The 57,671-nt window shown below is 44.0% G+C and carries 52 protein-coding genes and 1 tRNA gene (2 of these 53 cut by a window edge); 13 read left to right on the plus strand and 40 right to left on the minus strand.

Annotation, left to right across the window (positions count from 1 at the left end):
* From ABHV44_RS08535 to ABHV44_RS08630, 20 genes are all read right to left on the minus strand, one after another.
* A protein-coding gene (locus ABHV44_RS08535; protein WP_459074256.1) for a T9SS type A sorting domain-containing protein crosses the window boundary here: on the minus strand, positions 1 to 955 show its 5' portion. 296 nt of this gene lie to the left of the window's left edge; 955 of the gene's 1,251 nt are visible here — the first part of the coding sequence; its start codon is at positions 953 to 955; its stop codon lies off the left edge, out of view.
* Positions 956 to 1,283: 328 nt separating this feature from the next.
* Complete coding sequence (locus ABHV44_RS08540; protein ID WP_459074257.1) at positions 1,284 to 2,687, minus strand: T9SS type A sorting domain-containing protein; 1,404 nt, start codon at positions 2,685 to 2,687, stop codon at positions 1,284 to 1,286.
* A gap of 59 nt (positions 2,688 to 2,746) precedes the next feature.
* Positions 2,747 to 3,583: an AraC family transcriptional regulator gene (locus tag ABHV44_RS08545; RefSeq protein ID WP_459074258.1), complete on the minus strand. Its 837-nt coding sequence runs from the start codon at positions 3,581 to 3,583 to the stop codon at positions 2,747 to 2,749.
* Between the two features lie 200 nt (positions 3,584 to 3,783).
* Positions 3,784 to 4,164 (minus strand): hypothetical protein, encoded by a 381-nt coding sequence (locus ABHV44_RS08550; protein WP_459074259.1) that lies wholly within the window; start codon positions 4,162 to 4,164, stop codon positions 3,784 to 3,786.
* A gap of 121 nt (positions 4,165 to 4,285) precedes the next feature.
* A complete protein-coding gene (locus tag ABHV44_RS08555; protein ID WP_459074260.1) occupies positions 4,286 to 4,711 on the minus strand; it encodes a DUF1801 domain-containing protein in 426 nt (141 codons plus the stop codon).
* A gap of 73 nt (positions 4,712 to 4,784) precedes the next feature.
* Positions 4,785 to 5,450, minus strand: coding sequence for a DUF2490 domain-containing protein (locus ABHV44_RS08560; protein ID WP_459074261.1), 666 nt, complete (start codon positions 5,448 to 5,450; stop codon positions 4,785 to 4,787).
* Positions 5,451 to 5,468: 18 nt separating this feature from the next.
* On the minus strand, positions 5,469 to 6,089 hold the full coding sequence (locus ABHV44_RS08565) for a hypothetical protein (protein ID WP_459074262.1): 621 nt from the start codon (positions 6,087 to 6,089) through the stop codon (positions 5,469 to 5,471).
* A gap of 79 nt (positions 6,090 to 6,168) precedes the next feature.
* Complete coding sequence (locus ABHV44_RS08570; RefSeq protein WP_459074263.1) at positions 6,169 to 6,723, minus strand: hypothetical protein; 555 nt, start codon at positions 6,721 to 6,723, stop codon at positions 6,169 to 6,171.
* A gap of 52 nt (positions 6,724 to 6,775) precedes the next feature.
* Positions 6,776 to 7,327, minus strand: coding sequence for a peptidylprolyl isomerase (locus ABHV44_RS08575; protein WP_459074264.1), 552 nt, complete (start codon positions 7,325 to 7,327; stop codon positions 6,776 to 6,778).
* A 227-nt stretch (positions 7,328 to 7,554) separates the two neighbouring features.
* Complete coding sequence (locus ABHV44_RS08580) at positions 7,555 to 8,355, minus strand: metal-dependent hydrolase (RefSeq protein WP_459074265.1); 801 nt, start codon at positions 8,353 to 8,355, stop codon at positions 7,555 to 7,557.
* Between the two features lie 265 nt (positions 8,356 to 8,620).
* Positions 8,621 to 9,100: a DUF7000 family protein gene (locus ABHV44_RS08585; RefSeq protein ID WP_459074266.1), complete on the minus strand. Its 480-nt coding sequence runs from the start codon at positions 9,098 to 9,100 to the stop codon at positions 8,621 to 8,623.
* 9 nt (positions 9,101 to 9,109) lie between these two features.
* Positions 9,110 to 9,844, minus strand: coding sequence for a sulfite exporter TauE/SafE family protein (locus ABHV44_RS08590; protein WP_459074267.1), 735 nt, complete (start codon positions 9,842 to 9,844; stop codon positions 9,110 to 9,112).
* 316 nt (positions 9,845 to 10,160) lie between these two features.
* Positions 10,161 to 10,640, minus strand: a complete 480-nt coding sequence (locus ABHV44_RS08595; protein ID WP_459074268.1) for a hypothetical protein — start codon at positions 10,638 to 10,640, stop codon at positions 10,161 to 10,163.
* A gap of 193 nt (positions 10,641 to 10,833) precedes the next feature.
* The gene (locus tag ABHV44_RS08600) at positions 10,834 to 11,409 is read right to left on the minus strand and encodes a TMEM175 family protein (RefSeq protein ID WP_459074269.1); all 576 of its coding nucleotides are present in this window, start codon (positions 11,407 to 11,409) and stop codon (positions 10,834 to 10,836) included.
* Between the two features lie 5 nt (positions 11,410 to 11,414).
* Entirely contained in the window at positions 11,415 to 12,344 is a 930-nt protein-coding gene (locus ABHV44_RS08605) for a DUF5996 family protein (protein ID WP_459074270.1), read from the minus strand.
* A 124-nt stretch (positions 12,345 to 12,468) separates the two neighbouring features.
* Positions 12,469 to 13,353 (minus strand): pirin family protein, encoded by an 885-nt coding sequence (locus tag ABHV44_RS08610; RefSeq protein WP_459074271.1) that lies wholly within the window; start codon positions 13,351 to 13,353, stop codon positions 12,469 to 12,471.
* 77 nt (positions 13,354 to 13,430) lie between these two features.
* Positions 13,431 to 14,024: a Crp/Fnr family transcriptional regulator gene (locus tag ABHV44_RS08615; RefSeq protein WP_459074272.1), complete on the minus strand. Its 594-nt coding sequence runs from the start codon at positions 14,022 to 14,024 to the stop codon at positions 13,431 to 13,433.
* Positions 14,025 to 14,202: 178 nt separating this feature from the next.
* Entirely contained in the window at positions 14,203 to 15,189 is a 987-nt protein-coding gene (locus tag ABHV44_RS08620) for an SPFH domain-containing protein (RefSeq protein ID WP_459074273.1), read from the minus strand.
* Positions 15,190 to 15,707: 518 nt separating this feature from the next.
* Positions 15,708 to 16,742 (minus strand): glycosyltransferase family 2 protein, encoded by a 1,035-nt coding sequence (locus tag ABHV44_RS08625; RefSeq protein ID WP_459074274.1) that lies wholly within the window; start codon positions 16,740 to 16,742, stop codon positions 15,708 to 15,710.
* A 9-nt stretch (positions 16,743 to 16,751) separates the two neighbouring features.
* On the minus strand, positions 16,752 to 18,203 hold the full coding sequence (locus tag ABHV44_RS08630) for a GWxTD domain-containing protein (protein WP_459074275.1): 1,452 nt from the start codon (positions 18,201 to 18,203) through the stop codon (positions 16,752 to 16,754).
* A 120-nt stretch (positions 18,204 to 18,323) separates the two neighbouring features.
* On the opposite strand from ABHV44_RS08630, the gene ABHV44_RS08635 reads away from it, so the two are divergent.
* The 3 genes from ABHV44_RS08635 (at position 18,324) to ABHV44_RS08645 (ending at position 19,936) form a co-directional block, all read left to right on the plus strand.
* Positions 18,324 to 18,411, plus strand: a tRNA-Ser gene (locus ABHV44_RS08635).
* Positions 18,412 to 18,491: 80 nt separating this feature from the next.
* Entirely contained in the window at positions 18,492 to 19,151 is a 660-nt protein-coding gene (locus ABHV44_RS08640; protein ID WP_459074276.1) for an alpha/beta fold hydrolase, read from the plus strand.
* Between the two features lie 59 nt (positions 19,152 to 19,210).
* Positions 19,211 to 19,936, plus strand: coding sequence for a hypothetical protein (locus tag ABHV44_RS08645; protein ID WP_459074277.1), 726 nt, complete (start codon positions 19,211 to 19,213; stop codon positions 19,934 to 19,936).
* A gap of 10 nt (positions 19,937 to 19,946) precedes the next feature.
* Here the strand turns inward: ABHV44_RS08645 and ABHV44_RS08650 are convergent, their stop codons facing one another.
* From ABHV44_RS08650 to ABHV44_RS08675, 6 genes are all read right to left on the minus strand, one after another.
* On the minus strand, positions 19,947 to 20,726 hold the full coding sequence (locus ABHV44_RS08650) for an enoyl-CoA hydratase/isomerase family protein (protein ID WP_459074278.1): 780 nt from the start codon (positions 20,724 to 20,726) through the stop codon (positions 19,947 to 19,949).
* 65 nt (positions 20,727 to 20,791) lie between these two features.
* Entirely contained in the window at positions 20,792 to 22,078 is a 1,287-nt protein-coding gene (locus tag ABHV44_RS08655; RefSeq protein ID WP_459074279.1) for a citrate synthase, read from the minus strand.
* Between the two features lie 165 nt (positions 22,079 to 22,243).
* On the minus strand, positions 22,244 to 22,795 hold the full coding sequence (locus ABHV44_RS08660; protein ID WP_459074280.1) for a thioredoxin family protein: 552 nt from the start codon (positions 22,793 to 22,795) through the stop codon (positions 22,244 to 22,246).
* A gap of 23 nt (positions 22,796 to 22,818) precedes the next feature.
* Positions 22,819 to 24,516, minus strand: coding sequence for a peptide MFS transporter (locus ABHV44_RS08665; protein ID WP_459074281.1), 1,698 nt, complete (start codon positions 24,514 to 24,516; stop codon positions 22,819 to 22,821).
* A 77-nt stretch (positions 24,517 to 24,593) separates the two neighbouring features.
* The gene (locus ABHV44_RS08670; protein ID WP_459074282.1) at positions 24,594 to 26,018 is read right to left on the minus strand and encodes a peptide MFS transporter; all 1,425 of its coding nucleotides are present in this window, start codon (positions 26,016 to 26,018) and stop codon (positions 24,594 to 24,596) included.
* A 53-nt stretch (positions 26,019 to 26,071) separates the two neighbouring features.
* Positions 26,072 to 28,270, minus strand: a complete 2,199-nt coding sequence (locus ABHV44_RS08675; RefSeq protein WP_459074283.1) for a S9 family peptidase — start codon at positions 28,268 to 28,270, stop codon at positions 26,072 to 26,074.
* 87 nt (positions 28,271 to 28,357) lie between these two features.
* Between ABHV44_RS08675 and ABHV44_RS08680 the strand changes: the two genes are divergently transcribed.
* The 3 genes from ABHV44_RS08680 (at position 28,358) to ABHV44_RS08690 (ending at position 32,437) form a co-directional block, all read left to right on the plus strand.
* On the plus strand, positions 28,358 to 29,773 hold the full coding sequence (locus tag ABHV44_RS08680; protein WP_459074284.1) for an FAD-binding oxidoreductase: 1,416 nt from the start codon (positions 28,358 to 28,360) through the stop codon (positions 29,771 to 29,773).
* A 247-nt stretch (positions 29,774 to 30,020) separates the two neighbouring features.
* Positions 30,021 to 31,235, plus strand: a complete 1,215-nt coding sequence (locus ABHV44_RS08685; protein ID WP_459074285.1) for a BaiN/RdsA family NAD(P)/FAD-dependent oxidoreductase — start codon at positions 30,021 to 30,023, stop codon at positions 31,233 to 31,235.
* A 386-nt stretch (positions 31,236 to 31,621) separates the two neighbouring features.
* A complete protein-coding gene (locus ABHV44_RS08690) occupies positions 31,622 to 32,437 on the plus strand; it encodes an enoyl-ACP reductase FabI (protein WP_459074286.1) in 816 nt (271 codons plus the stop codon).
* Between the two features lie 104 nt (positions 32,438 to 32,541).
* On the opposite strand, the gene ABHV44_RS08695 is transcribed toward ABHV44_RS08690, so the two are convergent.
* The 3 genes from ABHV44_RS08695 to ABHV44_RS08705 form a co-directional block, all read right to left on the minus strand.
* A complete protein-coding gene (locus tag ABHV44_RS08695; RefSeq protein WP_459074287.1) occupies positions 32,542 to 34,938 on the minus strand; it encodes a PKD domain-containing protein in 2,397 nt (798 codons plus the stop codon).
* A 97-nt stretch (positions 34,939 to 35,035) separates the two neighbouring features.
* Entirely contained in the window at positions 35,036 to 35,686 is a 651-nt protein-coding gene (nth, locus tag ABHV44_RS08700; protein ID WP_459074288.1) for an endonuclease III, read from the minus strand.
* 5 nt (positions 35,687 to 35,691) lie between these two features.
* Positions 35,692 to 36,339 (minus strand): DUF6702 family protein, encoded by a 648-nt coding sequence (locus tag ABHV44_RS08705; RefSeq protein ID WP_459074289.1) that lies wholly within the window; start codon positions 36,337 to 36,339, stop codon positions 35,692 to 35,694.
* 147 nt (positions 36,340 to 36,486) lie between these two features.
* Between ABHV44_RS08705 and ABHV44_RS08710 the strand changes: the two genes are divergently transcribed.
* The 5 genes from ABHV44_RS08710 to ABHV44_RS08730 all read left to right on the plus strand — a co-directional run bounded on the left by ABHV44_RS08710 (position 36,487) and on the right by ABHV44_RS08730 (position 41,690).
* Complete coding sequence (locus ABHV44_RS08710) at positions 36,487 to 37,524, plus strand: DHH family phosphoesterase (RefSeq protein ID WP_459074290.1); 1,038 nt, start codon at positions 36,487 to 36,489, stop codon at positions 37,522 to 37,524.
* A complete protein-coding gene (locus tag ABHV44_RS08715) occupies positions 37,500 to 38,051 on the plus strand; it encodes an FKBP-type peptidyl-prolyl cis-trans isomerase (RefSeq protein WP_459074291.1) in 552 nt (183 codons plus the stop codon). The genes ABHV44_RS08710 and ABHV44_RS08715 overlap by 25 nt, the downstream gene beginning before the upstream one ends.
* Before the next feature lie 80 nt (positions 38,052 to 38,131).
* On the plus strand, positions 38,132 to 38,950 hold the full coding sequence (locus tag ABHV44_RS08720) for an FKBP-type peptidyl-prolyl cis-trans isomerase (protein ID WP_459074292.1): 819 nt from the start codon (positions 38,132 to 38,134) through the stop codon (positions 38,948 to 38,950).
* Positions 38,951 to 39,009: 59 nt separating this feature from the next.
* Positions 39,010 to 40,452 (plus strand): DUF5723 family protein, encoded by a 1,443-nt coding sequence (locus ABHV44_RS08725; protein ID WP_459074293.1) that lies wholly within the window; start codon positions 39,010 to 39,012, stop codon positions 40,450 to 40,452.
* A 125-nt stretch (positions 40,453 to 40,577) separates the two neighbouring features.
* Positions 40,578 to 41,690, plus strand: a complete 1,113-nt coding sequence (locus tag ABHV44_RS08730; protein ID WP_459074294.1) for an AAA family ATPase — start codon at positions 40,578 to 40,580, stop codon at positions 41,688 to 41,690.
* A gap of 49 nt (positions 41,691 to 41,739) precedes the next feature.
* Here ABHV44_RS08730 and ABHV44_RS08735 read toward each other — a convergent pair whose 3' ends face one another.
* Positions 41,740 to 42,447 (minus strand): SAM-dependent methyltransferase, encoded by a 708-nt coding sequence (locus ABHV44_RS08735; protein ID WP_459074295.1) that lies wholly within the window; start codon positions 42,445 to 42,447, stop codon positions 41,740 to 41,742.
* On the minus strand, positions 42,444 to 42,902 hold the full coding sequence (locus ABHV44_RS08740; RefSeq protein WP_459074296.1) for a low molecular weight protein-tyrosine-phosphatase: 459 nt from the start codon (positions 42,900 to 42,902) through the stop codon (positions 42,444 to 42,446). Before ABHV44_RS08740 ends, ABHV44_RS08735 begins: the two co-directional genes overlap by 4 nt.
* Positions 42,903 to 43,293: 391 nt before the next feature.
* Between ABHV44_RS08740 and ABHV44_RS08745 the strand changes: the two genes are divergently transcribed.
* Positions 43,294 to 44,052: a hypothetical protein gene (locus ABHV44_RS08745; RefSeq protein WP_459074297.1), complete on the plus strand. Its 759-nt coding sequence runs from the start codon at positions 43,294 to 43,296 to the stop codon at positions 44,050 to 44,052.
* On the opposite strand, the gene ABHV44_RS08750 is transcribed toward ABHV44_RS08745, so the two are convergent.
* From ABHV44_RS08750 to ABHV44_RS08770, 5 genes are all read right to left on the minus strand, one after another.
* Positions 44,049 to 44,384 (minus strand): hypothetical protein, encoded by a 336-nt coding sequence (locus tag ABHV44_RS08750; protein ID WP_459074298.1) that lies wholly within the window; start codon positions 44,382 to 44,384, stop codon positions 44,049 to 44,051. The genes ABHV44_RS08745 and ABHV44_RS08750 overlap by 4 nt on opposite strands.
* A gap of 79 nt (positions 44,385 to 44,463) precedes the next feature.
* On the minus strand, positions 44,464 to 45,468 hold the full coding sequence (locus tag ABHV44_RS08755) for a PorP/SprF family type IX secretion system membrane protein (RefSeq protein WP_459074299.1): 1,005 nt from the start codon (positions 45,466 to 45,468) through the stop codon (positions 44,464 to 44,466).
* Positions 45,465 to 49,193, minus strand: coding sequence for a DUF7948 domain-containing protein (locus tag ABHV44_RS08760; RefSeq protein WP_459074300.1), 3,729 nt, complete (start codon positions 49,191 to 49,193; stop codon positions 45,465 to 45,467). Before ABHV44_RS08760 ends, ABHV44_RS08755 begins: the two co-directional genes overlap by 4 nt.
* Positions 49,194 to 49,373: 180 nt before the next feature.
* Entirely contained in the window at positions 49,374 to 50,972 is a 1,599-nt protein-coding gene (locus ABHV44_RS08765; protein WP_459074301.1) for a PspC domain-containing protein, read from the minus strand.
* 4 nt (positions 50,973 to 50,976) lie between these two features.
* Entirely contained in the window at positions 50,977 to 51,312 is a 336-nt protein-coding gene (locus ABHV44_RS08770; protein WP_459074302.1) for a PadR family transcriptional regulator, read from the minus strand.
* A gap of 329 nt (positions 51,313 to 51,641) precedes the next feature.
* Here ABHV44_RS08770 and ABHV44_RS08775 point away from each other — a divergent pair, with 329 nt between their 5' ends.
* Entirely contained in the window at positions 51,642 to 51,809 is a 168-nt protein-coding gene (locus ABHV44_RS08775) for a hypothetical protein (RefSeq protein ID WP_459074303.1), read from the plus strand.
* A 339-nt stretch (positions 51,810 to 52,148) separates the two neighbouring features.
* On the opposite strand, the gene ABHV44_RS08780 is transcribed toward ABHV44_RS08775, so the two are convergent.
* The 4 genes in view from ABHV44_RS08780 to ABHV44_RS08795 are tightly spaced (at most 23 nt apart) and all read right to left on the minus strand, a layout consistent with a single transcriptional unit that may run on beyond the window.
* Positions 52,149 to 53,870 (minus strand): MBOAT family O-acyltransferase, encoded by a 1,722-nt coding sequence (locus ABHV44_RS08780; RefSeq protein WP_459074304.1) that lies wholly within the window; start codon positions 53,868 to 53,870, stop codon positions 52,149 to 52,151.
* A gap of 23 nt (positions 53,871 to 53,893) precedes the next feature.
* Positions 53,894 to 55,180, minus strand: a complete 1,287-nt coding sequence (locus ABHV44_RS08785; protein ID WP_459074305.1) for a GDSL-type esterase/lipase family protein — start codon at positions 55,178 to 55,180, stop codon at positions 53,894 to 53,896.
* Positions 55,177 to 56,721: an SGNH/GDSL hydrolase family protein gene (locus ABHV44_RS08790; protein WP_459074306.1), complete on the minus strand. Its 1,545-nt coding sequence runs from the start codon at positions 56,719 to 56,721 to the stop codon at positions 55,177 to 55,179. The genes ABHV44_RS08785 and ABHV44_RS08790 overlap by 4 nt, the downstream gene beginning before the upstream one ends.
* A gap of 7 nt (positions 56,722 to 56,728) precedes the next feature.
* On the minus strand, positions 56,729 to 57,671 hold the 3' portion of the coding sequence (locus ABHV44_RS08795) for a LysM peptidoglycan-binding domain-containing protein (RefSeq protein WP_459074307.1). It continues 506 nt past the right edge of the window; 943 of the gene's 1,449 nt are visible here — the last part of the coding sequence; its start codon lies beyond the right edge, outside the window; the stop codon is at positions 56,729 to 56,731.

Consider the following 57,671-nt stretch of genomic DNA (forward strand, 5'->3'; position numbering starts at 1 on the left):
TGTCACCTACTGCAAAAACAGTGCTGTCGCCATAGCTGTCGATTGCATTTAAAGATTGGTCTGTGTACTCAAACCACCAGCCCTCACCAGAGTTATCGAAGATCATTCCCTGATTTCCAAAATCCGTTTTTCCTACTGCGATTAAATAACCATTCGAGGTTTCGTGGACGTCATTATAATCAGGATAGGCAAATGTTGCCATTTGAGATACCGTTCCCCAGGTGAGTCCACCATCGTGGGTTACGAGCAGTCCAAACCCAGAGCTTTGATCATCAATGTATCCGGCATATGCTAATGTATCGTTTACCACTTCGATGGAGGTGAGCTGATTAGTGGTAATTGATGGGATAGTGTCCCAGTTTTGGCCGCCATCACTAGTTCTCAAAAATCGGCTTGGACTAACGGCAAGGCCGAAGTTCTGATCAAAAAAATCGATGTCGATGACCAAATCCTCCGCAAGCCAAGAAGGAGTGCTTATGTTGGCAACAGTGAACTCACCACCGTTGTACACCTCGATGTGCTCTCCCTGGAAGCAACCTGATCCACCGACAATGCCGTTGTTTTCATTCCAGAAAAATAGACCTTGACTGAAACACATGTTACCGGCAAAAGTTTGTTGACTCCAGGTGAGTCCGCCATCTTCTGTTTTGTAGAAGCCATTATTAGGTCCTGTAATCATGAAGCCTACCTGCTCATCAATAAATTGGAGGTTGGTGATGCTCGATGAAGAAATTGACAAGTCAACACCGCTGAAGTTTATCTCAGACCAGGTTTGACCGCCATCTGTGGTTTTGAGAAGTAGGCTGTCATTGCCACCGATATAGCCCACGGAAGAGCTGCCAAATGAAATCGTGTTCAGTTGTTTGGTCGTGTTGGTTGGAATTTCTATCCAAGGATCTTGTGCAATTGAATAGATTGAGATGATTAGCGATAATGTGGTGATAAGCAATTTCATAACTAATGTTTTGATTCAAATGTAGCTTGAATCAGCTTCACGCAAAATGTACAATTGCGATCTATACTAGTACTTTTAGGAGTTCTAATCGTCCGCTACCAATTTGGTTTCTTTCCACGAATCTTGCACGCCCGAAATGCACAACAAGTTGAAATGATTTTTGAGAAATTTGTAAACCGAATTCAACTCCTGTACATCGAACCACAGGTGGCTTTATAAAAAAAATCCGAAGCTTTTTTGTCGATTTTAATTCCCTTCCACTAGAATTATTCGTGCGGTTCTTGAATAAGTAGAAAGGTATTAATAATCAATGTCTTCTAGTACTTTTTCAGTCCATTATAATTAACTTTTCTGTTGCAATGGTTTTATTGTTTTGCATTAATTGTATAAAGTAAATTCCACCTGGCAAGTTATCCCGACTCAGTTCAACTTTTCGTCCCGAAAAATGCTTTAACACTCTAGCCTTTCTTCCTTCAACATCATAGATGTATAATTCTACTTCACCATCATTTATGGAGTTCGAAAATTCAATGTTGGTATGCGTACTAAAAGGATTGGGAAAAATGGTCACTGACTCATTTTCGTCTTGAAAATGGCTGTCAACTCCTGTGGTTTCGCTGCAATTTAGATTTACGGCAATCAGCGGTGAGCCAAAATATGCAGAGGGACTAATAATATCCATTTGTCCGTCTTCATTAAAATCTTCTATCGCAAGAGAGTTTGGAGTACTCACTGACGGAAAATGTTCATAAGGATCAAAGGTGCCATCGCTATTTCCTGTAAGTACTGTGAAACCATTCCCTTCCTCTACTACAATGTCTTCAATTAAATCATTGTCAGCATCCGTAAGATATATATAAAATGGCCTGCTGTGTGTTGAATAAAAAACCGGGTCACCGAAAGTTCCATTTCCATTACCGAAATAGATTTCTACTCTTTTGATTGAATTGCCGCTATTGGCTACCATTAAATCTGCATGACCATCACCATCAATATCCATGGAAGTAATGCCTGCGATGAAGTTATCAGGATATGTGATTGATAAGATAGAAGACGATGGGGCGAAGGTTCCGTCTCCGTTACCTTTCAAAAACGATAATTCGGAATTGGTAAGGGTTAAGTGCGTTGTGGAAACAATGTCCAGTACTGAATCATTATCAAAATCGGCAATGGCTACATCATTAGCTGCCAATCCTGATAAATAACCTGTTGCGGGCGCAAAAGAACCATCTCCTGATCCCAGTAAAACAAAAATTCCATCTCCACATGCTTCTACAATATCAGGAATATTGTCGTTGTTAATGTCTTTACAGTATACCCTGGACGGGCTACCTCCAGCTTCATAGGAGTCGGCTGGTTGAAACGTGCCATCTCCATTTCCTAATAGCACAAAGGCGGTTGTGTTGTTTGCGGTAACAATATCCAGTTGACCATCTCCATCCAGGTCTGCAGAGGCTATACAGAATAATATGCCTGACAAACTTATCGTATCGGCACTACCTAATGATCCGTCTCCGTAGCCCGGAATAAAGGAAATATTGGCTGCTTCACTGTTGGCAGTAACAATATCCACATGGTCATCAGAATTAAAATCCCCATATGTTACATCATATATGGCACCCGATGAACCATTATGATAAATAGCCCCCTCATTTGGATTGTAGAAACATAGGGATTGAGCCGAGAGGCCAAATGAAATTAAAAGAGTCAAAATGGTAAGCAGAAGTTTCATAGTCCTTTTTTACGCAAAGGTAGGCTGATACTTTCAGCAAGAAAATGTACAATTACGATCTATCCTTGTATATTTTGGTATTCTGATGGGCTGCTTCCCGTTTGGCTTTTGAAAAATTTGCTAAAGTGAGAAGGGTCCTCAAAATTAAGTTCATAGGCTACCTCTTTTGCTGACAATTCTGAATTTAAAAGTCGCTTAGCTTCCAGCGTGATTTGCTTATAGATGAGGTTACTGCAAGTAAGGCCCGTTCTGGAACTTACAATATCATTGAGCTTCTTTTCAGAAATGTTCAGCGCAGATGCGTATTCGTTTACTTTTTTTATGACCTTGAAATTACTTCTTAAAAGTCTCCGGAATTCGCGGTAAGTTTCATTTGGGAGAGAGCTTTTCGGCTTCTTTTCATGAATTTTTCTCAAACACGAAATGCACAGCAGGTTCAAATGATTTTTGAGAAACTCTTCGCGCAGGTTGTTATCTGAGTTATAATCTTGCCAAAGCGTGTTGGCTGTGCGAATTATATCTGCAGCAGAATCGCCTTGAAATTTGTAAATCGGATGCAACTCATTCACATCAAAACAAAGGTGGTCGTACAAAAAGTCGGAAGCTGCGGTGTTGCGTTCAATAGCTGAGAAATCAAATAATATAACAAAGCCATTGGTGTCGAGCTCGCGTTTTACCTGGTGCACCTGTCCAGGAGCCACAATGTGCAGGCTAGCTGAATCAATAGGAAAAGATTGAAAGTCGATATCGTGAGTACCTTTACCTTTATCAAAAATGAAAATTTCAAAGTAATTGTGTCGATGTGGTTCTGTCGTATCGTAATGCGTCAGTGCATCGAGCTTTACCACCCTGATTGACTGAATGTCTTTCGAAACAAAATCGTGGATAGGGATCATCTGATTGAGGTGTTGTGTACTTTCATTGACTCCATCGAATCCAATTTGGTTCACTCCCCATTAGAAATAACGAGAGTAAAATTAACGAAATCTTGGAAGCTCAAAAATCCTCAGTGGCCGATAATCGGGCTCTGAGGATCGATAAAGCTATAGGCTCCAAGGACCTAGTTGAACTGACGTGAATTCAATTTCAATAGTTACTAATAGTCTGTCCTAAGTGGATTCTCCTTCCGATCGATCAACTTCACATATTTATAAATCATTAGCCCCGAAACAGCAATAGTTCCGAGAAAGTAGGAGAGGCCAACGAAAAGCAGGTTCTGCGCATCGGCATTGAATTCCGGGAACTCCCGCAACTCAGAGGCCATGGCCATCAGCATGTAGAGACTGGCCAAAATCAAAACGCCAGGGATGATCAAACCGAGAATTCGGAACTTAAAAATGATTTGTAATGCCAGGATCAACAGCAATACAATGGCTATAAAATTGAACACAACGGCAGTGGACATCCAGTAAAAAATGACAGCCCCGATCAAAAGGAACTCTGGAATTTCGAGTAGAAAACTTTTGAAGTTTTTCATTGTGGTTTTGGTTGAAGGTGGTATGAATCTGTCACCGAAACGCTTTCATCTCGAAGTTAGTTTGTTGAACCTGAGAAATTTTCAGATGCTTAGCTGTGTGATGTCCTCCAGAAGGTGTCCTTCAAATACCCAGCGTCTGAAGGTGTTTGACCTGATGGTAGGTCAACGCTGCTTTGATGCACTGCCTCAACTCTTCTACCGGCAGCTTTTGGTCCAGGTGCAACACAATTGCTCGTTTACCTTCAAACTGAAGTGAGTCATCGAAAACCAATCTAAAAGTGTCAACCAGCCGGCTGTTGCATTGAAAAAACAAAAAGTAGTGGTCAGGTGATTTTTCTTTCCAATCCATCCGAAGAGTGCTGCCATGCTTCGTGACAAAACTCGGTTCGCCCCATTTCAAAGTGATCTCCAACTCCTCAACACCCTTTGTTTCTCGAGCTGTACTTATAATTAGATCTTTCAAAAATGACATTTGCTCGCGCACAAAGTCAGGGTAATTTGAAAACACTTTATTGACTTTTGGATCTGTTTGGATATGAAATGTCATAAATATAAATTTTAACACCGCAAGTATAAGAGTGGACAGTGACAACCGTGTGTCAGGAGTGGACTAACCTTTTCTAAATCGACTGATAGAAATTGAGGCTGAGCCAGTAGCGATGCCGGGGGGCAGAGTTGAGAAATGAATCCAACCTGTAGTCCAGACCGCATTCAAGCTTGCTTTTGGCGGACACAGCAAAACCGAGGAGTCCAACGCCTCTTATCTCGAGGTCGTAGTCATTTCCCTGAAAAGAGTTGAGGTATTCGTTGTTGATTTTTAGGAAATATTCCCCTGGATCCAGAGACTCCCCGTTGAGCGGAATTTCTGCAGAAGCCCGATAACGAAAACGAAACTCGGTGTCATCGTTTTCTTCGAAAGTCTGATCAGTCGAAATTCTGTGAGCCACTCGAAAAGCCGGATAGCGTTTTACGGAGCTCAGCTGCTGAATGGTCCTGTTTACGATGCCACTATCCGTTACTCGCAAGAGGTAACCTGCAGCAACGGTAGTGTTGATCCCAATTTTCTTAGCCCCGGCAAGTGAGATGTCCGTAAGCAGATAGTCGTAATTAAACTCTTCCTGAAAAAGCGACTGCCTGGATTCGGTTTTGAAGTTGACCGACCAGTCTTTCGGCAGCTTTTTGTTGATGTTGATCGATGGCAAGATGCCCGCCTGATCGCTGCTCTGCGATTGAGCCAAAAAGGGAAGGAGCAAGGAAAACAGAAAGAGAAATCGATGAATCTTCAAGGCGCTACTTTCTTCAAATTAGTACTCGATGTTGTCCGACATTTTCAGGATAATTTTCGACTTGCGGATAAAATCACCTTCTTCATCAAACAAATACTCAAACATGATGAACGAACCATCAACCTTAGTGGAGAGCACGATCTCGTAGTTCAACTCCACATCGTCCGTTTCCTCTTGGAGAAAGAACTCCAGAACGTCATCCGTCTCACCCAGATACTGAAACTGGATTTTTTTGACGGAGTACTTTTCTAATTCCTCTTCCAAAAATTCTTCGATTTCTTCGAGGGCTTCGGCCTCAACGAGGTTCATTTCCTTTTGGATTTCCAGGTCCTCGAAAGTGCCGTCTTCAGAAAACTCAATGCTCAGGCGCTCGCCCTTGAATTTGGTTTTCGCTTCAAAAGAAGTACGATCTAACCCGTACTCCTTGTACCACTTAATCTTCGAGGAGATCTTCATGGAGTTGACAAGCTCCAGTGCATCTTCGGGCACTTCACTTTCTTCGATTCGCACTTCTTTTTCGTATTTCTGCTGGGCAAAAGTAGAGTAGGTTAAAGTCACGAAAGCTAGAGCCAGTGCGGACTTAAACAAGGCGCGAAGTGAAAAATCACTTGTAGATCTGTGAGAGATAAGTCTTTTCATCGGGATCAAAATTAAAGAAATCGAGAGGTCTGATTCATTAAGCTTACTTGAAGAACTACAAAGGTATATCACTTGAAGTCTATCTTTTTCTTCGCCTTCTGCTTTCTCGCAGCCTTTGGCTAAACCGATCGTCAAGTGGAAGATCTAATTTCTCAGAGAACTTGAGGGCAAAGCTTTTTGAGTCATTGTAATTCGGGCTTTCATAAACCAAAAAGTTTGCACTGCTGTCTTTTTCACTTTCCAGGCTCACCATAAACCTGCGGTGATTTTCTGTGTTTCGCCCTCTCTGATAGAACGACACGACTTTAATCTGGTAAGATTCCAAATCCAGCACAATGCGATCAAGGGTGTCAAAGTCGATCCATTCTCCTGTTTTCCCCCACAGTCGCAGTTTGTAGTTTCTGATTTTGTTTTGCTTTCTGTCAATTTGAATGCCTTGAATGTCGATGATAAACAAAATGAAAACCGCAAGAAAAGGTGAGAGTACAGGGAGGACAAAGAAATTCACGACAAAGGCAAATGCTAAGATGATTACCAATAGTATCATGAAAACGATAAACAGCGGTGCTGATTTTCCTCCTCTAAATTGCGGTCCTCTGGAGATTGAGATTATGTTTGATAGTTGGGTTGGCAAATTTTCAGGTTTGATTACTCTGAGTCAATTGGAACTGTGGGGAGTTTCAGCCTTAAAGTGGAGTATACTTTACGCTTAAAAATTTTGTGATTATAATCTCATACTCTTTCCTTAAAATAAGAACTACATGGTACCAGTTGTTTTCTGGGATGTCAATTGTGAAAACGTCACCAGTTTCATGTTCTCTGCAAGCCTGGTCAAAATCCTCAACGAGCATGTTTGGTCTAACTTCCAGTAGTTTTCCATTGTGCTTGTCACGCATGATACTATATTCACGAACAAGGGAGTCGAACGAGGTGCCCGATTTGAATTTCTTGATGATCTCGGTACGAATCGAATCGATGCTCGCAGAGTCCAACTTGTGACCATCCAGGTATATGTATTGGATGTCAAAGACTGTTTCACGATTTCGACTTAATACTTTCCCGGCAAAATCCATATCTCGATGATTGTCATGGTATAGGAAGACTTCGCCAATTTCCATGTCAAGAACCTTTGAATACCTCAATGAATCACTCTTGGATATGTTGTAAATGTGTGCCAGCCAGGTTGGATGATTTTCAGAGTAAATTTCGGCTTCCTGTGTACTGGATATTTTCTTCAAGTCTTTGACAACCTCTTCTTTGGTTTGGGCTGACAAGCCAATTGAGATAATTAATGACAACAAAAAAATAAAGACTGATTTCAATTTGATTCCGTTTTCGAGTTGTTTGATTACGGACTGGCTAAAGTTAGTCAGCCTTGTTGAATTTCCTAAGATAAGAGATTTTCATCGTGAAGCTGTTCTGTTTCATTCTCCTGTCTGCAAGTTAGCCAGCTAGTTTGTCTCTTTCAGAAATTGAGAGGGATTCTGTTATCGATTTCTGTCATAATTTTAAAAAGTCTTTCGCCCAGGATTTCCTTCTGAATAAGTTTTGATTCTGCTTCGAGCTGACTGTAATTCGCGGTATGTCCTGAGTAGTTGAAATCTGTTGGCCGGGTGTTGACCTGGAACAAAAAGAAGATTAGACCGAGAGTGAAGACACCAATACTCCCAATTGTTCTCAATTTATGGGAGATCTTCGGGATCAGATTTATTAGGAGGTTGAGAATAATTACACTTAGAATGATTAGAACTAAATCGTAATTGTTCCACCACCAGATTTTGCCAAATCCGCCCACATAGGTGGAGTCAGGAAAAAATAGATTTACTCCTCCCCATACGCTTGAAGGTGTCGGCATATCTTCCAATAAGTGAAATACATATCCCAGAAAGAATGCAAAGAGGGAATACTTTCTTTTAAACACATTCGCTTTCACTTTGGATAATTTGAAGTTTCTCCTGAAAACAGCTCCTGCAACAATTGATAAAAAAATCAAGACGATGGGTGCCAAAATCGAATGCAAGGCTGCGTGATGCGAATACCAGAATTTGCCGAAATAAATTTGTTTACCTGAATGCTCCAGATCGAAGAGAGTACCGATGGTGGAATCAAAATTGGACCACAAGGATATAGCGTCAAAATCGGGTAGTGCACCTCCAGATGCTCCTGCTAATAGGATTGAGCCTTTCTCTTTCATTGAGCCGTTGGAAAACGTTGCCAAAACAGTTCCGACTGCAACACCGGTTAAAGTATGGGAGATTATATCCATTCGTTTTGATTGACCACTATTATTTGGCTTTGGTTAAAGCGTTGCTCTTGACTGACTTTTCGTTAAAAAAAAGCTAAAGATATGAAAGGCAATGATGCTTGAAAAAGTAGTGTTTAGAGCCCTTTCAATATTGGCTATAACCCAACAGCGTAAAAGAGTATAGATAAATATTGTTTACCACTTTTAGACCGAGCCGAGGGCTTCACATAGGAGACCTTGTCAGGCGTTCGTTTTTTTGCTCTGTTTCTTTCTTACCGAAAACTCCTCAAATTAATTCTGTTACGTCCTTTATGAATTGCTCAACTGCATTTTCAATTTCGGTCGTCAATTTGTCTAAATCGCTAAAATCGGGATCTCCCGTAATAATTGATTCAATAATGGAGTCTGGATTTTTGGTAAGAAGAAAACCTTTCTTCAATTCAGATTGCTCAATTATGTTCAGGTATTCATGTTGAACTTGTCTATTTTGACCTGATAACCAAATTTCAAATTGCGTTTTTGAATGGTCAAAAACTATTGCGAGTTTCAGTTTCTTTTGGATTAGTGAATTTGTGGAAACTGGAAAATATGTCATATCCATATAGCCCTGGTAAAAACTTCCAACAGTATAATTCTCAACAACGGACTTGAAATGAGTTCTCAAACTCATCATAAATTCCATTAGTCCCCTGTAAGCTTTCGGAACATGCCCCAATTCCATTTGCTTTTTGTATTCAGCAAAGTTTTTATTCAATTTCTCTTCCATTTCTATTTCCTATTTATTCAATAAGATATTTACTAAAGTTATTAATCCAATGATTAATATAAGCCCGAGAGAAATTTGCTTAAACCTATCTTGGGGAATGTAGTTAAGAATTTTTTTACCAATTGATGTTCCTACAATTCCAATAACTATTAAGAATGGTACGTAAATTAAGTCGTGCTTATGAATGTATCCATTGTAGTAGTATACAAATGTTCTTGAAAAATCTATCAGGAAATCAATGAATGCAGATGTTGCTATAAATACCGTTTTTTCTAAATTGAAAGCGGCCATAGTTAGTCCTCGTATCGCTCCACCTGTCCCCAAAAGTCCTGCTGAAAATCCCGACAAACTACCACCGATTATAGCGTTTCGCTTATTGGGGTTGATCACCAGTTGTTTTTTTATTAGAAACAGGAGTGCCAAAATGACGAGAAATACTCCTAGAAATAATTCAAGGTATGACTTATTAAATATCTTGGTTGCCAGCCCACCAATTATGACAAATATTACTGATGGAATACCAATGTTTAGCAGTAATCTCCTGTCAATTCCCTTTTTGAACAAAACGATCTTGCTCAAATTACTAGAGAGGTGATAAATCGCTGTCAGACCCAGAACTGACTCGAAGTCGAAATAAAAATTTGCAATTGGAACAAAAAATACTGATGAACCAAATCCTCCTATTGTTCCAAATATTTCGGCAATTAAGGACAAAAGTAGGAATAGGTAATTTAGGTTTTTCATTCAAAAACGTGTGTGTGAATGCTGTTAACTATCGGTTCTGTCCATGCGCAGAAACCCGAAGGGTTTTGCGTAAACCATCAATGTATAAACGTTGACCTGGGCTAAATTTAAGTTGAACAAAGCTAAATATATGAAAGTCAAGGACACCAGTAGCAGAGATGTTTGAGGGACCAGGTGAAGTTTACTACAGTCCTACAGGCCAACACCTACAACGATAAAGCGAGAGGAGTATAGAAAAATATCATTTGTTACTTTTAGAGTGAGTTGAGGGCTTTACATAGGAGGATGTGTTGTTGTGCCCAGGCTTTTTAATTTTTTATTTCCAATTCCATCTGTCAGGATTTGGAAGTTCATCGACATCATCGTCAATGTCAACCCAGCCACCGTGATTGTTCCAGAACAATAGTTTATTCTTCTCGGCTTTAAGTTCAATTCCAGCGATGTTCCTCTGTTTGATGATAAATCCGTTTCCTTGTAGTTCAGGCTCATTAAATTCGGCAACCCTCAGTTCTTTAATCTTTTGATATTCAAACTGATTTAGCTCATCATCAGGTTTCAAGTCATTTAAGATGCTCTCATTAAACTCAAGTCCAAAATCGCCTTCGATGTCATGGTCGTTTGAAAGCCTGATGTCAGTTGAAGTTCCGTCATTCGTTGCGGTCAGTATGAGTTTCTCGTTTAATTGTTCTAATGTCAACACCAAAGCATAGGGTGAATAAAATTCATAATCCGCTTGGCTGTCGATTCTTTGAATCTTGACTATCCTTTTCCCTTTTATGTTATCAAACGGTTTCATTTTTAGCTTGTGCACAACGGTCAAATATAAGCGTAGTACGGGGTTTTGTAGCAATCAACTTTCCACCCACCCTAAAGCTTTTAAGGAAAAAAGCACTCAATTTTAGTTGTTCAGCCCGCATTACGCTTATATGATGTTGTAGGTAGTGATCTTTTATTACATTCGCTTATGTTGTTTTATAACTACTTCTGAATTAATCTTTTAATGTATTTTCAATTTTTGGGTCTGGCTTTATCCAAATTAATGCTACTCCAGTATATATTATAAGGCTGATTATGGGGTTTATAAATGATAGAACAACGCCAGTCAGGTACAATAAAATAGAAATTATAAGTCGCTTATCTTGGCTGTAGGTCTTTCCTACATTTGAATCTATGCCCTCATGTTTAATGATAAAATAGATCAATATCTTAAATGCTAATGCAGCCATAAATAGTACGGCCCCATAAAGCGCGATGGGTTGGGTTTCAAAATGGTTTTCGCCCATCCAGCCCGTAACGAAAGGGAAGAGTGAGAGCCAAAACAGCAAATTGAGATTAGCCCACAGTATTTTCCCGTTTACTTCGTTCACAGCTTGCCACAAATGGTGATGATTGTTCCAGTATATCCCCAGATAAATAAAGCTCAAAACATAGGCGAGAAATTCCGGAAGGACAGGTTTTAAAGCTTCAAAACCTGAACCCTCCGGCACTTTCATTTCAAGTACCATGATGGTAATGATAATAGCCAATACACCATCGCTGAAAGCTTCCAGTCTTCCTGTTTTCATATATATCAAATATTTTTTAGTTCCGGAACCCTAAATTTCTCTATATCCCAACCGGCTTTTGTAGCCCCTGCCGTGTAGGTAGATTCCAGGAATTCAAGCAATGCTGCGCGTGGATCATCCGTTTCCAGTAGCTTATTATAGGTAAGTATAGCCATAGGGCTGCCATTGCTCTCCACCCATTCTGCTGCCGAAGGCTTTAAAGTTTCCTGATCTAACCCCTGGGGTGATGGATAAGTGTAGGAATAAAATGCGGGTTCGGGCATATTTTCATCTCCTGCCCAAAAACCAAAGCTGATACACTCGTGTGAATAGGCATCCTTGTCTGATAATCGTGCGTCTTTGCTCATTTCGGGCGCTTTTCTACCTGAAAAGCGTGTTACTGCCAGATCCATCGAATGCCAGTAAAGATGAACAGGACAAGTTTTGCCATAAAAGCGCCCACCAAATTCCGTAAAAACTCCATCTACCCAAACCAGAATGCGCCAAAGGTCCTTGATATACGCTTTATCATAATGGTGATAGTCTGTAATTTCACCAAAGGCTTGCTCGATATCCAAATCAAAAGGCTTGTCCTGAATGCTAACCGAAATATTATGTTGCTTGAGCATAGCCTGTAATTGATGGTAAAAGTCGGAAACAGTTATATTGTCTGCCAATGAAAAACTGGATGACTCACCCTGGCTGGTTGTTAGATCCAGTTGCTGCTGGTGTACATTTAGCGTGATTTCAAAATTATCTAATCCCTCATTATAAGGTATTGGACCAGTTGTCAGCCCTTTTGGGGAAATATACTCTGTGACGTACCACCAATGATTTTTACGAGGCATCAGTTCTAACCGAATTTTCCCTATAATCTGTAGAAACAAGTGCAGGGTCATTTTCTTGTTCTCATTCCCTTTATAGATAAGTTGCGGCAATTTATTTGAGTAAGTCATAATGATTTATTTTGTTCTTTCACTTTATAAGATTGAGCATTCGCAATTCCGAAAATTTCGCCCTATCAAAAAATAAGGACAAAATTTTCGGAATGGTATGTGATTCGGAGAGCAATCACCTCTCTTAGTCTTCCAAATAACCAAATTTACCTTCGTTGAAATCACGGAATGCTTCCATTAGTTCTTCACGGGTATTCATCACAAATGGGCCGTGTGCGGCTATCGGTTCATTGATAGGTTCGCCACTTAAAATCAATACAATGGCATCGTCTGAAGCTTCAATTTCAAAAGTTTCTCCGTCATTAGCCATTAAAGCCAAGTGGTCTGTAGGGGCTTCTTCATCATCATTGATTAAAACATTGCCTTCCAAAACCAGTAATGCGGTATTGTAATTGGCAGGAAGTTGAAAATCGGCCTTTCCTCCTTTATTGAGCTTGGCGTTGAACATATGTATAGGGCTAAAGGTAGAAGCTACGCCCTTCGTGTCTTTGTATGCTCCCGCTATTACCTCAATAGTTCCTGATCCACCTTCCAATTCATGTCGCTTAATTTTTTCGTGCTCGATAGCCTGATATTTAGGAGCGCTCATTTTATCCTTTTTGGGTAAATTGACCCACAGTTGCACCATTTGGAAATCACCTCCTTGTTTGCTCCATTCCACTTCGTGATATTCTTTGTGCAGCACACCACTGGCAGCGGTCATCCATTGCACATCACCTTCACCGATCACACCGCCACCGCCACTGCTATCGTGGTGCTGTACCCTGCCCTTATAGGCAATGGTTACCGTTTCAAAGCCTCTGTGAGGATGAACCCCAACACCCTTCGGGGTTTCGGTAGGTGGGAAATGATAAGTTGAGTTATAATCCAACATGATGAATGGGTTCATGCGTTGCATGTCGAGCCGGTACCCACTGGGGATAAAATTATGTACTCGAAAGCCGTCACCCACAAAATGAGGTTCGCTGGGGCTGGCTACTAACTCTACGGATTTTCGTGATTTTGCCATAGTTCTTCCTTGTTTATATGATTATGGAACAAAATTACAGCAGATCAACAGCTGGTGCATTGATGTATGATAAGAAGCTATCCCTTGAAGTTTTTGTTGGCCAATTCTTTACGAACACGACTTAAACTTTCAGGAGTAATACCCAAATAAGAAGCTACCATCGTTTGCGGGACTCTTAGGAGTATGTCGGGATACATGGCTATAAATTGCAAATACCTGTATTCCGCATCAGCAGAGAGTAAAAGGTTAATTCTGTTTTGCAAATGCCGGATGTGGTTGTGCAGTAAGCGATTGTTGAAGTCTATAAATTTCGGGATTTTCTGAGCGAGCCGTTGAATCAGATCCTCATCGATCATAGTGACCTGACTATCTTCCTGCGCCTGGATAAAAAAGGCAGAAGGTTGGTTGAAATAAGCACTTTCCCTATCTGTTACAAACCAATTTTCAGGGGCAAATGAAAGAATGTGTTCCTTTCCCTTTTCATCAATGGAGAATTGCCTGAGTAATCCCTTTTCTACAAAAAATGTGTGTTTACAAAGTTCTCCCCTTCGAATGAGGTATGCATCTTTCTTAAACAGTTTAGTTCTACAATTTTGTAGTATTGACGAAATATCACTTTCATCAATTTCAAGATTAGTGGTTAAAAATTCTTTTAAATTGGTGCTATTCATTTTTGATTGAATGGTTCTTAGCATTACCTACAACGTGCGTGTAAAGAACAAGTGTTCTTTATATGCTTATCCGTTGTTGTTTTAAATTATTGTCATCTAGTTTGTTATACGTCTGTATTTGGTCGAGAGGACTTTTTATTTTGTGGAAAAATTCAAAGCTTTTGCTAAGTTTTAATTGTTACCAGTTCAACTCTTCATCTCCTTCCAGGCCGCTTCTTCTGTCTTTCTTCGGCTGGTCTTTTTTGTTGTCGTCTTCTTTGCCCTGGCTTTTCAGTTCTTCGCCCATCATGTTGGCAGTGAGAAAAGAGGTAGTGGTTTTGGTCAGCATGTCGCTGGCTTCGCTGGGGTTGTTGGGCAAGAGGATGAGATTGCTGCGCGTGTGTTCGCTTACTGCCTGTAGCGTGTCGTAGTGTTGGGTTACTACAATCAGCGCTGAGGCTTCCTGCGAGTTAATTCCCACGCGGTTGAGCACCTCCACAGATTCTTCCAGTCCGCGGGCTATTTCTCTTCGCTGGTCGGCAATTCCCTGTCCTTGCAGGCGCTTGCTCTCCGCCTCGGCTGTGGCCTTGGCTACGATACGGATGCGCTCTGCTTCACCTTCGTATTCTGCTGCTACTTTCTGCCTTTCTGCAGCGTTGATCTTGTTCATGGCGTCTTTCACGTGTTCATCGGGGTCGATGTCGGTCACCAGTGCTTTGATAATTCCATAACCGTAGTCGTTCATCGCTTCCTCTAGCTCGCTCTTGATCGCAATGGCGATGTCGTCTTTTTTCTCAAACACATCATCCAGTTTCAGTTTTGGCACTTCGGCCCGAACCACGTCAAACACATAGGAAGTGATTTGTCCGTGCGGGTTTTCTAACTGATAAAAAGCATCGTAAACCTTGTCTTTCAGCACAAGGTATTGCACCGAAACTTTGATGCGGACAAACACATCGTCTTTGGTTTTGGTTTCCACCAGCACATCGAGTTGCTGAATGCGAAGGCTGAGCCTTCCGGCAATTTTATCTACAAAAGGAATACGGATTTGAATCCCAGAATTGCGAATGCTGTGAAAACGCCCAAATCGCTCTACGATGGCGATTTGCTGTTGCTTTACTGTGAAAAGCCCAATGAGCAGAAGCAGGATGATTAATCCGATAATTAGAAGGCCTGAAGATCCCATAGTTTTTTAAAAATTGTTTGGTTAATAAAGAGATGTTGAAGATAGGAAAATCAATTATAAATGATGAAGCTCGGGATGTTGGGGACTAAGGACGATTGAGGTTTCTTGCACAGGTCCTGACACTGAAACAACCCTGAATCAAGTTCAGGGTGACCTCATCAGCGTGACGGTTCAGAACGACCGTCTTCGAATTGACGGATCCTGTAAGGATGAGTGCAAGTGAAGATAAAGTTGTGGGCTCGTTGTTTTTTACACGAGATTTTGATCTTTATTAAGTTGCCAGTTGCCAGTTGCCAGTTGCCAGTTGCCAGTTGCCAGTTGCCAGTTACCAGTTACCAGTTGCCAGTTACCAGTTGCCTCCTATGTGTCTCTTTCCGCAGTTGTATAGCCTATTGTTCCTATGTGTTTTCAACCTTGAGATTTACTCCTAGGCTAAAGCTTGCGCCTCCGCTAAAGCTTCAGCGGCACGCGGACGGAGTACATGTGGAGTTTGTGTTATGGTGCTTGCCCCTGGGCCGTTACCAAAACATCTCCTCATCCAGCTCGTGGAAGGTTTTTTTCTTTCGCAAGAAATATTCGAGTAGAATACTCTTTTTGTAAAGCCCTTTGAGGTTGATCGATCCCACGTGTTTTTTTTCGGCCTTGCGCTTTTTGAGCATCAAACTCAAATTTCCGTAAAATGAAAAGTGCGCCTTAAAAACAGCAACAAAGTAACTGGGTTTGCCCTCGGCCAGAAAGCGAAATGCTGCAATGCCATCAAGTACCATCCTTTTAAAAAGCATGTAGGGCAGAGGAGAGGTAAACACGTTTTTGGTGATCAGAAAGAGATTGTTTCTAAAATTGAGGTAAGTCTTAAAAGGATTGATCTTTTGCAATGTTCCGCCACCGAGGTGATACACGGCTGACTCGCGGCAGGCTCCAACTTTGTAGCCGCGGTTTTTCAGTCGCCAGCACAGGTCGATTTCTTCCATGTGGGCAAAAAAGTGACTGTCGAGACCACCCACTTCGCGATAGGCTTTGGCATCCACAAACAGGCTGGCACCGGAAGCCCAAAAAACTTCTTCATTGGTATTGTATTGACCCCTGTCTTTTTCGAAATCGGCAAACAATCGCCCGGCACAAAACACAAAACCGTCCTTGTCGATAAACCCTCCGGCAGCACCTGCGTGTTCAAACCATTCTTTCCTTTTGTAATCCAGGATTTTCGGCTGGCAGGCTTTCATGCCATTGCTTCTCTCCATGAAATCGATCACCGGAGGAATCCAGTTCGGAGTAACTTCCACATCGGAGTTGAGGAGCACAAAATAGTCGGCATCGATTTTTTCGAGACCGCGGTTGTAGCCACCGGCAAATCCGTGGTTTTTGTCGAGTTGGATAAGTTTTACTTCGGGGAAGTTAGTTTTTAAATAATCCACCGATTCATCATCTGATGCATTGTCGATCACCCACACTTCAGCGTGCTGGGTGCTGTGCTTAACGACTGAGGGAAGAAAACTTTTGAGATGATCGAGGCCATTCCAGTTGAGAATGGCAACCGCTACTTTTTTGTCCAATTTCTGTCTTTACCTCGGATTCAAATAATACTGTTCAGGTTTCTCCTGAGAATTCCTCAGATCCTGGCGATTGCGGTCTTGCCAAATGAAATCGGACGCTCTGATCATGTCGGTCCAGTTGTCGTTTCTGATATATCCTGGAACGTCTGAGTGAAGCATCTCAAAATCGTTGGTTGCCAAATCGCGGTTCCAAAATATAAATCTTCTGTTGTTAAACCTACCGAGCTTGTAATAATGCCAGATTTCGTAGGGATAAGCATCCAAATCGTTGTGGCGTTGTTGCATGGTATTCGGAGGTCCGTAGCGCAGGTAAATTCTACCTCTGTCTGTTTGATATCCGCGTTTAATGCGCGTTCCAAACTCTTCTTCCACGAGTTTCAATTGCTCCATATATTTTTCCCATGCCGCCTCCGGATTGTCGGGATCGCGTCTTTCCCAAAACGTGTAGAAATACTGCTGCATCATTTTCAGATCGGCATTTTCCAGGTTGGCCTGAATGCTGTTTTGCTCTCCTTTAGAAGCGATTGGCCACAAGCTGTAGATGTGCTGCTGCAGCGTGTCGCGATCTGTGAATTTGCTCACAAACTGATCTTCCACAGAAATGTCGGCAAGTGCGGTCTCATTCATTTTCGTGTCGAAGTTGGTACGTTGAAAAGCCAATTTCTTCGTTGCCTGTGTTTCATTTTCCTTGTTTCTCATCTCCACCACAAGGTTGTAGTCTCCAGTGGCCAGAGTTGAGATGTCAAAGACGTGCAGTATTGGAGTCACATTGGATGCTTGCTGTCGAACGAACTTTTGGATGCCTTCCACTTTTTTGCGAGTCATCTTTTCTTCCACGTAGTAAGTAAGCACATAGAGACTGTCTTCACCGAAGTACTTATCGGCATTGTAAACTTCTGCGTAAAAAGGCAATACCTGAATATCGGAGGAGAGGTAATTTGAAATAAAAGGGATCAGGTCGTAACCGCTTTTTGTGAGCTCACTTGGCGTCTCGGCTTTTCCGTATGCTTTCAAAAAGGTAATGTCCGAGATGAAAATGCCCTCATCGAGATTCTCAATGGTGAAAGGAATTTTGAGCTCTTTTGTTTCTTTCTCCGGATCGTTTAAATCCGTGAGGCTGATTTCGAAAGCGTATTCTCCATTAGGAATCAGAAAGCGCTGCATGTCCATGAAATCAGAAATACTTTGTCGTGGAAAAACCGGACTTGAGATTACGTTCTTCTCAAAGTCGATGATTTCTTCACCCTGCGTGATCATGATCACGGCTTCCACTTCTGCTCTGATGGTACTGTCCGATACTGACTTGTAGTGCAGCGAACTGGCGTCAAACTTCAGGTGCGTTTCCACATACGGCCCTTCTCCCGGAATATTAAAGACCTTGTAATCGAAAAAGGCCTGCAGCGTTTGTGCCGATGTTGCTAAAGTACTGAGAGCGAAAATGAAAAGTAAAAGTACGCGCATGGAGAAGTGTTTTATTCTTAACAAAGTTAATAATTACAGGCCTTCATCTGAGGAAATCGGAATTTCAGAAATTCTCAAAAACGTTTTTTGTCAATTGGAAAATTAATGTACTTTTGCCGCGGAGGAATGGCAGAGTGGTCGATTGCGATGGTCTTGAAAACCATTGTACCGCAAGGTACCGGGGGTTCGAATCCCTCTTCCTCCGCCAGGAAATTAAACCCTGACAGCAGTCGCTCGTCAGGGTTTTTTCGTTGTTAGACCTGTTATTTATTGTCCGATTTTTGAGTAATGGCAAAACCGAAAATTTATCTTCTTCCCGGAATGGGAGCAGATTCCCGGCTTTACGAAAATTTGAAGTTGGAAACGGCCGATTTGAAGCTGATCAACTGGAAAGTTCCACCTGCAGAAGCCGATCTGAAGGACTATGCAAAGTTGATGCTCGAAGAAGTGGAAGATCCCGAAAATGCCATACTCGGTGGGACGTCCATGGGCGGGATAGTAGCGCGCGAAATGGCCGAAATAGTTCAACCAAAGACGCTGGTTCTCATTTCTTCACCTGCTACCGTTCAAGAGTTTTCAGCAATGACTGCGCTGGGGAAGCCTCTCAAAATTTGGAAGCTCATCAACCAAAAGTCGGTGGAAAGACTGGGGCTGGTTTTCGAGCGCATGATGCAGATCCGCACAGACGATACCAAACGAATTTTTAATGTGATGCTGAAGGAAGCAAATGCTTCATCACTACGTTGGTCGGTGAAACACATTCTTCAATGGGAAAGGGAAGAGCCTTTTGAGAGCTACCTTCAAATTGCTGGAGAAAAGGATCTTTTGTTTCCTCCAACAAAGATGAAAAGCCCGATTGTGATCGACAAGGCGGGTCATCTGGCGGTGCACGAGAATGCCGATGTAGTGAGCGCAGCCATCGATCGCTACATTCGATCTCTTCGCTAATCGAAAAACTTTCACTAGTTTCAATCCGTAAACCTTTACGTGTTCTAAAAAACGAGTGAATGCGATTAAAACTTCTGCTTTTGGGCTTCGGCCTGCTTATTCCAATACTTCAATCGAATGCACAGCTGGTAATTGGTGCAAAAGAAAAACAACAGGTTGTGCTTTACAGTGGCGACACGCTTCAATCTGACAGCATCACCTATGAGTTCTTAACTGAAGGCGATCCTTACTTCAGGCTCGATCATGAAACGCGTTTTACTAGCGACTCTGTAAAATTCATCACCAACTTCCACGGCACTTTTGTGAACCTCAGAACGGTCAATCGTTCTTCTGATCCTGAGCGTTACGCAAAGCGGATTAAAAACGGAAAAGTGAAAGTTTACGAAGAGATCGAAATGGAGATTTACGGAGGGAAGTATCTGGCGATTCAGAGAACAGGAAGACGGCTAAATAATCACCCAGAATTGGCCAGTGGTGACAAGTATGATTTTTATTCAGTCCACAACGATACCATCAGAAAGGTCAACTACCGAAATTTGAAATACGATTTGTGGGGAAATGAAAAGAGTAGAGAAGAGCTTCAGGTGTTTAAGCGGTTCCGGTATCTGCAAATTGGGATGATCGCGGCTGGAGCTGGAATTGCAGGAGCCAGTTTACTTTTTGGTGACGCATCTGGCGAATTTACACCTATCACCGCCACGGGGATTGTCGTGGCGGCATGTAGTGTATTCATTGAGTTTCCTAAGAAGAACGCCCTCAAAAATGCAATCGATTACTACAACTAATCGATCTGGCTTACTTCTTTCTGTTCTTAAACTTGTTGATGGCGTTCACAGTGAAATCTGAGAGCACGAGTTCACCGCTCAGGGCAGCTCTTTCTTCGAGAAGAGTATCCCAGCCTTTGGTGCCTTTCCAGAAAGTATCTTTGAGAAGCCTCATCGCTTCAGGATTACTCTTCGCCAGGTTTTCTGCCAGTTCTTCTACACCTTCATCGAGTTCTTCGATCGATTCAAAAACCTCTGCGTAAAGTCCTTTTTCGTGTGCCCACTGAGCAGAGCGCCATTCAGTGGCGTTAATAGCTAGCTGGCTCATTCCTGAAACTCCAATTTTTCTTTCTACAGCCGGACCAACCACAAAAGGTCCAATTCCAATGGCAAGTTCGCTCAACTTGACGGCTGCGTAATCAGTGGCGAGGCAGTAATCTACTGCGCTGGCAAGTCCAACTCCGCCACCAACAGTTTTTCCCTGCACTCTTCCGATGATCAACTTCGGACAAGTTCTGCAGGCATTGATCACATTTGCAAAGCCCATGAAGAACTTTTTACCTGTTTCGAGGTCTTTTATTGAAATCAATTCGTCAAAACTGGCTCCTGCGCAAAATGCTCTTTCGCCCGAGCTTTTTAGGACAATTACTTTCACGTCATCGTCTTTTCCTGCTTCGGTGATAGTGTCGGCTAGCTTAGCGAGCACTTTCCCCGGAAGGCTGTTGCTCAATGGGTGAAAGAATTCGATAGTAGCTATTCCATTGTCATTTTGGATGGAGACATCTCCCTGTTGTACGGCCTGGTTTTCCATTTTCTTATTCAAATTAAAAAGCCCTTTTGGCGGTACCAAAAGGGCTTAATTTTATATCTAAAAAATTATCGTTTGCTCATTTCTTTGTAATCGCGTGCATTGGCTCCGGTGTAGATCTGACGCGGACGACCAATTGGTTCTCCGTTTTCTGTCATCTCTTTCCACTGCGCGATCCATCCTGGCAGACGTCCCATTGCAAACATCACCGTAAACATCTCAGTTGGGATACCGAGTGCGCGGTAGATGATTCCAGAGTAGAAGTCTACGTTTGGATAGAGGCCACGCTCTACGAAGTACTCGTCTTTCAACGCTACTTCTTCAAGTTCTTTGGCAATTTCCAAAACTGGATCGTCAATTCCGAGTTTGTCCAACACATCGTCACATGCTTTCTTGATGATCTTGGCACGTGGGTCGAAGTTTTTGTAAACTCTGTGTCCGAAGCCCATCAAGCGGAACGAGTCCGTTTTGTCTTTGGCTTTGTCTACCCACTTCTGAAGATCTTTGTTGTCGTTTTTGATCATCTGAAGCATCTCGATTACTGCCTGGTTGGCTCCACCGTGGAGTGGTCCCCAAAGTGCTGCAATACCTGCAGAAATGCTCGAGTAAAGGTTGGCTTGTGATGAGCCGACAATTCTCACTGTAGATGCTGAGCAGTTTTGCTCGTGATCTGCGTGAAGGATGAGAAGCTTATTGAGTGCGTCATCAATCACAGGGTCTACTTCGTATTTTTCTGTCGGCAGGCCGAACATCATGTGCAGGAAGTTCTGCGTGTACGACAAATCGTTCTGCGGGAACATTGTCGGATGACCCTTAGAGTTTTTAAATGCCTGAGCTGCCAGGGTTGGCATCTTAGCTATCAGGCGATGAATCGTCAATTCAATGTCTTTGAAAGGGCGGTTCGGGTTGAGCGACTCCGGGTAGAAAGTCGAAAGTGATGACACCATGGAAGAAAGGATTCCCATTGGGTGTGCATCAGTTGGGAATGCTTCGTAAAAGCGCTTCAAATCCTCATGCACAAGAGTGTGCTCGGTGATGCTTGTTTCGAAGTAGTCCAGTTCTTTTTTGTTTGGCAGCTCTCCGTGAATTAGCAGGTAAGCTACTTCGAGGAAAGTTGACTCTTCAGCGAGCTGCTCGATGGGATATCCGCGGTAACGCAAAATTCCCTTTTCACCATCGAGAAAAGTGATGGCGCTTTTTGTAGCACCAGTATTTTTAAACCCGGAATCGAGCGTGATGTATCCGGTCTGCGACCGCAGTTTTGAAATATCAATTCCTTTTTCTCCCTCAGACCCTTCAATTACAGGGAGTTCGTATTCTTTTCCATCTAAAATAAACTTCGCGGTCTCGCTCATTTCCTTTTCTTAATTTATGGTTCGTAAATCGGGGCGCAATATAGTAAACATTTTACAGCTAATTTGCACCATAAGTCACCCAGCGTGCGGGTGTTTATTGAAAGTTTGAAACAAAAAAAAGAGGCGAATGTTTCGCCTCTTTCAGTTTGAATTTTATCTGCTTTGTTATTGCTCGAATTCTGGTTCGAAATCTGCCTGGTAAGCTTTCAAATCCTCTTCGGTTTTAATTTCCTTGTAAGCATCTGAATTGAAAAGCTTGAGATAAAGCTCGAGTTGCTGAGGTGTTCTGTAACCAGAAACTGCTGTGATCAGGTTAGCTTCCTCATCCATGTAAACAAGGGTTGGATAAGCGCGCACACCAAGAGCTCTGGAAAATTGATTCACTCCGTTTCGCCCGCGTTTATTGGGGTCGTAGTTCGGGTTGCTGTAAGTTTCTCCTTTAAACTGCACATCGTCTGGCGATTCAGCATTGAACTTCACAGCATAAAAATTTTCATTGACATATTCGATCACATCTGGATTGCTGAATGTGTTTCTGTCCATCATTTTGCACGGACCACACCAGCTGGTGTAAACATCAATCATAATTTTCTTTGGATTCTTCTTCTGGGCTTCTACTGCTTCTTCAATTGTCATCCAGTTAATTCCACCTTCATCTTGAGCAAAGGCAACTATTGGGAGAGCAAAAATGAGAAGTAGTGCTATTTTCTTGAGCATAATATTTTTCGATTTTTTCAAATTTAATGAATTCCGTGCATCCACTTTCGGAGAGTTGGAGTGAGCAACAACAATACCAAAGCTGCTCCTAACACTACGAGAACACCCCAGGTTAGATACGTGCTTGTGTACACCTCCATGCTTTCTACAAGTGAAATCTGTTCTCCGTCTTCGGCTGGGGCGGCAGTAAGACTTCCAATAAGTCCCGCCATTTTGTTGGCCAGTGCAATGGACAAGAACCAGGCTCCCATTACAAATCCAACCGCTTTTCCGGGAGAAAGTTTGGTAACCATCGACAAGCCTACAGGGGAGAGGCAAAGCTCACCCATGGTGTGGAAGAGATACATGAAAACGATGAAAACCATTGGCATCAGGCCACTTTCTGAGAAATATTTGGATCCGAGAACGATCACCACGAAACCAAGTGCTAGAAGCGTGAGCCCAAGGACAAATTTCATTGGAGTGCTCGGTTCTTTCTTTACCTGGTTCAGTTTTATCCAAATCCATGAAAAGAGAGGCGCCAGCAAAATGATGAAAAAGCTATTGAAGAACTGAAAGATCGAAGCCGGAACTTCGGAGCCCATCAATTCACGGTCTACATTTCTGTCGGTAAAAAGAGTAATTGAGCCACCGGCCTGTTCAAACAAAGCCCAGAACACTGCGTGGAAGACAAACAGCACTGCAATCACCCAAAGTCGTTGTCCGGCCTTTTTTGAATCCTGCTGATATGACATGAAAATCAGCACTCCCAAAATTCCAACACTGGAAATGATGAGCAGCCAGGTGACAAACTCGCTCAAATCGAGCATGTAGGCGCAAACGGGAACAAACAGCACTGTGGCCACAACGGTCAGAATCTGACTTTGTCTCAGCTTCGGAGTCATGATTTTTTCGAAAGGCTTGCTTGCTTCTGGTCCCGATTTAGGTACAGCGTCTTCGTCCAATTGGCCAGATTCCAGTTTTGCTGATTCGGTCGACAGCTCTTCATCTATATCCTCGTCTTCATCTTCTCCCGAAACGTTCGGGTTGATTCCCTTGTTTCCAAAGGCTGCAGGACCGGCAAGCCAAAATACGAGCAGTCCGAGTGCCATTCCGATTCCGGCAAGGCCGAATCCGTAGTGCCAGCTGATCTCCTCTCCGATGTAACCGCAGGTAACGATGGCGAGAAGCGCACCGATGTTTACTCCCATGTAGAAGATGGTAAAAGCACTGTCTTTCCGGGGATCGTTCATGAAATAGAACTTACCCAGGAAGCTGGATACGTTTGGCTTGAAGAAGCCATTACCAATGATGATAAGAGATAACGAAAGGAAGAAGAGGTTGAGGTTACCCTCAAAATACATCCCCTCCAGAGCCAGAGCAAAATGCCCACACATCATGAGGATACCACCAAAAATGATGGCTTTGCGAAAGCCCAGGATTTTATCGGCCAGGATTCCACCGATCACCGGGAAGAGATAGACCATGGCCGTGTAGGATCCGTAGATCCCGAGAGCTCTGGCATCAGCATCGGTTTGCGAAAGCTCATCAAAAAGCACTTTTACCATGTAGAGCGTGAGCAGTGCCCGCATTCCATAGTAGGAAAAGCGTTCCCACATTTCTGCAAAAAACAAAATGAAAAGTGCCTTGGGGTGCGTTTTTGAATTCGACTTGATGATGATCGGAATCCAAATGATTACAAACGCCCACGAAATGATTAAAAGCCACAGTGCGATGCTCATCTTGATAAGAAGTTTTGGTTAATGGTTATGAAAATAAAAAAGGGCTATCTCCAAATGAAGATAGCCCATAAATCTTTTTAGCTCAACTGCTTGTCGTCAGCCAACTCGAAAGGCTCTTGCTCTTCGTGGTGGCTTCCTTCTTTCACTTCCTCAGCTCCATGAGTAAGTCTCTTCAGCGGCTTGAGAAGTGCTATCACAAGAAGGCCGATAATTGTACAGAAGACTGCTATTCCTGTGAAAGTCTCTAGCTCTCCAGCATCTTGAGAAAACTCACCGATCAAACCGGCAACCTTGTTACCCACACCAGTGGCTGCGAAATAAGCTCCCATCATGATGGATGCGTACTTAAGCGGAGCCAACTTGGTGATGAAAGAAAGTGCTACCGGTGATGCGCAAAGTTCACCAACAGTGTGTAGCAGATAGGCCAACACCAACCAGTACATGGCTGACTCTCCGTGTGCTTCATACTGCAGTGTGGCTCCAGTCATAAAGAGAAAACCTAATCCCATGATGATGACACCAATGGCCATTTTAAATAAAGACGATCCTTCCTTTCCTTTTCTTTTCCACCATACCCAAAAAGAGGCAATCGGCACACCGAGGGTGATGATAAAGAATGCATTTACAGATTGAAACCAGGAAGCTGGCACAGTGAAGTCAAGGAATGCCAGATAGAGATCTGTTTTTTGTTTGGTGTAGATGTTCATCAAGCCACCGGCTTGCTCAAAAGCTCCCCAGAAAACGATAATCAGCAAGAAGGATATGACGATCACCTTCACACGATCTTTTTCCACCTTTGTTAGTGGGCGTTTCTTAGCTGCTTGTTCTGCCTTGGTGAGGCCACTTGTGGACTCTCCAATTCCTTTGAGAAATTTCGTTCCCCACATGAAAACAATCTGCCCGAGAACCATTCCGATTCCGGCCAGTCCAAAACCGTAGTGCCAACCCCAATTCTCACCAAGATATCCTACAGCTAGTGCAGCGAGCAGGGCGCCAACGTTGATTCCGATATAGAAAATGGTGAATCCTTTGTCTCTTCGGTCATCTCCGGGAGGGTAAAGTCCACCGACCATTGTGGAGATGTTTGGCTTAAGTCCGCCAACACCCAAAACGATTAGTGTCAGTCCGAGGTAAAATGCCCAAAGCGCTTCCACCGCCAAAATTCCGTGACCAAAACAGAGTAGAATCCCACCGATGAGTACCGTTCGCTTTTGTCCCCAGAGTTTATCAGCGACAATACCGCCTGGAATCGACATGAGGTAAACGAGCATGGTGTACCATCCATAAAGCGCTAATGCTTCAGTTTCGGTCCATCCGTAACCGGGATTATCATCAGTCGTTTCAGCGATGAGATACAGCACCAAAATGGCACGCATTCCATAGTAGCTAAATCTTTCCCACAGCTCTGTAAAGAACAGAATGTAGAGTCCTTTTGGGTGGCCCCACAGGGTTTCTCGCTTGCGATATTCCTGATCTAAAACTTCTCCTTTAGCTTGGCTCATGAATTATCTAATTATAGTTTGGTAAAAGGGACGAAAATAAGAAAACGAATTCACTACAAATTAGCTTTGGTAAAATCGAGCATTTTGTTGAAAAGATGCCAGCGGGTTTTGCCTCCGTAGATACCGTGATTTTTATTGGGATACACAAAGAAGTCGAACTCCTTGTTGGCTTCCACCAAAGCGTTGATCATTTCCATGCTGTTCTGGTAGTGTACGTTGTCATCGGCCGATCCGTGAACCAGGAGGTAAGCACCTTCGAGCTTTTCAACGTGATTGATAGGCGAGTTGTCATCGTAGCCATCGGCATTCTCTTGTGGTGTGCGCATAAAACGCTCCGTGTAGATCGTGTCGTAGTAGCGCCAGTTTGTAACAGGAGCCACGGCAATTCCCATTTTATAGTATTCTGCTCCCTTGGTCATGCAGAGTGAGGTCATGTAGCCTCCGTAGCTCCAGCCCTGAATACCGATTCGCTCAGAGTCGATGTAATCTTGTTCACCAAGATATTTTGCAAAGTCGATGAAATCCTGTGTTTCGAGCTTGCCTAGTTGCAGGTAGGTCGCGTGGTTGAATTCGCGTCCGCGGTACATCGTTCCTCGCGGATCGCAAGAAACTACGATGTAGCCTTCTTGTGCCAGCAACTGGTGATAGAAGTAGAGGCTTCCTCCCCAGGAGTCTTTCACAGTGTTGCTTCCAGGACCTCCGTAGATGCTCACGTAAACCGGATACTCTTTGTTTTCATCAAAGTTTGGCGGCTTAATCATCCAGCAGTTGAGCGAAATGCCTTCGCGGTTTTCGAAAGTGAAAAATTCCTTTTCGCTGAGGTCGTATTTTTTGAGTCTGCTTTTGAGTTTTGCATTGTCTTCGAGAACGCGAATTTCTTTCCCCTTGCTGTTGTGCAGCGTGATGTGGTAAGGCGTGCTCGCAGAGGTGTGGTAATTGATGTAGTAATCGTAGGTTTTGCTGAAAGAAGCACTGTTGTAACCAGCTTCTTCACTCAACTTTTTCTTTTTTCCTTTTAGGTCAACAGAGTAGAGGTGTTTTTCCATTGGAGAAACTTCTGCCGATGTGTAGTAAACGATCTCATCATCGTGGTCAAAACCTTCGAAGGCGATGACATCCCACTTACCGTTGGTCAATTGCTTTTTCACTATTCCATCCATTCCAAAATGGTAGATGTGATTGTAGCCATCCTGCATGCTGTTCCAAAGGAAACCGTTGCCGTCTTCCAGAAAAATCAGGTTGTCGTTGATTTCGATGTAGGTTTCCGAAGTTTCATCGTAGAATTTTTCAGTCTTGAGTGCAAAAGGCTGCTCCTTGCTGAGGTCGGTAACCAAAAACTCCAAATGGTTTTGGTGGCGGTTCAATCGCATGATGGCGAGTCCGTCATTGCTCTCAGTCCACTTGATGCGCGGATAATAGATGTCTGCTTTGTCGCCCGTGTCAACCAATTTTGTGGTTTCGGCATTGAGGTCGTGAATGTAAATCCTCACAATCGAGTTGCGCTCACCGGCTTTTGGGTATTTGAACTTGTACTGCTCTGGGTAGAGTCCGTTGTAGAGTGCCATTTGAAATTCCTTCACATGGCCTTCGTCAAACTTGTAGAACGCGATTCGATCGCTTTCTGGCGACCAGTAGAATCCTTTGTCGATAGCGAATTCCTCCTCGTAAACCCAATCTGTAGCACCGTTGATGATTTTATTCATTTCGCCATCGATAGTGATTTGAAGCTCTTGCTTTGTGTCCAGTTCGTAGACAAATAGATTGTTGTCACGAACAAACGCCACCTTAGTTCCATCGGGAGAAAACTCGGCAAGTCGCTGCTTCCCTTTTTCGCTGTCGGCAAGCGGGCGAGTGGTGCCAGTTTCGAGGTTGTGGAAATAGTAGTTGGCTTTCGTGGAATGACGGTAAATCGACTCTACTCCAGAAGCTATCAGCATTTGTTTCTCATCTTTACTAAAGTTGTAATCTTCAATTTGTCTGTCTCCTTTAGGAAAGATATCAGATGACGAAACAACGGTGCCCACTTCATCTCCTGATTTATAAGCGTATTTTACAACCGCTCGTTCACCGTCCACACTGGTAAGAGAAGTGTAGTGCTTGCCATCATTCATCGAGCGCAAGCCAGAGACGAAGTCAGGAGAAAACTCTCGGCTGTACCAAACAAGTTCGTTTGTTATCTTTTCTTTTTGAGCAAATGCTTCAATAGAAAAAAGTGCGATGCAAGCGAGCATCCAAATCTTTGTAAACCTCATGTGTTATCTTTAAAATGTGTTGAACCGCCCGAATATATAAATTACTTTTAATTCCTTTGAAGGGATTATTTGAACGGAGATAGAACTATGTCAGAGGAAAAGAAATTCACCCAGATAGAACAGAACCATATCGACTCTCTCAGGTCCGAACTCGGAGAAGATGCAATCTTCACGGAAGAGGAAGTACGCATTGAATATGGTAGTGATTACACCGAGGATTTTGTGTTTGCGCCAGATCTGCTTGTTAAGCCAAAGTCCGTAGAACATATTCAGAAGTTGATGAAGTACTGTTCTGAAAACCACATCCCGGTGACACCCATCGGAGCTCTCACCGGGCTTAGCGGTGGAGCGTTAAGTGTGCATGGAGGAGTTGGACTTTCAATGGAACGGTTCGATAAGATTTTGAAAATTGACGAGGACAACATGCAGGTAACTGTGGAGCCGGCAGTGATTACGCAAGTTCTGCAGGAGGAGGTAGCGAACAAATTTCTGTACTATCCGCCAGATCCGGCCAGTCGTGGTTCCTGTAGCATCGGTGGTAACCTCGCTGAAAATGCCGGAGGTCCCCACGCTGTGAAATACGGAGTGACCAAAGATTTTGTGCTCAACCTAGAAGTGGTTCTGCCGACAGGAGAAAAAATCTGGACCGGAGCCAACACACTCAAAAATGCTACTGGTTATAACCTCACTCAACTAATGGTTGGTAGCGAGGGCACCCTTGGGGTGATCACCAAAGCCGTTTTAAAACTCGTTCCGCTTCCAAGAAAAAACATGCTGATGCTCGTTCCCTTCAATTCTGCTGAAAAGGCCTGTGAGGCGGTTGCAGAGGTGTTCAAAGCTGGAATTACACCGAGTGCCATGGAGTTTATGGAACGCGATGCAATTATCTGGACCCTCAAATATGTTGATAACGCCAGCCTGGAAATAGGAGATGATGTAGCTGCTCACCTCCTGATCGAAGTAGATGGGAATGACGAAGAACAACTCTTTCAGGATTGCGAGAAAATCAATGAAATTATGGAAGCTCACGGTGCCAATGAAGTACAGCTGGCTGAAAGCGAAGCACAAAAGGAGCAATTGTGGTTTATTCGAAGAAGAGTGGGAGAGGCAGTGAAGTCAAATTCGATCTACAAAGAGGAGGACACAGTTGTGCCCCGATTTGAGTTGGCAAAGCTGCTCAAAGGAGTGAAGGAAATCGGAAAGCGCTATGGATTTCAATCCGTTTGTTATGGACACGCTGGGGACGGAAATCTACACATCAATATCATAAAAGGGCAACTCACGGACCAGGAATGGAAAGAAAAGCTTCCGCAAGGCATTCGTGAAATTTTCGAATTGACAGCGTCTCTCGGAGGAACAATCAGTGGAGAGCACGGTATCGGTTATGTTCAGAAAGCTTACCTGGATATAGTGTTTGACGATGTTGTGATGAATTTGATGAGGAAGATAAAAGAGGTTTTTGATCCTCAGGGAGTTATGAATCCGGGTAAGGTTTTTGACTAAAACCGAACCGAAAAAAATGCCGATAAATTTTCACACTTTTTTGCACAGTATGGAAAAAATGCTACATTTGAGACGACTATTTAGGTAGTGTACCTGTAACACATAGATTTAAGTTATTTGAGTTATGATTTTGGGGACAATTCAAAATCAACTAGAATAGTTTAAAAATAGTTTTTAGTTTTTCAGTTTAAGCCAAAAGCCCTCTTCTCCCTAACCTGAAGAGGGCTTTTTGGTATTTTAGCACTTCATGAAAATTGTAATAGCAGGAGGTGGTGCAGCAGGATTTTTCACGGCAGTAAACGTGGCTGAGAAAAATCCCCAAGCTCAAATTCATATCTACGAAAAGTCCTCTTCCGTTCTGGGAAAAGTGAAAGTCTCTGGTGGCGGCCGATGCAACGTTACCCACGCTTGTTTTGATCCTAAAGAGCTTGCCGAGCACTACCCACGTGGAGGAACTGAGCTTCTCGGGCCATTCCATAAATTTCAGCCTGGCGACACCATGGGGTGGTATGAAGATCGTGGTGTGGAGCTGAAAATCGAAGACGATAATCGCGTTTTTCCAGTTTCTAACTCTTCCGAATCGATCATTCACTGCCTTAGGGAAAGTGCCAGACAGGCAGATGTTCAAGTCCATTTTAAAGAAGGGATTACCAATATTTCAAAGGAGGAGACTGGCTGGAAAGTGACCACTTCAGGGAGAGCTGAAATTGCAGCCGATGTTGTCGTGATGACTACTGGTAGTAGCAACCAGGTTTGGAAAATGCTGGAAAAACTCGGACACAAAGTCGTGGAGCCGGTGCCTTCACTTTTTACTTTCAACTGTAAGGATTTTAGAATTAACGAACTCGCAGGAGTTGTTGCCCAGAACACCGATGTGAAAATTCTGGGTACCAAACTCGAAAGTGACGGCCCGCTGCTAATTACCCACTGGGGATTTAGTGCTCCGGCAATCCTCAAGCTGTCGGCCTGGGGTGCCCGAGAGCTGGCGGACATGGGTTACAAATTTGAACTTGAAGTCAACTGGAACAATCATTTCGACTTTGACTCTATGGTGGATAAACTGAAGTCGCTGAGGCAGGAGGAAGGGAAGAAGAAATTATCAAAGTTGAATCCTGCTGAGTTGCCTGCCCGATTGTGGGATAAACTTTTGAACTCGGTGTTTTCTGAAGAAATGCCCAACTGGGGAGATCTTCCAAACAAGAAAATTGATGAACTGGCAGAAACACTTTGTAAATGCAGGTTCCAAATTAACGGAAAGAGCACATTCAAAGAAGAGTTTGTGACAGCTGGAGGAGTTGCACTTGAAGAAGTTGACTTCACCACAATGGAAAGTAAGCTGTATCCCGGACTATACTTTGCGGGAGAAGTGCTTAACATCGATGCAGTCACCGGTGGCTTCAACTTCCAGGCAGCCTGGACCGAGAGTTGGTTGATTTCAGAAGCTTTGACAGAGACAGAATGAGCTTGGTAATTTATCAAGACCATAATGCCGTCCCTCCGGGACTTTCGTTGCATGTTTTCCAAATTTCACTTCTACCAAAGTATCGTCCCGCTGGGACTTAGAAGCAATTTTTGGATCACCCAAATTCAAATCAAGAACGGAAGTTGCTGAACTGTCACGCTGAAGACGTCACCCTGAACTTGATTCAGGGTTGTTTCAGTGTCAGCACCTTGAGCTCTACACCTGGATGGAATAAAAGGATCTCCAATTATTTCCAATCCTCTTTGCTTCTTTCTCTTTAATGCCCTTCATGTTTCAAAGCATAACGAGCGCAGCGAGATAATTCAATCAAAAGAAAAAAACTTAGTTTTGGCACCGAATTGCAGCAACCAAAATTTTGAAAAGCTATGGCAAACGATCTTCTCAAAGGCAAAAAAGGAATCATCTTCGGAGCGCTCAATGAGCAATCTATCGCCTGGAAAGTGGCGCAAAAGGCTTACGAACAAGGAGCCGAATTCGTGCTAACAAATGCACCTATCGCAATGCGAATGGGTGAAATCAACAAACTGGCCGAGGCTTGCGGCAATTGCCCGGTGATACCGGCAGATGCTACCAAAGAAGAGGATCTCGAAAACCTGTTCGACAAAACTGCCGAGCATTTTGGCGGAAAGATCGACTTCGTGTTGCACTCTATTGGAATGTCGCCAAACGTCAGAAAGAACAAACACTACACAGATCTCAAATACGACTGGTACCACCAAACGCTTGATGTTTCGGCAATGTCACTTCATCGCACTCTGAGTATGGCCATGAAAAAAGACGCCATCAATGAGTGGGGTTCAGTGCTTGCGCTAACTTACATCGCAGCTCAGCGTGTTTTCCCGGATTACAACGACATGGCGGATGCTAAGTCTTTGCTCGAATCGATCACTCGTAGTTTCGGTTATCACTACGGAACAGAGAAAAGGGTTCGAATCAACACCATTTCTCAATCGCCTACAGTGACAACTGCAGGTAGCGGTGTGAAAGGATTTGACGAGTTTATCGCTTACTCAGACCAAATGAGCCCTCTTGGAAATGCCGATGCTGCAGCTTGCGCAGATTACTGCATTTCGTTGTTCTCAGACCTCACTAAATACGTGACCATGCAAAATCTCTTTCACGATGGCGGATTCTCCAACACCGGAGTGACTCAGCAAGTGATTGAGAAGTTTAAACAATAAAAGAAATTCCCGCGAAGAGCGGAATAGGGAAACCCAAAACCCCAGGTTCGAAAGGATCTGGGGTTTTTTATTTTGTACGCTCAGGCCAAAGTGTGGTAGGCTTGTTAATAAACCATCAGTTTTATTGTCTGGTCTTCCAATTTTAGAAGATACATACCGGGAGGTGTTTTATGAAGATCAATGAAGTTATCATGGTTTCTTAAGACTCCACGTAAAACGATTTTCCCTGTCATATCTTTGATCTCGTAGGGTAGATCTTCCTGACTTCCGGCATCCAATCTTTCTACGGTGATTTTTCCATCGGAAGGGTTGGGATAAGCAATCAAACTTTTGTTTTTTAACTCGGCTTCTGACACTGAGATAATCATAATTGGATAGCAGTCCGATATCTCAGTGCAACCATTCTGAGTGATTTCTAAAGCATAACTGCCAGTTATCTCCGGGTAAAAGTACTGGTTCGTCTCGCCAGGAATTTCCGCGAATTTATCGTTACAATCCAACCATTGATATTCAGCGTTTTCGGTGTCAGAATAAAGTGCAGAATCATTTTGAGACACAAAAATGTCCACAGAATTTATTGTCAAATCCAATTCGATGATGCTGTCGCAACCCACAGAGTTCACCAAAGTATCGATATAAACCCCACTTTCAGAGTAAGTGTTTCCGTTCCAGGTAAATTCGTAGCACGCTTCTTCTTCTACCAAATACGTTTCGCTGGTGCAGATAAAAATGTAGTAGCAATCAGAGGTGTCTATGCAAGATTCGTGAGTGATCTGAACAGCGTAATTTCCTGTTGTTTCAGGCTGAAATGTCTGGCTGGTTTCATTTGGTACTTCAGCAAAATCATTGTCGCAATCCAGCCACTGTAGAGTAGCTTCTTCAGAAATAGCAGTGAGAGATGTGTCATTTTCCAAAACAGAAAAATCAACAGTGTTGATAGTTAGGTTCAATTCTACAATACTGTCACAGCCAAAAGCGCTGGTTAAAGTATCCAGGTAAATTCCACTTTCAAAATAAGTTGAACCGTTCCACGCAAAGCTATCGCAAGCAGTTTCTGTTGTGCTGTTCACTTCTGCCTGAGGGCAAAACTCAACTGTTTGACAAGTTGTACTTGACCCACAAACATTGCCAGCTGTAAGGCAAACCTCGTAAATCCCTGGGGTTTCAAAAATGTGAACAGGGTTCTGGTTGGAGGAGGTGGTACCATCCCCAAAATCCCAGAGGTGAGTTTCAGAATCGCTGAGTACTCCGAAGGAAGATTCATCGAAAAAAGCAATTTGAGATGAACCATCTGCTGCATAGCTGAATTCAGTGTCGTTGCTCAGGCAGCCGGCAGAATCTGTCTTTACCAGGTAAACGTCTTTATTGCCAACGCCCAGGGATCCCGATCTTCCTGCGAGAAGAAAACCATTGTCGGGTGTCTGTTCGAGTGAATGAAGCACATCGGGGTTTTCGGTTCCGTAGAACAATTCAAACACAATGTTGAATTCACTGTCCATTTTAAACAACCTGAAATCGTAATCGGTGAGAGCCTGACTTTTGTATCCCGCGAAAACAACCCCCCCGTCATCAGTAGCAATCAGGTCAATATTATTGCCTTTTCCAATAAAATTTTCAGTCCAAACTGTGTTACCGTCAAAATCGACTTTCCTCAACTGAAGGTTTTCATTGTCATCGGCTTCATAATTTATGGCAAGTATGTATCCATCGGACACCTCGACCATATCGAAGATTTTGTTTTTAGTGCCGGTTTGTGTGTCCTGATGAAGAAAGTTTTCGCCCCAAACATAGTCACCATTTTCATCTATCTTTTGCACATAGGCTTCCTGTACACTGGCGAGTAAGTAATTGCCACCGAGTAGAAAACCGCCATCTGAAAGTTCGATGCTACGAGCCACGTTTGCTCCACCCATTCCGTCAAAAACTCCGCTCCACTGAATGATTCCACTATCATCTATTTTGTAGTAAGTGCCGTAGTTATCCGAGATTCCGAAATACTGACCAGTGAGAAAGTAATGGTCATCAGAAGTGTGAATCATTTTTCCCGTGGAATAATCCCAGCAGCAAATGCCTGTGCTTGTTAATTGGTTGTAGTCAACCGAATTTCCGTTGTTGTCAAATTTTTCAACAAAGACCTCGTCCTGATAATTCGTGCCTTCCACATCGTAAGTGCCCTGAATGAAATATTCTCCATCAATTGTGGAGGTTATCGAAGTGGCATTGTGCAGTTCCGATGGTGTCTCTATTTCTGAAGTCCAAAGAGTATCACCATTTTCATCGGTTTTCAAAAGTTTAAGGTTGGTTCCAGGATTGCTCGAAACGCTCGTGGTCACCAGATAGCCTCCATCATCACTTGTAGTGGCAAAAGCACCTACATTCCAGAAGAAATTTCCGTATTCTCCATGAGGAAAGACTTTTTGAAAAGTGGGCGATTGGGAAGCGGCTGAATTGCTTAGGAACAACGCGAAAGCAACAAAACAGAATAAAAAGTAATTTCTCAAAGTAAGGCTTTTTTTATGGTCAGCAGTTTTAGGTTAACTGATCAGGTGAATGTACTAAGGTTAAAAGGTAGGGCTTTTTGCGTGCTTTTAAACGCTTCTATCTATTTTTCAATTTTTTCAATTCACTCTTTCTGCCAATCTTAGCCGTGATGTAATCTTTATCGAGGTTCACTCCTCTGGCTGGTGAGTACTCGCGGGCGTAGTAGATAATTTGCAGGTGAAGTTTGTTCCAGCTTTCTTTCGGGAAAAGTCGCTTGGCGTCTTTCTCTGTTTGAGTTACGTTTTTACCGGTGCTCAACCCCCATCGATACATCAATCTGTGAATGTGAGTATCGACCGGAAAAGCCGGGTGACCAAATGCCTGGCTCATCACTACCGAAGCTGTTTTGTGGCCAACTCCCGGAAGAGCTTCCAGGTCTTCAAAATTGTCGGGAACCTGTCCGTTGTGCTTTTCAATCAGAATTTGAGACAGATTGGAAATCGCTTTGGATTTTGCTGGTGAAAGACCACATGGACGAATAATCGCCTTGATGTCTTCAACGGGGACTTTCGACATCTCCACCGGATTATCAGCTACGCGAAAGAGGTGAGGAGTAACCTGATTCACCCTGGCATCGGTGCACTGAGCTGAGAGCAAAACAGCGACCAGCAGGGTATACGGATCTACATGGTCTAGCGGAATCGGGACTTCTGGGTAGAGCTTGTCGAGCTCCTCCATCACAAATTCGGCTTTCTCCTTTTTCGTCATTCTGCCTAAAGTTTAATTTTCGTTTGTTTGTCGTTGGGATTGAGCATCACCGTTTCGCGCATGCCATTGATCCGTAGATTGATCAGGTTAGTCTGATCGTCAAACAGGTCAAAGAAGACCGTGTTTTCGATGGTGAGAAAATTTATGGGAGGAACGCCAAAGGTCTCAATGTAGCAGTACGTTAAATCATACTCTACCTCCTTGCCCAGGTAGGTCCACTCTACATGCTTATCATTTACTTGCATGTGAAAATTTTTCTGAAGATAAGCTTCAATCATCTGATCTGCGTCTGCTTGTTCTTCTGGGCTGCCGAGCTTAATTTTATTTCGGTCCGGGTCGCCAAGGGCATGTTCCAAATCGTCCGTGAAGAGCTTCATGGTGATTTGAAAAGATTTGCTCGGCTGGTCAAATTCAATGTTCGTGGTGCTGACATAAAACTTGTGATTAAAACTCGTTTGTGACTGTTTATAAAGTCCGATAGCTGCGTTACGCTCGCCCCAAAAATGCTCATTTACATTAGTAAACTGCGTTTTTTGGGACTTCGCAAGCCTTGCTCTCGAACTTTCTATCTCAGCCACTTGAGAATATAGATAAGCACTTGTTAGACTTAGGAAGCAAAAAGCTCCCAAAAGCATAATCAGATGTTTTTTCATTTCGTGCAGATTTGTTGCAGTCGCGAGCAAAGGTAAGGCCAAATTGCAATTAGAAAAGAAGGCTTGAACTTGTCCAGCTACGTTCGCATTTCTTCTCCAGAGGAAAGGCATGTCCAATTACAACAAAGGAATTACCTTTGAGGCGAAATGGAAAATCCTGTTATTACTAAAGACCAAATTGAGAAAGCAGCGAACCTGATCTCGAAATCGAAGCGAGTGGTGATCACCTGCCACAGATCGCCCGATGGAGACGCTATCGGTTCTTCGCTTGCACTTTTTCACTACCTCAAAAATAAAGTCGAACGCGCCAGGGTGGTTATTCCCGATCCAGATCCGGATTTTTTGCACTGGACTCCCGGTCATGACCAGATTCTCATATTCGAAACTCAGCAAGAAGAAGCAGAGGAAGAAGTCGAGAAGGCAGACTTGATTTTCAGCCTGGATTACAACACACTGAAGAGAACAGGTGATTTGGCATCGAGCCTGGAGAAAGCCCTTGATCGAGAGGTGCCTTTCATTTTGATCGACCACCATCAGCAGCCGGAAGACTACCCGAAGGTGCTCATTTCGGATACGCAGACTTGCTCAACTGCCCAGTTGATCTATGAGTTCATCGTAGGAATTGATGGTAAAACGGCCATCACATCAGAAATTGGTCAGTGTCTTTACCTTGGAATAATGACCGACACGGGCTCCTTCCGATTTCCTTCGGTCGAGCCAAAAACCCATCGAATAGTTGCCGATTTGCTCGAGCGAGGTGTGGAGCACGCACTCATTCACCAGGAGGTTTACGACACCAATCTGGAAGATCGTCTCAAGCTCGTTGGTCACGCGTTGCGCAACAAACTCATTGTAAATCGCGATTTGCACATGGCCTACATCAGCCTGAGCAAAGAGGAACTGGATGACCACAATTACAGAAAAGGCGATACAGAAGGACTGGTGAATCAAGCACTTTCAGTGAAGGGTGTAAACTTCGCAGCGTTTATTCGCGAGGGCAATAACGAGGTGAAAATGTCTTTTCGTTCTCGTGGCACTTTTGATGTCAACCAGTTTGCAAGAAAATATTTTGACGGAGGCGGTCACAAGAACGCAGCCGGAGGAATTTCGGACAAGAGCCTTGAAGAAACCATTTCTAATTTTGAACAAGCAGCAGCAGAATGTCAGTCAGAACTCAACTACTAAGAATTCAGAGTAAGCTTTTCTTTGCCATTGCAGTGGTCTCTTTCGTGGGCTGTAGCGGTTGCAAAAACGAAAAGAACAAACAGGAGACTACTTACATTTCTCAGGATCAGCTAATCGAGGAAAATCGAAGAGCAATGCAGATGGAGAAGGAAGATATCGATAACTATATCGAGGAAAAGGGATGGGAAGTGGAGGAAACCGGAACCGGACTTCGCTACTTCATTTATACCGAAGGTGAAGGGCCTAAAGCCAAAGAAGGAGATTTTGCCACGATCGAGTACGAAGTGAAGCTGATGGAGGACGAGAAAGTAGTTTATAGCTCGGAGAAGAGTGGACCGAAGACTTTTGAGGTCGGCAAGGACGATGTTGAGTCGGGACTTCATGAAGGTGTTTTGAAAATGAATGTGGGAGACGAAGCTATCTTCATTTTGCCCTCGCACCTGGCCTATGGGCTCAGTGGCGACCGTTCCAGAATTCCTTTCGAGAGCCCGCTGATTTATGATGTGAAACTTGTAAAACTCGATTGACCTTGTTCCGCTGCCTCTTTCTTTTTTGCCTTTGTCTTTTTTGCTTTTCGTGTAGCGATCACACTCACGAATTTGAACAGGTGGCTCCGGGTTTGGAGAAAAAGCTAGAAGCACTCGGGGAGAGAAACAAACCAGTAAGCGAGTTTCCTTTTGTAGAGTTTTTTGTCTATTCACAACCAGCAGACTCCTCAATGCAGCTCGACTCAGTGAGTTATTTTTTTCAACGAATTTCACCCGACTATCTGGGGAGCAAATCACTATCTCAGGAGTTGATGAATCTCAACGAAGGAGACAGCACCAGTTTCAAGATTGAATATCGTCACTTTAAGGGTAGCCTGCTGGATGAATACCAGAGCTACAAGTTTCCCGGGGAGAAGGACTTTCTGATGCACGTGAAAGTTGGCCGTTTGTTGACCGTTCAGGAATACGAACAACAACTGGCAGAAGAGATGAGAAGAGGAGCGGTTCAGGAAAATGCGTATTTGCGCGAGTGGCTTGAGAAAAACAATCTGCTCGACAACGTGAAACGGCTCGATGATGTCTACTACTCAAAAGTTGTAGAAAACCAGGGGGTGAAAATCAGCGCTGGCGATCATCTTACCATCGACTACACCGGGTACTTTTTAGATGGCACTGAATTTGACTCCTCAGAAAAGGGCTCTTCGGCACTTTATTTTCAGTTGGGGAAGCCCGATCAGGTGATTCCCGGGATCGACACCGTGCTTCACTACATGCGTAAAAATGAGCAAGCCAGGGTTTACATTCCTTCTCACAAAGCCTTTGGGTTGTACGGCTCTGCTACTGGCATTGTACCTGGAAAAACTCCAGTTTATTTTGATGTCGTGGTTAGAGAAGTAGAAAAAGATACGCTTGAATTGCAGCCAATGAATCATCCTTGAGAACAATGCCTTGCCGATTTCGTAGTTAAATTCTACATTTAGAACATATCGAATTTCAGATGCGCCTTTCCACCCTATTGACATTTCTGTTTTTGGCTACCTTTCAGGCTTTTGCTCAGGATAACCTGGGTATTGTCCACAGCAACTACTCTCCGGTGAATACGGTGCACAACAATCCCGCTTCAATAGTCGATTCCAAAGCTTTCATTGATTTTCAGTTGGTCGGCTTTGGCGTATTTGCAAAAAACAATCTGGCTTACCTGCCCAAAGATGAGTTCAGGTTTTCCGATACATGGCAAAATCCAGATGCGGTACCTGAACCTGTCTTCGGAATTCCTTCAAACAATTCACGGGCTCATGCGAATGTGAGTGTCAGAGGACCTTCGGTAAGTTTTGCTGTTGGCAAAAATTCGTTCGCTCTAACAACTCAGGTACGATCAGTTACCGACCTCAGGAGAGTTCCAGATCACCTTGTTCGATATATGGAAAATGGATTGCAGTGGGAGCCACAAATGGGAGAGTCCTTCAGTGCAAGAAATGTTTCTTTCGCTTCTCTAAACTGGGCCGAGGTTGGATTGAGCTACGGCAGAATAGTTCACCAGCGCGGAAACGACATGATCACTGCCGGGATCTCTCTAAAATATTTGCTTGGCTTTGCCGGAGGCGGTGTTCGAATTGATCGTTGGGATTACACCGTTTTGGACTCCACAAATCTCGAGACTACTCGCTTTCAGGGCGAGTTTGGTTTTAACGAACCAGGTGAAGAAGCCCTCTTTAACGGTCGCGGAATTGGTGCCGATATCGGAGTCGTTTTCAAAAGGACTACCAGCAATGTAGAAAGTTACACGCCACACAGTCCACGACAAGGTTGCCGCACGAGCGATTACGAGTACAAACTTGGGGTTTCGATTTTGGACCTTGGCAGAATCCGTTTCAATGATCCTTTTTATGGCTATTCCTTCGACATCAGTGACCCGCGAACATGGGAAGACTATCCGAGTTTTAGTCCGGATGGCGCTGACGGAATCAGCAATGGACTGGCAGAGGAGTTTGCACTGAACGATGGCGGAGGCGAAATCTCTAATTTGAGAATAAAACTACCCACAGCCATCAGCTTGCAATACGATCACAAAGTGATGAACAACGTCTACCTGGGTGGTCACTGGATCCAGGGATTTCCAAGGAGGAATTCACTCGGACCGCAGCGTCCAGCTCAGGTAGCTTTCATTCCTCGCTTCGAAACCAAAAGGTTTGAAGCCAGCATGCCTTTGATTCTCCACGAGTACAGTTCTGGTCAGATTGGTTTGATGCTGAGACTGAACAGCATCGTCATCGGAACCGACAACCTCGGAGCTTTTCTTTTCAATCAGGATGTTTACGGAGCGGACTTCTACTTCAGCCTGAAGTACACCATTTTCCGCAGCTGGAAATGCGCCAAAAAATCTCGCAGCCGCGGAAGAGGTAGAGGCGGAAGATCTATTCCTCCTTGCCCGAGTTGGTAGGTAGATTATTCTACATTACGAACCCGAAACATTGATTTATATTTTATACCTTTGAGTATAATACCAAAGAGTATAAAATAAGTAGTCAAATAATGAAATCATCACCTTTCCGATATGGAGTTACAGTGAGCAAGGAGGCATTCACAAATCGCGAAGAAGAAGCGAGAAAGCTGGAAGTCAATCTCACTCAAGGAGTAAATACCTGCATCATTTCACCGAGAAGATGGGGTAAATCAAGTTTAGTTGAGAAAGTTGTAGGCGACATCAGTGAAAAGCACAAGGACATCAAGGTTTGTGTTATTGATCTTTTTGCAGTATCGACTGAAGAGGAGTTTTTAGAATTATTTGCCAGGGAAGTTCTCAGGGCGTCTTCCAACAAATGGGAGGATTGGTTTAAAGAAGGGAAGAACATTTTTAAGCAATTAATCCCAAAATTTAGCATAGGTATTGATCCGGAAACAGACTTTTCGGTCAGTTTTGATTGGCAGGAATTAAAAAAACACAAGGATGAAATTCTCGACTTACCTGAAAAGCTGGCCCATAGAAAGAACGTGAAATTCGTTATCTGCTTGGATGAGTTTCAGAATTTGGCTTCATTCAGTGACTATGAATCGTTTGAAAAATTGATGCGAGCTGTTTGGCAGCGACAAAAACATGTTTGTTACTGTTTGTTTGGAAGCAAGCGTCATATGATGAATGATATATTCAACAACTCTTCTAAGCCGTTTTATCGTTTCGGGGATTTGATGCTTCTTTCTAAAATTTCGAAGGACAAATGGGTTTCTTTTATCCAGAAAGGTTTTACCAATACGGGAAAGCAAATTGATAAAGATACTGCTGAACTCATTGCTGAGAGCATGAAAAATCATTCGTGGTATGTGCAGCAATTGGCACACTACACATGGAATAAAAACCCAAAGAAGGCAACTCGAAAAGAAGTGCAAAATGCAATTCTGGAGCTAATTCAGGCGAATACACCACTTTACGAAAAAGAGATAGAAAGCCTAAGTGGCACACAAGTTAACTTACTAAAAGCGGTTTCAGCTGGGGAATTTCAGTTGACGGGCTCTGATGTCATGCAAAAATACCGACTGGGCACACCGCGAAATGTTAGCAAAAACAAGGTGATTCTTATGAATGCTGACATCATCCAAAAAGTAGACAAAGGTTATGAGTTTCTAGATCCTGCCTTTGAGATGTGGTTTATGAAGCAATTCTTTAATAAATCATATTTTTAACCTGAGTAGACATATTTTTCAAATCAGGTTCTAAGATCAAGTACCACCTTCACCTACCCACCAAAAACATACAAGGCCGCTTGTGCAGTTTTGGAGTTCGCTTTTTCCACTCGCTCAGCGGCAGAGTTCTAATCATTTCCGAAGAAAGTGTGATATCAACAGCGATGCAAAGTTTAGTGTCGGGATGGCCGGTTTTGATGAGGTCTTCGAGCACCTGGTCGTTTCGAAAAGGTGTGTCCATAAAAATTTGCGTTTGGCCACTTTTCCGTGCTTCGCCTTCGATTGATTTTAAAAATCGTCCGCGGTCTTTCCTGTCGATGGGAAGGTAGCCGTGAAAGACAAAACTCTGACCACTAAAGCCACTTCCCATTAGGGCAAGCAAAATGCTTGACGGTCCGGTAAGAGGCACAACGTACACTCCGGCACGATGGGCTAGCGCCACGATTTCAGCTCCGGGGTCCGCCACTCCTGGGCAGCCAGCATCGGAGATCACACCGAGAGATTCGCCTTCTTCAGCGACTTTCACATAGGAAGGAAACAAACTCGGGTCAGAGTGTTTTCCCATCGGGTAGAAGGTGAGTTCCGAAATGGGTCTCTCCATTCCCGCAGCTTTTAAAAACCTGCGTGCCTGCTTTTCATTTTCCACAATGAAGTGAGTGAGCTGGTTGATCACTCGCTTCACCTCCGGAGGTAAAACCAGAGTGAGGTCGGGGTTTCCAAGCGAGTTTGGAATCAGGTATATTTTTCCAGTGCTCATCTTGTGCGTGCTACAATTTTGTCACAAGCTCGATCGAGCAAGTTGTAAACGATTTCGAATCCATCTTCCATTCCGAAGTAAGGGTCCGGCACTTCTTCAACTTCTTTGTCATCCAGCTCGCTTAAAATCATTTTGACTTTCTGGCGTTGCTCCTCTCTTTCTGCCAGTGCCAAAACGTTTTCGTAATTAGATTTATCCATCACAAAAATCTCATCAAACCGATCGAAATCTGCAGTGACAAACTGACGCCCTCTAAGGTGATCAATGTCCAGTCCTTTTTCTTTTGCTTTCTCACGAGCTCTGGGATCTGGCGATTCATCGATGTGATAGTCTGAAGTGCCGCAAGAATCTACTTGGGCCTCAATTCCTTTCTCCTTCAACTTATTGGTCAAAATCCCCTCTGCCATTGGTGAGCGGCAAATATTTCCGAGGCAAACCATTAGGTATTTCTTCATTTTCAGCGCTTTAAAAATTGTTGATTAAATAGCTGAAGATTACGAAACTTTTGTTCTGTCATCTGGCGTAAAATTCAGCAACGAGTGTAAAACTATAGATTTAAAAAAAGTAATGTTTTCAAAGGTTCAAAAATGGGGAGCAGTGTCGATCATTTTGATTGCACTGATGGCTTCTCAAAGTTGCAGAACGCCCTACCATCACAGCGCTTTCGCGGAAAAGAAATACAAGATCAGAAAAAACAAGCCGCATTCACAGGTTTACTTCAATAGAGGTTCAATCTTCGACAAGTGATCCGGTGTGTTTCTAAAATCGATTTTGTCACGCTTTTTGATATCAATTAAAATCCTTTAACACGACAAAAATCCCAATTTTGCCGTTATTGCAAAGAGATTGACAAAAAGCAGAACATTTATCCGACAGGCCCTTTTCATATTCTTGCTCTTTAGCACTGCAATTTTGCAGGCTCAGGATACTACCATCGTGATCAGTGGTAAAGCCAAAGATCCTTCGGGTCGGCCGATTCAGGATTTGTTGATCGTAAATAAGCGGACCTATATGGGTAGTTTTGGGAACACCGATGGCACCTTCAGAGTGGAAGCCCGCAAATCTGACACTTTGCAACTCGGAGGGATGGGTTTCAAATCTTTTTCGATTAGCTATGCCGATTCGACCTACAAGCCGGAATACAAACTCCAGCTTACCTTAGATGAATTAATTGTGGAAGTGGGAGAGGCCGAGGTTTTTGCCCCAAGAGAGCTTAGCGACATTCAGGAAGACATCGATAAACTGGGTTTTGATGAAACGGATTACAGAACTTCTGGAGTGGATGCGATTTCCAGCCCAATCACTTTTCTCTACGAACAGTTTAGCCGCAGGGCAAAGAACAAGCGACTCGTGGCCAAAATGGAGAATGAAGACAGGCGAAGAGCGTTGCTAAAAGAGCTTTTCCAGAAATATGTGAGCTACGACATCATTCAACTCAGCGATGAAGATTTTGATGAGTTTATCGACTTCCTAAATGTAAGCGATCACTTTCTGCAGACTACCACGCAGTATGATTTCATCATTTATGTGAAAGAGCGATACAAGGCTTTTAAGAAGCGCAATCGCCAAATGGACTACGAAGATTACCAATATCACCGCGACTAAAAGTCCATGCCGGTGAAGGCCAAGCCAAACCAAAAGAAAAGCAACTTGGCGAAGAAGATCGCAAAGTAGATGACAGTGAAAATCAACTGCCAAATACGCTTGCTTTTGCTCATTTTATCGAAAGACAGAATAGTGTCGGCAAAGAGGCTACCCACGGCCATCAGTTCGAGAATGAACATCAGCCAAAATTCTTCTGAAACAAATCGGTAAAGGAAGTACAGATCATTTTTCACGTCACGGTCGCCAAGGTAGTGAAGGGTTAAAAGGGTGTAGTAAATCCCGAGAATTACGAACGTGAGGTTGATGAGCTGACGGCCTGAGTCTTTTTTCATGAAGAGCGAAATATTTTGCGCTGCAAAGGTGCGAAATTACTCGGCTCAGCTAGTAGGAGTTTTGATTTAGTGAAGAGGCTTAGAGATAGTCCGGACAGACACGATAATTATACTCTTCCGGCTTGAATTGCTGAAGAATGTAGATTACTGCAATTTCGAAACCGCCACGGCCATTGCTCGCTGTTCGCAAGTCGCTCAAATTGATGTCGTAGCTGATGCCCACGTGCCAGGCATCATAATCCATGGCTGCCATGATGTAGCCAGCGTCACGAGTACGGTAGTAGAGGCCTCCATAAACTGCCCGATTGAGTCCGGCTTCATTTTCCAAAATGTATTTCGCAGCTCCTCCAAAAACAAACTCGGTGAACTTCCCTTGCGATTGAAAAATAGCCGAGGGCAAGATGTCCCATTCATCGTCAATTTCTATTTGACCTTTTCCGTGGAAAACCAATCTCGGGTCGAGGTTTACTCCAGTAGCGTTGAAAAAACTCTGGTTAGGAGAATTCAGGTTGAAGACCGACATTCCGCCTTCCAGACTATTTCGCTCGTCAAATTTTTTGAAGTAAGCGGCCCCAATGTTGAAGTTCAGGTAGGTGCGACTGTCTCGTGAAAAAGCCTCTCCACTTGGCTGTCCCGGATCGTAAAAAAAACCATTGTACTGACTGTTGTACTCCAGCTGACTGTAGTCGATGTTGTGATGGGTAATGCCGACCTGGCCGCCAAGGGATAGTGATTCTCCTTCTCCGGAAAGTGCAAACCGGTACGAACCTGCAAGGTTAACGTGTAGCAACGTCAACCGAGAGTCGCCTGCTCTGTCGCGATAGATGCTCAGGCCTGTTCCCAGATTTTCGTTTTCCAAAAAGCTATTCGCATCAACTGATCCTCCGATGGTAGAGTAGGGTTCAGTTACAGCTCGCCACTGAGTTCGTTGGTTTCCGATGAACCGATAGTCACCGTCAAACTGACCCGTAAGAGCCGGGTTGTAGTTTGCGGGAGCATTAAAAAACTGAGAAAAGTGAATGTCTTGCGATCGGACAACAAGTGCAGCAAAAAACATCGATATGGCGACCAGCAACTTTTTCATCGGATCACAGTGACGTTACCTTCTTCTTCGTAAACGATGCCGCCATCGCACGTGGCTTTCAGCTTGTAGACGAACACGGCCGGTTCTACAGGAACTCCTTTGTAGCTTCCATCCCAGCCTTCGCTTTGAGTGGTTGTTTCAAAGACTTTTTCTCCCCAGCGGTTAAAAATTTCAAACTCAATTGCAGTGAGGTTCTGTCCTTCAACTCGCAGTACATCGTTGTTTTGGTCGCCATTTGGTGTGAATGCATTGGGGACAAAAATCGAAGGCGGTCCACACTCAAAATCGATCACCTGAACACGAACACTGTCGATATAAAAGCAGTCGCCATCGCTAACGGTGACGTAGTAGGTTGTGGTTTGGTCTGGTGAAGCAAGAGGGTTTTGACTGTTGGGGTTGGTCAAGCCTGTTGAAGGAGTCCATTCGTAGCTATAGCCATCGGGCATTGCAGCGAGCTGGCTGTTTCCTTCTGGTGGAATAACGTCTGGTTCAGCAGTGGCTGAAAGGCCTCCTCCATTGAGAGTACTCAGTGAAATAGTGATGGTGTCGTAGGCAATGCAGTCTTCTCCGTAAGTTGCTGTCAAAAAGTAGGTCGTTTCCGAAACAGGGGCAACCGTGACACTGGGAGAGTTCTGTCCTTCAATAATTAAGTTTTCAGGTTCCCAGAAGTAGTTGATTTGATCGGATGGGTTGATCACATTTAGAGTTGTGCTGTTTCCCGCACAGATGGTAAAGTCATCTTCCACTTCTGTGAATGCAGAAGTCAGATTAACATTTACGCTTTCTTCCACCGAACAACCATTCACTTCCGCTTGCACATAAAAAGTTGAAGGAGCTACTACGCTTACTTCTACATCGGGATCTTCCGGTCCATCGTTTAGTGGATTCGAAAAGTCTTCATTGGCCGACCAGGTGTAAGCCACTCCATCGAGAGATGTGTTGGCAGTGAGCGTCACGGTGCCTTCATCTCCACAGAGAAGTGTGTCAGGAGAAGTCTCCAGATCGATCACCGTCACAATGACATTTTGAATAATTGTGTCGGTACAAACTCCATTACTCACCAAAAGCGTGTAAGTGATGTTTTCGGGTGGCGAGGCTATTGGATTAGGAACATCGATATCCGAAAGGTAATCGGTAGGTGACCACTCGTAAGTGATGTTTGGATTCGAAGAAGGTGGAATTCCAATTTGCTCGCTTTCACCCGGGCAAATCTGAGCATCAGCAATGGAAGAGGAACTGTTGGAAAGAACAATAATCTGCTGTGTCACCGTATCGGCAAGATTACAACTGTTTGGACTTTGGGCGATGAGTTCTACAGTATAAGTTCCTGGCTCAGCATAAGTGTGTGTTGGGTCTTCCTGACTGTCAAATTCTCCATCACCAAAGTTCCAGACATAAGAAGTTGCGTTCACGCTGGTGTTGTTAAACTCGATTTCTTCAGGAAAACAAATTACCGAAGGAGCACTGAAGTCTGCGATCGTACCGGGGATTTCGAAGTTGAATTTGAAAACTCCCAAATTGCAGCTACTGTTGTTGGTGCTCGAAACCGCTCCAGGATTGGGTTGAATCGGAAAGTCTGAATTGCCACCGCATCCTGCACAAACCGCCTGATAGATTTCCCCTTTCCTACTAAATCTACTAGTGCCACCGTCTACATGCTCTGCGCTAGTTCCGCCTCCGTAGTGACTGGCATAAAACAGGTTGCTGGCATCGTCCTCGAGGACCATCAGGTAAAAATCATTGCCATCGGTGTTGAGTTGAAAAGCATCTCCGGTGATGTCCAATCCGCTGGTGGAAAGGCTACCGCCCTGGATGCTGCTTCCCCAGCCGCTGAGGTAAATTTTGTTACAGACATCCACGAGAAAAGCCGTTGGCGAAATGTCGGGCTCGCCACCGCCAGCACCAAAAGCTGTGCTCCAGATAATGTCGTCAAGTCCGGTTTCAAACTTGGTGATGAACTGTCCACCAGAGGTTGTGTTGTAGCTGGCATTATTGATGAAGAAATCTCCTTCTTTCTCGGTTTGACCAAACACGTGAACCTGATCTTGCTGGTCGAGTTCTACGAAATAAATCTGATCGTAAGCATCGGAGCCGTAGTAGCTCGAGAATACAATCTCATCTCCTTCGGGATTTATGGCTGTGACGAATCCATCTGCTGATCCTCCGGCAAAATCTGGCTGATAAGCACCAAAAGAAACGGGGAAGTCCGTAGATCGGGTTCCTCCGGCTACCACAGCATCTCCGTTGGTAGTGAGGTCTACGGAGTACACAGCATCGGCTTCACTTCCTCCGAGATAGGAACTCCAGAAAACGGTAGTCAGACTGTTGTTCATTTTTATCAGGCAGCCATCTTGTTCTCCTCCGCCAAAAATTGGTTGAATAGCATTTTCACTCACCGGAAAGTCCGATGAATTGGTAGAAGAGGCGATGTAAATGTTGTTTTGATTGTCGATGAGGATTTCACCGCGAATTTCGTCAGCGTAGTTGTATTTTAGTGGAGTTCCGGCATTCAGTCCATCATTGTCGCTGCCACCAATGTACGTGCTGGCGAGTAGTTCATCGCCATTGGCAGAAATTCTGCTTACCACAATGTCCGACCCGTTTGAATAGCTCACTCCAAGTCCGGTAAGTAAATTAAGGTCTTCGCCTCCGTTGAAATCAGTGTCGTAGGCACCATCCGTAGTCGGGTAGTTCGTGGAAGAAGAAGTACCGTAAACGAAAAGTTCGTTTGCCGCATTCACAATCAGGCTGTGAGGCAGCTCATCGTCATTCCCACCGATGTAGGTCGACCAGACGAGGAAAGTTCCTGTTGTGTCAAATTTCGAAAGTGCGATATCGACAATTCCGCTGTTGAAGGAAATATCGTAGGCTCCGGTGGTGGTGGGATACTGTGAACCAAAAGCCGAACTTCCCGAGTAGAGAAACCCTTCTGAGTCGAATGTGGCTGTGTAACCGAAATTGTTGGTGCTGGAGCCTGAGTAAGTCGAAAAAACCAATTCCGGATCAATCACCAGCTCGTAGTTTTTGTCGTAGCCTTCGGGAAACTCAAATTGCACAGTTTGTTTTTTCACTGAGTAGCTACAAGAAACGATCTTCTTTTGGCCTTCAATAATTTGATAGGCCAGCGGCTTTTGCTCGATAACTTTTCCCACGCTGGTTTTAACAATCAGTCTGCCATTGTCGAGTTTGAGCTTGTCGGCTCCTTCGTAGCTCATTTTTACCAGTGTAGCATCTGCACCCGGGGCAACAATGAAATCGTATTTCAAAAAGAAATCACCGTTGTAGAGTTTGAGGTCAATACCTGGATAAATGTCCTTTTTTACAGCCGCCTGATATGAGCTGGCGCCACCGGCCCAATTGTCCTTGTTATTACCGAGAAAATAGCTGTAAGTGGTTTTCTCCTGATTGAGTCCACGCCATTTTGAACCTTCGTTAGAACCCACAAACTTCACCTTGTAGGCATGGCAGGGAAGTGTTTCTGGAACTTCGGCTTTAGCTTCTTTTCGACTGTGAAGTGCGGTGTATTGTTCAAAAACGCGAGAATCGAACAGGTCGTAAGTGAAGCCGTTGTCTTCGATGTAGAGTTTGCCGTTGCCGATTTCGGCAGAATAGGCGACCTGTTCTGGCCATTGGCCGAGGTTTTCAATCAGCGGATAGTTCACCTGAGCCCGGACCAGACCAGAGAACATTATTAATAAAAGAAAAAGGATGGTCCTCCGCTTCATAATCGCAATTTAAGGAATGCAACTTAACTGAAGACGCCAAATGCGTTGTCGTAGTTGGATACAAAAAGAAAAAGGGACGCCCAACGTTTTGGATGTCCCTGTCTGTTTGTTTACTATTTATAGTAGCCAACTAAAAACCGAGTTGTATGATTTCCAACTCATTTATAAGCCTTGTAAATTCTATATAGCTTCCTGACTTTCGGTACTTCTGAGTTCCTTTCTCTTTGGCGTTCTCACAAACTCATCGTCTTCCATGTGCCAGAATTTTCCACCTCGGTACTCTCTGCGATAAATCCGACCGATATTCTCGTCCATGTAAACTGTCTTTCCTTCGGGGACATAAACTCTCACCGACACCTCCTGGAAACGGAATCCGTTCTCGTAAGGCATTTTGATGAACGGGTCCACCGCTAGAAGTGAGTCGCGAATTTCGTAGTCGAAATCAATCTGATCTGCATACTCTACAGCCAGCGTTTCCTTTAATCCATTGCTGGATTTATCAATTTCAATTCTAAACTGATCAGACTCGGAAGAGTAGAAGTAGAGTCCAACTCCGTAACCATTTACCACTGATTCTTCTTCTTTGTGCAGAGCTGTCAAAATGTTGCTGTCCTCAATCAGCAGTGAGTTGTGGAAGTAGGTGTCTTCGTTTACCTTGATGTACAGAGTATCCATCGATGCCGGCATTTCCAAAGTGTTTCTCACATTGCCTTCGTGCGACATTTCCCTTCCGTAGCGCACACCGGCAATCGAGGTGATCACAATTCCCAAAAGGAACAAGGAGAATAACGTGAGACCCAATCCCGGAACGTAAGCCGTGTTGTTGATGAGCAGTCGGTATCCACCATAAAAACAAGCTACTACCGGAGCTAAGAAGAGGAGAATTGTACCGATAATGAAAAACCAAAGGTTGACTTTACTCAGGTAAAAGAATTCACCTAGCTGATCGAAATCCAGCTCAGCAATGGCGATGTTGAGAAACGATTCGTTTACTAAGAATATCGCTATTGCCCCGATGAATAGTCCGATTCCCATGAGAAAAAGAAGTACACCTACGAGCTTCACTAGAAATCGACCGATGGCCGAAAGCAGCGATCCGATGCCTTTAAAAAGTGACTCCATGAAATTCTTGAAATTGTTGGAGCTTACATTTTTTCTCGTTCTGTCGCTGAGGTCCTGAAAGGAATCTTTAATCCCTCCCATCTCTTCACTTACTTTTTTTTTGATGTTTTCGACATTGATCTTCTGGCCGTGCATCCTCAACTTCTCTGCTGTGGTTTTAGCTTCAGGGATGATGATCCACAAGATGATGTAGATCGGCACACCAAATCCACCGGAAACGGCTAGGATCACAAACAAAATTCTGAGCCAAAGCGGATCCCAACCAAAGTAGTTGCTGATTCCTGCAGCCACACCGCCAATCACGTTGTTGTCAGGATCGCGGTAGACCTTTCTACCTTGCTCAGTTGACTCGTATTTTTTCGAACTGCTTCCCGAATGCTCTTCTTCATCGGCACCTTCGGCTATGTCTGAAGGTTTACCCATCACAGACTCAGCGTGAGCTACATCATCGCTGGTAACTACTTCTCGAGTATCGCCCAGTCTTTCCTGGAAGAGCTCCGCAATCCGCAATTCGATATCGTTCATTATTTCATCCGCGCCCTCCATATTGTCAAAATATGCGCGAATTGTGTCGAGGTATTGGCTTAGTCGGTTGTAGGCCGTCTCTTCAATGTTGAAGACCATACCGCTTATGTTTATGGAAATCGTCTTGTTCATAAACTTATTTATTGGAGTTTTTAGTGACTTGGTTTACTGCTGAGGACAACTCTCCCCAGGTTTTTTCAAGCTCGTTGAGAAAGATCTCTCCTGAGCCGGTTAGCTTATAGTATTTTCTGGGTGGTCCCGAAGTGGATTCTTCCCAGCGATAGCTGAGTAGTCCGGCATTTTTGAGCCGGGTAAGTAAAGGATAGAGTGTGCCCTCTACGACAATCAATTTTGCCGACTTCATGTCTTCGATGATTTCGGACGGATAGGCTTCTCTGTTGGAGAGTATTCTGAGAATACAAAATTCCAGAACGCCTTTTCTCATCTGAGCTTTTGTGTTTTCAATCTTCATTTTTCAAACTTCGATTTGCTCTATAGTAATAGACATTGCAAATATATAGTTAAAAAACAGTACTATGCAATAAATAGTACTGTTAAAATTTTTGAAGAATCTGGAAAGTCCTATCTGACAAGGTTTTCGGAGACGAAATAAATTTGCTGAAAATGAGTTAATTACTAAGTTGCGTTTCGAAAGTGCAATTCAAGCAAGGAAAATTTCTGCGGTGGAGATTTATCAATCGAGCTCTTTGAGAGACAACTGATTAAATGTTGTAACCCTAATTTGAAAGGGGGCGTATACTTCGCCAAATACATTATTACCGCAGATCAAACTATTACGTTATGAACAAAACAGAACTAAACCACACTGCATTTCAGAGGCTGATTATCATCGCCCTCGGAGTGCTCGCTTTTTCGGTTGTTCTGCAGTCTTGCCACTATGGTAAAAACTGCGCTGCCTATGACGAGGTAGACACCGATACACAGATTGAGATGAAAGTAGAAAAGTAGAATAGCTCACTGAGCATTCTTTTCGATAAGAAGTTGATTTATAAACCTTTCCGGCAATGCCGGGGAGGTTTTTGAGTTTGTGACTGGGCGTAGCCAATAGTTTTGACCATTGGTTCAATTGATCATCCAACTTTTGAAACCAAAATGTCGCTCCTCTGGAGCTGGCTGGTCATGGCTCATATTATTCGCTACCAAAGTGCCGTCCCTCTGGGACTAGATTTAAAGAGGAGATGGAAAATACCGGGTTGTGCTAGCCTGCTTCAACTTTTTCTACGCTTTATCTCTCTCAACGAACCTCAATTACCTCAATCCCTTACTTTACTCAATTACCTTTGCCCCTTAAAACTGGAAGTAGATAAACGGCTTCATGCCGGCACTCATCACCTGGTAGAGTACGAACACGACTACGAAAGAAATTCCGATTTGAAGTGGAATAGGTGTTTTCACAAAAGTCTTTCTGTAGAATGCTTTCCAGGTAGAAGGCAGCCAGTGGATGACGAACCCGAGAACCATCACGAGCATCACTTCCCAAAACTCGGTAAGAAACTTCCAGGCGATCTGGCCATCGAAACTGAATAGAATTCTGTTGAGCATTTCGTTGGCTGTGAGTAGCTCTTCGAGAATGTTGTGCCCTTCGCGCATAGCTTCCCAGGTGTTGTTCGATCCAGATCGGAACCAGATCCTGGTGAAAGTGATGAAATTGAAGGTGAGAAAAATCGCCCAGAATCTCTTCAGCAGGTTGTTTTTACTTTCCCACGGGCTGATTTTCCGCCAGAGTTTGTAGACCATCAATCCCAATCCGTTTAGTCCTCCCCAAATCACAAAGTTCCAGCTGGCCCCGTGCCACAATCCTCCGATAAGCATGGTGGTCATCATGTTGATGTTGGTGGTCCACCAGTTTCTGATCTTCGGGAAAAACTGACAAAGGGCGATCACCAAAACTGCAATTCCGGAAATTACTGCAGGCACCACGATCGTTGTTGACATCAACGCCACAAAGCCGAGAATTATGCCGAGCATAATGAAAGAAAAGAGCGATCCTCCACGGTTTCCCCCCATAGGAATGTAGAGATAATCCCTGAGCCACGATGAAAGTGAGATGTGCCAGCGTTTCCAGAAATTACCCACACTCGTTGCTTTGTATGGCGAGTTGAAGTTTTCGGGCAGATGAAAGCCGAGCAAAAGAGCGATTCCAATGGCAATGTCGGTGTAGCCACTAAAATCAGCGTAAACCTGAAGCGAGTAGCCGTAGAGCGCCATCAGATTTTCGAAACCGGTGTACATGGCCGGGTTGTCGAACACGCGATCGATGAGGTTCACAGCAAGATAGTCGGCCAAAAACATCTTTTTTAGAAGACCATTCAAAATCCAGAAAAGCGCAATTCCAAATTGCTGCTTAGTTAGCTCATATTTTTGATAGAGCTGAGGAATAAATTCCGATGCACGCACAATCGGACCGGCCACTAGTTGCGGGAAGAACGAAACATAGAATCCAAAGTCGATGAGGTTTTTCACAGGCTTCACGTGGTTTCGATAGAGGTCTATCGAATAGCTCATGGTTTGAAAAGTGAAAAACGAAATCCCGACTGGCAACAAAATCTGATCGACCCGGAAAGTGGAGCCTGTCATCTGATTGGTCCACTGAGCAAAGTGGTTGATCGGATGATATTCCGAACCAAAAACCTGATTGAAAGAATCGGCAAAGAAGTAGGCGTACTTGAAATAGATCAGCACTCCGAGATTGAGAATGATGCTGAGCGCCAGCCAGAGCTTCCTGCTGAGGATTTTCTTACTGCCGTAAATCGCATTGCCGATGTAGTAGTCGGTAACGGTCGAAAAAAGCAGGATCGTGAAAAACATCCCGCTTGTTTTGTAGTAGAAAAACAAGCTGACGAGAAAGAGAAATGCGTTACGGACCGCGCGGTGCTTGTATATTATCGAGTAGCCCGCCAGCACTACGCCAAAGAAAACCCAAAAGTAGAGCTCCGTGAAAATGAGCGGAGATTCCTCGTTGTAGAGGAAAATATCTTTTAGTCGCTCTGTCCAGTTCAATTGCTCCATCTTGATCTTTTCCTCTTAGAGAATCATTGGTTTTTTAGGTTGAGGTAGTTTCCAAAATCTTCGCGAATAGCGTGAAAAAGCATGTCGGCCTGAAGTCGGTAACCTTCACGAGTGAGGTGTATTTTGTCTCCTTTTGCCAGGCCGGCTTTGTCCCAGGTGTAGATGGAGTTGAGTCCACCCATGATTTCAAAAAGATCCCAAACAGCAGCGCCTTCTTCTTCGGCTAGTTTGTACATCGATTCTTTCACAGCCAGGGCATTTCTGTTGGGGTAGCGCCTTTTGTAGTAACTGTCGTTGTTGGTTAAAAACAGGAAATTTACTCGAGGATTCGTCTCCCGAATCTGGTTCATCAGCGTTGTGTAGTTCTCTTCAAATTCTTCCTGGCTGAATGCTGAACTTGGCATATAGGCATCGTTGATTCCAATTCCGAAAATCACCAGGTCGGGTGGGGAAGTGTGCAGCTGCTCAACAAACTTTTGACACCTCAGGTACGATGGAACGCTGGCTCCATTCACTCCAATGGAAGAATAGGTGAGACCAGGTTCTCCGGTTTCGTATTTCACTCCTTGAAAATCGAAGTGATTCTGAAATGGGAAGTTCTTCTCAAGAAAAAATTCAAGCGTGTCGTAGGTTCCTGCAAAAACAAATTCGGTGAAGCCAGCAGCAGTGTCGAGTTTACTTCTAATCACTTCGTATTTCTCTGGCAGGCAAAGATTGTATGAAGTGGAATCTGTCGTATGAAAAACTTTAAGTCTGTTGAAAGAGTAGGGGACAGAGTCTGAGTCAAACGTCCAGAGCTTCACTGTGGCAGTGGAGTCATAGGTTGTTGCGGTCACTCCTGTCATTCCCCAGCGCGACTCGTGCTTTGGAACTGAATTTCGATAGCCGTCCCAGTTGCCTGTGTAGTCGAGGTCGATGTTCCATGGACTGTTGGTGTGAGCAAGTCGAAAAGGGAAAAACACACCACGCTCACCGCGAAGTGAAGGAGCCAGGCTGAAAAAGTTTTCTCTCATCGTGTTGCTCAGTACGCCAGCCTGCACGTGAGATCCACCCATGTGTAGGACATTCACTTTTCCATAACCGTCAAAAACCAGCGAATCCAGCTTTCCGTAAAAAGAGTAGAGCGCATTTTTGCGTCCGGGGAAATCAATTTTGTTGAGATCGTAGTTGATGAACGAGTGACTCATGTCGATTTCAGGAGCGGGAAAAACACGCGTCTGTTGCTCGCGGTGATGAGTTTCATTCTTGTCGAGGTTTTCCACTCCGAGCCAGCCAATCAAAAGCGATATGAAAAGTGCAATTCTCGTCATTGAATGATATTGGGTTTTTCAGTTTTTGTAGAGTCTACTGGTACGTTGGGTTTGGACTTTTTGGTTGTGTCCTTCGCAGTTGTTTTTTCAGAAGTTTTCCACTCTTCAAAATCTTTCCACAGGGCTTTTCTAAAAAGCTCGGCCACTCTGCGTGCACCCTTTCCAGTGAAGTGAACGTAGTCGCTCCCTGCCAGCGGAGGCTCGGCCTCTACCCAGCTTTGCATAGAGTTTTTTCCACCCATCACTTCGTAGAGATCCCAAAAGCCGATGCCGGTTTCGAAGGCTGCCTCTTTTAGCTCATCGCGAACAAGCTCCAGAAATGGGTACGTTTTAAACTCCGTCCCCACTTTGGTGGCCATGTCTGACGGGCCAATCAGAATCATTGCAACATCGGGATTGAGCCTTTGCAAAAAGCGAATCTGCGAAGCAAACCACCTGCCGTAATTTGCGGCTTTTGTCGAGTCTTCGATGTACGGAACGGTGTTTCCTCCGTACTGCAGCAGAATCATTTTCACGTTCAGCTCTTCGTACTGAGAGTCGAGTTGTCCTGAGCTAATCCTTCTAAAAATTGTTCCCGATGAACCGCGCATGGCGATATTGTCCATGTGAACCCCGGTTTTCGATTGCAGCGAAAAGCCGTAAAACTCAGGGCTTCGTTTTCCTTTAAATACAAAACGCAACTTTTCGGGAGTCGACTCAAAGTTCCAGACTTTTAACGCATTTCCGATGGTGAGTTGAAGCGTGTCGGTCTGGATTAGGCTATCATTTAGAAAAACTGAAACTGTAGTCGTGTCTACGACATTGCCATAAAACAGCTTGACTTGCCCGTAGCGCTTTGCCCGATTGTAAGTGTAGGGCGAAGGTTCAAATTCCACCCAGGCGGTGGTGGCTGAATCTTTTAGAAGCGAATCGGGAGCAATAGGAGTAAACTGTGCGAAAGTGCCTCGCAGTCCGTAGCGGTCGTGAGTCACCATCGTGTCGCGCTTTCCAATTAGGCTGTAGATGTGCCAGTTTTCGCTGTTTCTTTGAACGATAGCTGAAGTCTCGATCGTTTGGACAACCGGAAGCAGTCCGGGACCTTCTCCACCAAACTCCTTTTGAAACTCGTTTCTCAAATAGCTTGTGATACGATCGGCCTCAATTTGAGAATCTCCGTAGTGCATCACGCGAATGGAACTTGTGTCTGGTGCTTTGCCAGTAAGGCTTGAGAAAAACGGCTCGAGCGAAGAGCGATCTCCACCTTTCCACTGAATTCGCAAAAGTTTCTTTCTGCGCTCTGCCTGGATGCGAGCCAGACTGTCTTTGATAGCCGTAGAGTCGACTTCGGTTTCTTCAAAAACATCGTCATACGCCTCAAGGTAGGCTTCGATGTCTTCGATTCGATGTTCCTCGGTAGTGTCTGGTTTGAAGTCTTCGAATTTTGGGAAAACGAGTGTGAAGTTTTCCGTCACCTGAATTCCGTCCTTCGGGAAAAAGTGCATGGTGATGGCACTGAGTGCTGCCACAGCCAAAAGAAACAGAAGTGTGTGGACGGGCTTCATGCGTTTTCTATTCGTTTAAAAAGATCTTCAGGTCCATTCCGGGCTTGATGTCTTCAGTGATGTCGTTCCATTCCATGATGTTTTCTGCAGAAACCCCAGGATAGTTTCGCGCGATCAGCCAAAGACTCTCACCTGATTTCACTGTGTAGGTGATGTAGTCGCCATCAGGCAGATCCTTCGGCTCGGTTCTGGGAGCTTTATTTTCTCTTTCCACAACAGACTTTTCTTTAGTCACCACCTGATCTTTTGGGATGTAGAGAATCAATTCCTGACCGATGTAAATCATGTTGCCACGAAGGTCGTTCCAGGTTCTGATATCGCTTACTTTCACTCCATAGCGCTGGGCAATTTTTCCAATCACGTCTCCCGAACGAACGCGATAAACCAACTCGCGGCTCGTACTCGGGTCGGGAATTCCCTTTTTCATCCTTTCTTCGGCTTCTTTTTCGGCCTCTAGTTTTTCTCGGATTCTTTTCTTTTGAAGAGCCACCACTGAGTCTTCCAGTGTTTCGAAGGCGAGGTTTTGCTCCGCGGGAAGCAAAAAGCTTACTCCGCTGTAGGCTGTGTCTGTTCGGTTTCCTTTAAACACCGGATTGAACTGCGATATCTTTTCACTCTCGAATTCGATGACTTCTGCGATAGCATCGAAACTCAAATCGTGACTGTAAGGAGTGGGCGTGGGCGATTCGATGAGGCTCTTCATCCTTTGTCGGTGATCATCAGTTTGGAGGTTCTCGAAGAGATCTCTGGCCGTGCGAAAAAAGGAAATGAGTGCCCGATCGTCTTCAGAAAAAGTGAAGTTCTTGTCATCCTGTGGAAGGATATTCTTCGTGACGTAGAGCGGGCTGTGGCAAAAAGCCAAAATAACCTTGTCCGGATCTCCGTAGAATCGCTGTTCGAGATAGGCGAGGTATTTCACCGCAGCTTCCGTTGACTTTTCAAAGTCGAAT

It is taken from the genome of Halocola ammonii (assembly GCF_049334165.1).
Classification (GTDB): Bacteria; Bacteroidota; Bacteroidia; order Flavobacteriales_D; family Sanyastnellaceae; genus JBEGHD01.

Excerpts from the sequence above, each read along its gene's own strand:
- ABHV44_RS08540 (WP_459074257.1), bottom strand. The coding sequence starts at position 2,687 with ATGAAACTTCTGCTTACCATTTTGACTCTTTTAATTTCATTTGGCCTC.
- ABHV44_RS08545 (WP_459074258.1), bottom strand. The coding sequence starts at position 3,583 with ATGATCCCTATCCACGATTTTGTTTCGAAAGACATTCAGTCAATCAGG.
- ABHV44_RS08550 (WP_459074259.1), bottom strand. The coding sequence starts at position 4,164 with ATGAAAAACTTCAAAAGTTTTCTACTCGAAATTCCAGAGTTCCTTTTG.
- ABHV44_RS08555 (WP_459074260.1), bottom strand. The coding sequence starts at position 4,711 with ATGACATTTCATATCCAAACAGATCCAAAAGTCAATAAAGTGTTTTCA.
- ABHV44_RS08565 (WP_459074262.1), bottom strand. The coding sequence starts at position 6,089 with ATGAAAAGACTTATCTCTCACAGATCTACAAGTGATTTTTCACTTCGC.
- ABHV44_RS08580 (WP_459074265.1), bottom strand. The coding sequence starts at position 8,355 with ATGGATATAATCTCCCATACTTTAACCGGTGTTGCAGTCGGAACTGTT.
- ABHV44_RS08585 (WP_459074266.1), bottom strand. The coding sequence starts at position 9,100 with ATGGAAGAGAAATTGAATAAAAACTTTGCTGAATACAAAAAGCAAATG.
- ABHV44_RS08590 (WP_459074267.1), bottom strand. The coding sequence starts at position 9,844 with ATGAAAAACCTAAATTACCTATTCCTACTTTTGTCCTTAATTGCCGAA.
- ABHV44_RS08595 (WP_459074268.1), bottom strand. The coding sequence starts at position 10,640 with ATGAAACCGTTTGATAACATAAAAGGGAAAAGGATAGTCAAGATTCAA.
- ABHV44_RS08600 (WP_459074269.1), bottom strand. The coding sequence starts at position 11,409 with ATGAAAACAGGAAGACTGGAAGCTTTCAGCGATGGTGTATTGGCTATT.
- ABHV44_RS08605 (WP_459074270.1), bottom strand. The coding sequence starts at position 12,344 with ATGACTTACTCAAATAAATTGCCGCAACTTATCTATAAAGGGAATGAG.
- ABHV44_RS08610 (WP_459074271.1), bottom strand. The coding sequence starts at position 13,353 with ATGGCAAAATCACGAAAATCCGTAGAGTTAGTAGCCAGCCCCAGCGAA.
- ABHV44_RS08615 (WP_459074272.1), bottom strand. The coding sequence starts at position 14,024 with ATGAATAGCACCAATTTAAAAGAATTTTTAACCACTAATCTTGAAATT.
- ABHV44_RS08620 (WP_459074273.1), bottom strand. The coding sequence starts at position 15,189 with ATGGGATCTTCAGGCCTTCTAATTATCGGATTAATCATCCTGCTTCTG.
- ABHV44_RS08630 (WP_459074275.1), bottom strand. The coding sequence starts at position 18,203 with ATGCGCGTACTTTTACTTTTCATTTTCGCTCTCAGTACTTTAGCAACA.
- ABHV44_RS08640 (WP_459074276.1), top strand. The coding sequence starts at position 18,492 with ATGGCAAAACCGAAAATTTATCTTCTTCCCGGAATGGGAGCAGATTCC.
- ABHV44_RS08645 (WP_459074277.1), top strand. The coding sequence starts at position 19,211 with ATGCGATTAAAACTTCTGCTTTTGGGCTTCGGCCTGCTTATTCCAATA.
- ABHV44_RS08650 (WP_459074278.1), bottom strand. The coding sequence starts at position 20,726 with ATGGAAAACCAGGCCGTACAACAGGGAGATGTCTCCATCCAAAATGAC.
- ABHV44_RS08655 (WP_459074279.1), bottom strand. The coding sequence starts at position 22,078 with ATGAGCGAGACCGCGAAGTTTATTTTAGATGGAAAAGAATACGAACTC.
- ABHV44_RS08660 (WP_459074280.1), bottom strand. The coding sequence starts at position 22,795 with ATGCTCAAGAAAATAGCACTACTTCTCATTTTTGCTCTCCCAATAGTT.
- ABHV44_RS08665 (WP_459074281.1), bottom strand. The coding sequence starts at position 24,516 with ATGAGCATCGCACTGTGGCTTTTAATCATTTCGTGGGCGTTTGTAATC.
- ABHV44_RS08670 (WP_459074282.1), bottom strand. The coding sequence starts at position 26,018 with ATGAGCCAAGCTAAAGGAGAAGTTTTAGATCAGGAATATCGCAAGCGA.
- ABHV44_RS08675 (WP_459074283.1), bottom strand. The coding sequence starts at position 28,270 with ATGAGGTTTACAAAGATTTGGATGCTCGCTTGCATCGCACTTTTTTCT.
- ABHV44_RS08680 (WP_459074284.1), top strand. The coding sequence starts at position 28,358 with ATGTCAGAGGAAAAGAAATTCACCCAGATAGAACAGAACCATATCGAC.
- ABHV44_RS08685 (WP_459074285.1), top strand. The coding sequence starts at position 30,021 with ATGAAAATTGTAATAGCAGGAGGTGGTGCAGCAGGATTTTTCACGGCA.
- ABHV44_RS08690 (WP_459074286.1), top strand. The coding sequence starts at position 31,622 with ATGGCAAACGATCTTCTCAAAGGCAAAAAAGGAATCATCTTCGGAGCG.
- nth (WP_459074288.1), bottom strand. The coding sequence starts at position 35,686 with ATGACGAAAAAGGAGAAAGCCGAATTTGTGATGGAGGAGCTCGACAAG.
- ABHV44_RS08705 (WP_459074289.1), bottom strand. The coding sequence starts at position 36,339 with ATGAAAAAACATCTGATTATGCTTTTGGGAGCTTTTTGCTTCCTAAGT.
- ABHV44_RS08710 (WP_459074290.1), top strand. The coding sequence starts at position 36,487 with ATGGAAAATCCTGTTATTACTAAAGACCAAATTGAGAAAGCAGCGAAC.
- ABHV44_RS08715 (WP_459074291.1), top strand. The coding sequence starts at position 37,500 with ATGTCAGTCAGAACTCAACTACTAAGAATTCAGAGTAAGCTTTTCTTT.
- ABHV44_RS08725 (WP_459074293.1), top strand. The coding sequence starts at position 39,010 with ATGCGCCTTTCCACCCTATTGACATTTCTGTTTTTGGCTACCTTTCAG.
- ABHV44_RS08735 (WP_459074295.1), bottom strand. The coding sequence starts at position 42,447 with ATGAGCACTGGAAAAATATACCTGATTCCAAACTCGCTTGGAAACCCC.
- ABHV44_RS08740 (WP_459074296.1), bottom strand. The coding sequence starts at position 42,902 with ATGAAGAAATACCTAATGGTTTGCCTCGGAAATATTTGCCGCTCACCA.
- ABHV44_RS08750 (WP_459074298.1), bottom strand. The coding sequence starts at position 44,384 with ATGAAAAAAGACTCAGGCCGTCAGCTCATCAACCTCACGTTCGTAATT.
- ABHV44_RS08755 (WP_459074299.1), bottom strand. The coding sequence starts at position 45,468 with ATGAAAAAGTTGCTGGTCGCCATATCGATGTTTTTTGCTGCACTTGTT.
- ABHV44_RS08760 (WP_459074300.1), bottom strand. The coding sequence starts at position 49,193 with ATGAAGCGGAGGACCATCCTTTTTCTTTTATTAATAATGTTCTCTGGT.
- ABHV44_RS08765 (WP_459074301.1), bottom strand. The coding sequence starts at position 50,972 with ATGAACAAGACGATTTCCATAAACATAAGCGGTATGGTCTTCAACATT.
- ABHV44_RS08770 (WP_459074302.1), bottom strand. The coding sequence starts at position 51,312 with ATGAAGATTGAAAACACAAAAGCTCAGATGAGAAAAGGCGTTCTGGAA.
- ABHV44_RS08775 (WP_459074303.1), top strand. The coding sequence starts at position 51,642 with ATGAACAAAACAGAACTAAACCACACTGCATTTCAGAGGCTGATTATC.
- ABHV44_RS08780 (WP_459074304.1), bottom strand. The coding sequence starts at position 53,870 with ATGGAGCAATTGAACTGGACAGAGCGACTAAAAGATATTTTCCTCTAC.
- ABHV44_RS08785 (WP_459074305.1), bottom strand. The coding sequence starts at position 55,180 with ATGACGAGAATTGCACTTTTCATATCGCTTTTGATTGGCTGGCTCGGA.
- ABHV44_RS08790 (WP_459074306.1), bottom strand. The coding sequence starts at position 56,721 with ATGAAGCCCGTCCACACACTTCTGTTTCTTTTGGCTGTGGCAGCACTC.